The organism is Levilactobacillus cerevisiae, from assembly GCF_003946245.1.
In the GTDB taxonomy this organism is placed as follows: Bacteria; Bacillota; Bacilli; order Lactobacillales; family Lactobacillaceae; genus Levilactobacillus; species Levilactobacillus cerevisiae.
In genome coordinates this window covers 1-57,671 of sequence record NZ_RHNN01000019.1, presented here as the reverse complement: position 1 = coordinate 57,671, position 57,671 = coordinate 1, and the positions used below count along the sequence as shown (strand labels likewise).

Sequence of the window (57,671 nt, the reverse complement as noted above, 5' to 3'; positions counted from 1 at the left end):
CAGGTCGACCGGTTAGACGTTGAAAAGGCGGCATTCCACGACCGGGTCCGCGCTGCGTATTTGAAATTGCAAGCCGCTCATCCGGAGCGTATCAAATTGATTGACGCGACCCAGGAACCGAAGATAGTGGTTGAACAGGCCTTAGCCCTAATTAAAGCAACGGCCAGCGCTTACTTTTAACACCGGCATTGAGGGAGGAAACCAGTTATGAAATTATTAATCGCCATCGTCCAGGATAAGGACGCAAATCGACTCAGCAATGAATTTATTGATCACGATATCCGGGCAACGCGGTTGTCCACGACCGGTGGGTTTTTAAAATCCGGGAATACGACGTTTATGATTGGACTGGAAGACGAGCGGGTCGGCGAGGTGCTGGACATGATCAAGGAAGCCAGTCATACCCGTCAACAATTTATGACGCCACCCGTTAACCTGGATGCACAATTGGATAGCACATCCGCGTACCCAGTCGAGGTGCAAGTCGGCGGTGCCACGGTCTTTGTGATGCCCGTTGAACAATTCCACCGCTTTTAGGTAGGAGGAAACTATGACCGAAGAATCCGTGGTCACCACGGCCCAACGGCTTCAGCCGCAACTCGTGACCCACTTTATGAAATTGATTCAAACCAACCGACTGGCCCACGCCTACTTATTTAACGGTGCGGATGGGACCGGCCGCCAACAGGTCGCCCGGACCGTTGCCATGCGTTTGTTTTGTCAAAACGTGACGGCGGAGGGCCTCCCCTGTGGCGTGTGTGCAGAGTGTCGCCGGATCATGGCGGGCGACCATCCCGACGTGGTGACGGTGATTCCGGATGGCCAACGGATCAAGGTTGACCAGGTTCGCTACTTGAAGGCGGAGTTTACGAAGAGCGCGGTTGAAGGTAATCAAAAAATCTTCATCGTCGATCAAGTAGACCGGATGACAACCAGTGCGGCCAACAGTTTACTGAAGTTCATCGAAGAACCCGTGGGCAATACGGTGGCGCTGCTGTTGACGGCCAATAAGAATTTAATCTTACCGACCATTTTGTCGCGAACACAGATTGTCGATTTCCTGCGGGTTTCGCCCCAAGCATTGACGGACGCCCTAGCCAAGGCTGACGTGGCGCCCAGTCAACGCTATTTACTCACGACGTTGACGGAAAGTGTCGGTGCAGCCCAGGAGTTAACGACGGATGACTGGTTGAAGACCGCGCAGACGGCGGTTGGCCAATGGTTTGCGGCATGTTGCGCGGGGGACGAACGGGCCTTCGTGCGGGTCCAAACGGATTTGGTACCCCTAGCCAGCAACCGTGACCGCCAAGGCGTGGTGTTGGATATGCTGGTTCAGGCCTGGCACGATGCGTTGCGGCAACAGACGGCAACGGTCGACCAAGATGCGTTAGCATACCCGCAAGTGGCTAAGGCTAGTCAGCAGGTGGCACAACGGCTGTCGATTGATCAGCTCGTGGCCATCATGACGTTAACGTTGGCAACTCGCAGCCAGTTAGCGGGAAACATCAATTTTCAAGCCATTTTAGAGGCCTTAACGTTACAGATTCTGGCGCAGATGCGCTAAGATTAGTCAGTATTGGAGGAGTGGCAACTTTTGGATAAGGAAGAAGTTTACGATCAGTTTAAAAGTCTTGAGAGCCAGTTGCAGCAAACGCTCGACCAATTTTCTGACTTACAAACGCAGATGACGCAGGTCTTTGAGCAAAACGCTGAATTGGAAATTGAAAATCAACACCTCCGGGATCTGGTGCGTGAATTACAAAAGACGCTGCCTGAGGATCCGGGAACCCCTCAGGGACTCTCCAAGTCACGCCAAATTTTGGAGAAACTCTATGAGGAAGGCTTTCACGTTTGTCGGGAGTTCTACGGGACCCGGCGCAAACAGGATGAGGAATGTGCCTTTTGCTTGGAAGTTATTTACCGTGATCAGTAGGAGGCCACATGATGGAACGAACACGGAGTTTTAAAACCGAGGTTGGTGGGCACTTATACCTGGTGCCGACGCCAATTGGCAACCTTGACGACATGACCTTTAGGGCGGTTAAAATCCTGAAGGCCGCCGATTTGATTGCTGCCGAGGATACCCGTAATACGCAAAAATTATTAAATCATTTTGAAATTACCACCAAACAAATTAGTTTTCACGAACACAACACGCAGGAACGGATTCCCCAACTGGTGGCCAAACTCCAGCAGGGAATGGATATTGCGCAAGTCAGTGATGCGGGGATGCCATCCATTTCGGATCCCGGCCACGAACTCGTGAACGCCTGCATTGACGCGCACATTCCAGTGGTGCCGTTGCCTGGTGCAAACGCCGGACTGACGGCCTTGATTGCCTCGGGGTTGTTACCACAGCCCTTTTATTTCTACGGCTTCTTGGACCGCAAGCCTAAGGACCAGCGTTCTGAAATTGAAGGCCTGGCCCAGCGGACGGAAACATTGATTTTCTACGAGGCACCCCACCGGCTAAAGAAGACGTTACAGAACTTGGCAACGGGCTTTGGCGATGATCGGCCAGCCGTGTTGTGTCGGGAACTGACCAAGCGGTACGAAGAATTTCTCCGTGGCTCGCTAGCAGAACTGGCCGAATGGGCAGCGACTGATACGGTCCGCGGAGAGTTTGTCGTCTTGGTTGGCGGGAACCCTGCACCAACGACGACCGCTACGACAGCGGTTGATTTGAGTGAACCCGTGGCCGTTCAGGTAGACCGTTTGATTGCGGCAGGGGAAAAGCCCAACGCTGCCATCAAGGAAGTTGCCAATCTCCGGGGTGTCAAGAAACAAGCCATTTATAACACATACCATCATTTAGACAAGGAGTGACCCAGGTGGCCGCAAATGAATTTTCTACTTCACACCGGGTTGTCTACTACGAAGTGGACGACACCGGGCATTTAACTTTAGCCATGCTGATTAACCTCTTTGTTCTGGTTTCCGAGGATCAAAATGCGGCCTTGGCGTTGAGCACGGAGTTTGTTCAGTCCCACGGTGTTGGCTGGGTTGTGACGCAGTACCACATTCAGGTGACGGCACTGCCACAGACCGGGGACCAAGTGACGTTGAAAACCCGCGCGACCGCGTACAACAAATACTTTGCTTACCGCGAGTACTGGTTAGTGGACGCGGCGGGCAACGAGCTGGCTTATGCTGAGGGCATTTGGGTCACCATGAGCTATGCCAACCGCAAGATTGCGGCGATTCCAGCAGAAATAATGGCGCCTTACCAAACGGAACCCGTTGTACGCCTCCCCAGATTGCCCCGTCCCGACCGGGTGGCGGATGAGGTAACCATGGCCGAAAAGCCCTATGCGGTGCGTTACTTTGATATTGATAATAACGGCCACGTGAATAATGCGCACTACTTCGATTGGATGTTGGACGCCTTACCCGCTGATTTCTTACGCGGGCATCAGCCAACGGATATTCGTATTCGTTATGAAAATGAGGTTAAGTACGGGCAAACGGTTACCAGTGCGTACGTGCAACCGGATGAAAGCCTGACAAGTCAGCATTTAATTCACAGTGGTAATGTCTTAGCGGCTAATGCAACAATTAAGTGGCAAAAAAAAGCATGAGATTTCGTAAATTTCAAGCAGGTAAGGTGTGGCGTTTACGGGTTTGTGGTAGTATAGTAAACTGATAAAGACAGTAAACGGACGCAATAACCGAGATGGTATTTTGAGCGGTGGGCGGTTCGGGCCACCGCTTTTCACGTTGCGGAATGCACTGGGTTGGTGAAGCCAAGTAAAGGGGAACGCAAGTCATTATGAAGATTTTAGCAATTGATACATCGAATCGACCGTTGAGCGTCGCCGTGTTAGATGATAGGACGGTGTTAGCAGCGATTACGGTCACTGTTCATCAAAAACACGCGGAGTACCTTTTACCGGAAATTGAACGATTGTTGGGGATGGCCGACTTAAAGCCGACCGACCTGGACCGGATTGTGGTGGCCGCAGGACCGGGTTCCTACACTGGTATCCGGATTGCCGTGACGACGGCCAAGACTTTGGCGGCGACCCTAGACATTGACCTCGTGGCCGTTTCCAGTTTAGCGACGCTGGCAGCCAATGTTCCCGTGGAGGGCGCACTGGTTGCACCACTCTTTGACGCTCGCAACGAAAATGTCTTCGCGGGTCTCTATCGAATCAAAGCCGGCCGACCAACCGTGGCGATTGCGGATGCGCATACCAATATTACGGCATTTTTGGAAGCCGTTAAGGAATACGCGGAACCAGTCTGGTTCTTGGGCGACGCCAGCCACTTTGAAGACCTGATCAATACGACCGTTTCTGCTGCAACACCGCGGATCAGCCCTTGGCTGAATCTGCCCCAAGTGGCGACGATTGGTCTACTGGGTCAAGAACTGACACCGGTGAAAGACGTCGATCACTTCGTTCCAAATTATTTGCGCTTGACCCAAGCCGAAGCCGAATGGCAGGCTAAGAACCCTAACAAGAAGGATACCGAATCGTATGTTGAAAAAATTTAAAGTCTGGTATAAAAATGTATTTGGCAGCCGCCGAGAACAGGTGCGCGAGGAAGCGATGGACGTGAAAAATCACCGGGTGGAAATTCGGGAGGTCACGTACTTCGTTGCCAAAGCGCTCTTCACCGACATCCCCGAAATGATTGAAATCGAACGGGCCGTGTATGCGGGGAAGGCTCCCTGGGATTCAACGGCCTTTGCCAACGAATTACGCCGAGAAAAGGATCGCCTCTACTTGGTTATTCGTAAGGAAGACAAGTTGTTGGCCTTCATTGGCAGTACGTTTGACGAACGCACCCGGGACGCGCATATCACGAACATTGCCGTGTTACCCGAGTACCAAAATCGGGGCATCGGTCGGTTCTTACTGGCCACCATGATCAAGAAGGCTAAGAAACTCAATTACAAGAGTGTTAGCTTAGAAGTTCGCATCTCAAATAAAAACGCGCAAAAACTCTACCGCGACTTAGATTTCGAGCAGACAGGGATTAAGCGGGGCTATTACTTTGGCGATCACGAGGATGCGGCGGATATGACGTTGTATTTGAAAGCGGATCCCGATGCGGATGCAGACGAGTAGGCGGTTTGCCACTCGTTTTTTTAATGAGTCTTCGACAATTGAACGTGATTTTTTAAGGGACACTAAAAAAGGGAGTGGGTCCAACGGATAAGCGAAATTTAATTTTAGCATTTGAATCAAGTTGTGACGAAACGAGTGTGGCAGTGATTGAGGACGGCCACAAAATTTTGTCGAACATTGTTGCGACTCAGATTAAGAGTCACCAACGTTTCGGCGGGGTCGTGCCTGAGGTTGCTAGTCGACACCACATTGAAGAGGTTACCCTGTGCATCAAGGATGCGTTGAGTGAGGCCCAGGTCACCTATGATGATTTGGACGCTGTCGCCGTGACGTATGGCCCGGGACTGGTGGGCGCGTTGCTGATTGGCGTGACCGCTGCGAAGACCGTGGCGTTTGCTCATAATCTGCCATTGATTCCAGTGAATCACATGGCCGGCCACATTTACGCCGCCCGTTACGTGGAACCAATCGTTTTCCCTGCCATGGCCTTGCTGGTTTCTGGCGGCCACACGGAGTTGGTCTACATGCCGGCTGAAAATCAATTTGAAATCATTGGTGAAACCCGCGACGATGCCGCCGGTGAAGCCTATGACAAGGTTGGCCGGGTGATGGGGGTTAACTATCCCGCCGGTAAGACTGTTGACGAGTGGGCGCACCAGGGCCACGATACGTTCAAGTTCCCCCGCGCGATGGAGAAGGACGACAACTTTGACTTCAGTTTCAGTGGGTTAAAGAGTGCCTTCATCAACACGACCCATCATGCTGATCAAATTGGGGAGAGCCTGAGCAAGCAGGACTTGGCCGCCAGTTTTCAACAGGCGGTTGTTGACGTCTTGGCGGAAAAGACCCAGCGTGCCTTGGCGGACTACCCCGTGCAACAGCTGATTTTGGCCGGTGGGGTTGCTGCGAACTTAGGGCTGCGTGAGCGTTTGGAACGTGACCTTGAGAGCAATCCAACCACGCATTTGGTTAAAGCACCGTTGAAGCTGTGTGGCGATAACGCCGCCATGATTGGTGCCTTTGCGTACGTGGCTTACCAGCACGGCGTCTTCGCAGATGCCACGTTGAACGCTGACCCCAGTCTGGAATTCGACTGGGTTGCGGATCCGGTTAAATAAGTTTCCACCGGTATTGAAAACAGATTTATGTCACTCAATATTGGCAACACTGTCTAAATATGCCGGCTTACCGTTCGCCAAATTTAGGCCGGAACGCTGTGGGTAGGACGGCCCAAGCCAAAGAGCGGTCTTGGACCTCGCTTTGAACCGCCTAACCCGCGTTCCAAAGTCGCCATTTTCCAAGAAGACCACATGGAAAATCCCACGGCTGAGCCTAAATTTGGCTCACTCACGCCTACGTAGAGTGTGACCAATTATTCTGGATAACCGTTTCCAGCCCAGCGACAATCACATCAATGTCGTGTTGAGGAGTAAGTCATAGCCTGAGGACCGTTCCTCAGGACGCAGGTGGTAATTTCCAACTATTTTTGTGGATTGAATCTTTGCGAGCTGGGCCGTTTTGAGTATCTTGAGACTCTATTTAGCCTGCAATGTATAGTTATATCATTCGTGAATCACCGTGAACGCCAGTGGATGGCGATTGACGGTGATTTTTTGTTTGAGAGAATAGACATCACGTTCGTAAAGCATTTATCTTTTCAGTTAAGGATGTGGCAGCATATCACCGCTACATAGTTGGATGATGCTAGAAAACTGGTGATACTGTCTAAACTTGTCATCTGACCCACATTGTGACAATGTTAAGTTGGAGGACCAAATCCCACAGATGAGCCTACATAGATTGTTGCCAATTATGATGGACAAACGTTGCCAGCCCAGCGAGTTACATCAATGTCGTGTTGAAAAACAATCAGAACCGGAATCTCTGGCAGCCGCAGGTGGCAATTCTTAACTAATTTTGTGGATTGAATCTCTGTTAGCTGGGCCGTTCTAGGTGCTTTTGGACTTTTTTAGCTAGAAGGACATAACGCCACAATTGTGAAGCGCTTACATTTTTAAGCTAACTTGCAGTATACTGAAAGACAAAAGGAGTGATGGCGTCATGGGTAGACTAGAGAACAAGGTTGCAGTGGTCACGGGTGGCTCTTCTGGTATCGGCTTGGCAACGATTCAAAAGTTTACGGCGGAAGGGGCGACGGCTATTGCGGCCGACGTTAGTGCGCCCGCGGATGCCGGGATTGCCTTTATCCAAACGGATGTGACGGCTGAACAGTCACTGCAAGCGATGGTCGATCAGGTGGTGACGCAGTATGGTCATTTGGACATTCTGGTGGCGAACGCTGGGGTTGTCGAACAGAAGGCCGGCGTGGCTGACATCGACATGGACAATTGGAATAAGGTAATCGCGATTGACTTGACCGGGGTCGTTTTGACCAATAAGGTTGCCGTTACCCAAATGCTGAAGCAGGGAAGTGGTAGCGTCATCAACATGAGCTCGATTCTGGGCGTCGTCGGGGCGGCTAAATCGCAAGCCTATTCTGCAGCAAAGGCTGGTGTCGCCAACTATACCAAGTCGCAGGCCGTGACCTACGCGCAACAGGGGATTCGCTTCAATTCAATTGCGCCCGGCTACGTTGCGACGCCTTTGCTGAAGACGTTACCGCCCGAGGTTACCGGGCCAATGGTGGGGAAGATGCCGATTGGTCGTCTAGCGGAACCTGCCGAAATTGCCAACGTGATTGCCTTTATCGCTAGTGATGAGGCTTCATTTGTGACTGGGGCCACGATTAACGTTGATGGTGGTTACACTGCCTTATAAGTTAGTAAATATCAAAAAAATCCGTTTCGTGCCAGGCCCTAACCAGGTCTGAGGCGAAACGGATTTTTAAATTACTTAAGCATCGAAGTCCTCTAACGCTAAACTTTTCTCCGTCCATTCATCTTCCGTCGTGTCGAGATCGGTGGTGACCGCAGTCAGTTGTTCCTGCAGGTCCGCCAGCTTCTCAGCGTCGTTAAAATTCTCTGGAGCGCTCATGGCGGTTTCAACGGTGGTTTTTTGTTGTTCCAGGTCAGCCAATTTAGCTTCTAGTGCCGCAACTTGGCGGGACAATTTCCGTTTGGCCTTCTGCTGATCCTTTTGTTGCTGGTAATCGACCTGAGTCTGTTTGGGGGTGACCAGCGTTGGGTGGGCCTCCTCAGCTTCGGCGGCCTCCTTGGCGGCGTAGGCATCCTGCTCGGCCTTTTTCTCCATGTAATAGTCGTAGTTGCCGAGGTAGCGCGTCGTGCCCTCGGGCGCCAACTCGACCACTTGGGTGGCAACTTGGTTGATGAAATACCGGTCATGGGACACGAAGAGAATCGTGCCGTCGAACTCGTTGAGGGCATTTTCCAGAACTTCTCGGCTGTCGATGTCCAAATGGTTCGTCGGTTCGTCAAGCATCAGGAAGTTGTCGTGACGGAGGGCCAGCTTGGTCAGCAGTAGCCGCGCCCGTTCACCCCCACTGAGGCTGTGGACGCTCTTGTCAACGTCGCTCCCCGTGAATAGGAAGCTGCCGAGGATGGAGCGAATATCGCCCTCGGGTGTGGTGGGGTGGTCATCCCAAAGTTCGTGCAAGACGGTCTTCTTCTCGTGCAGGGTGGCTTGGTCTTGGTCGTAGTAACCGGTATCGACACCGGTGCCAAAGATAATCTGGCCCTGAATCGCGGGAATTCGTCCCAAGATTGTTTTCAACAGCGTCGACTTGCCAATACCGTTGGGGCCAACGATGGCGACCGCCTGGTGTTTTTTAATATCCAGGGTGACGGGCGCACACAGAATCTGTTGGTCATAGCCGACGGCACCGTTCACGACATCGAGGACCACGTTGCCGCTTTGCCGTTGGGGCTTAAATGAGAACCGCGCGACCTTCTCATCGTTATCGGGCCGGTCGATGCGGTCCATCTTTTCCAACTGTTTACGCCGGGCCTGGGCCCGCTTGGTGGTGGAGGCCCGGACGATGTTTTTGTTCACGAAGTCTTCCAATTTACCGATTTCAGTTTGCTGTTTATCGTATTCTTTCCACTCGCGTCGTAAGCGTTCCGCCTTGGCCGAGATGTAGTGTGAATAATTGCCGGGATAATGGACCAAGCCGCCGTGCGCCATATCGTAGACGTCGTTGACCACGTGATCTAAGAAATACCGGTCATGGGAAACGACGAGAATCGCACCAGAGTAACCTTGCAAGTAGCCTTCCAACCAGGTGAGCGTTTCGACATCCAAGTGATTGGTCGGTTCGTCCAAAATCAACAGGTCTGGGCGTTCCAGTAAGAGCTTGGCCAGGGCGAGTTGTGTCCGCTGCCCACCGGAGAGTTCGTTGATGGGTTTGTCGTAATATTCTTCGCCAAATTCAAAACCGTGCAACACGCCCCGAATCTCAGCCTGGTAGCCGTAACCGTTATGGTCGCTAAAATCTTGCTGCAGTTGATCGTAGGTGGCACTGATTTGGTCAAATTGGTCCTGATCCGCAATAATTGCCGGGTCACTCATTTGTTGCTCGAGTTCATGGATGCGTTTTTCAGTTGCTCGGACCTCAGCAAAGACTTCGAGCATTTCATTCCAAACGGTTTTTGCCGAAGCCAGACCCGCATTTTGCGCTTGGTAGCCTAAAGTCAGGCCACGCTTGGTGGTGATTTGACCCACGTCCGGGGTGGTTTCGCCGGCAATCATTTTAAGTAGAGTAGACTTTCCCGCACCGTTGCGGCCAACCAGGGCCACGCGACCGTGTTCCGGAACGTCCAGACTGACATTTTCAAACAGGACCGTAGCCCCAAAGCGCCGGGTAACCTGTTGAACTTGTAAAAGTATCACGGTGAACCGACCTCCTTTTTCGATTAAGTTAGATACGTCTATTTTAGCATATTCTCCGTTTAGACCGAAATTAGTAAAGAATTGTGAAAAATATTTGCAATTTCTTTCACAAGGCGGGTGGTTATGCTATAATTTGTAAGAAAGTAAATTTCACAATCAGGTTGTAAATTAGAGAATAAGTTATCGCCAAGTGACGGTAACTTGCAAAATTGATTAGGAGGTCTCGTTTTTTGACTGAACAAAAGATTCCCCGTGCAACAGCGAAGCGGTTACCGATCTATTACCGATACTTGAACATCTTACTGGACGCGGACAAAACACGTGTTTCTTCGACGGAACTGTCAGAAGCAGTCAAGGTAGATTCTGCCACCATTCGTCGCGACTTTTCATACTTTGGTGCCCTAGGTAAACGGGGGTACGGGTATGACGTTGAGAATTTGATTAAATTCTTTAAGAAAATTTTGAATCAGGATCGACTGACTAACGTCGCCTTGATTGGGGTTGGGAACTTGGGCCACGCCCTGTTGAACTTCAACTTCCATCAAGACGGTAACGTCCGGATCAGCGCAGCATTTGATGTGAATGCAGACATTGCCAACACGATTCAAAGTGGTGTACCCATCTACCCAATGACGGAATTGCGGACACAGTTGGAGGAACAGCAGATTCAGGTTGCCATCTTGACAGTTCCATCTGAAGTTGCCCAGTCCGTTACCGACGACGCGGTTGCTGGTGGCGTTAAAGGCATTTTGAACTTCACGCCACTTCGGGTCACGGTGCCTAAGGATGTCCGGGTACAAAACGTTGATTTAACGAACGAATTGCAAACGTTGATTTACTTCTTGGAACACTACAATAGCAAGGAATAATCGGGAGTCGTAATCTGCTTAAGGTTACGACTTTTTGCTTGGGCATTTGTGAAGGGAACCCCGGGTAAGTGGGTCCTAAGGTTGAAAAAAGTGCTTCACAATTCGTGCTTGTGATTGTGCAATTATAAACAACAACCTTAATCATCCTAACCGCGGAGCAGTTGCCTACCAAATTAGTGGTATTTTGTCATGATTTCGGTATGATAAGGAACAACTCAGCCATTTGGGTGACCAGAGTGCCACTAAAGTATGAAGAAAATCATATTATGAGTGATTCGGCCTAGGCCCCCAAGGCCTCGCTTGATTAACCAATTAGCACTCTCGAAATTGTTTGCCAAATTCCTTGATTTTTCGGGGGAAAAACCATATATTAGATATTGTGATTAGCACTTATGTTAGTCAAGTGCTAACAGTGCTAAAAAGTAAGTTTATTGGAGGGATTCAAGTGTTAAAACCATTAGGAGACCGCGTCATTTTAGATCAACCACAAGAAGAAGAAACCACGGTTGGTGGTATTGTTTTAGCAAGTAACGCACAGGAAAAGCCGTCAACAGCCAATGTCGTTGCTGTCAGTGATGGCCGTGTGTTAGACAATGGCGATAAGGTAGCCCCAGCTGTTAAAGTTGGCGACAAGGTATTGTTTGACAAGTATGCTGGAACAGAAGTTAAGTATAATGACCAGACTTACCTTGTTTTACACGAAAAGGACTTAGTTGCTGTTATCGACTAATTGCTTTCCCACTGATACGAGAGACTATTTAAAAAATTTAGTATGAGGTGAATGTAAAAAATGGCTAAAGAATTAAAGTTTTCTGAAGACGCACGGAGCAAGATGCTTGCTGGTGTTGATAAGTTAGCTGATACGGTCAAGACAACCTTAGGGCCTAAAGGTCGGAACGTTGTTTTGGAACAAAGCTACGGCAACCCAACGATTACGAATGATGGTGTCACGATTGCTAAGGCAATTGAATTAGACGACCATTTCGAAAATATGGGTGCTAAGTTGGTTTCCGAAGTTGCTTCCAAGACCAACGATATCGCTGGTGATGGGACGACAACTGCGACTGTTTTGACGCAAGCCATCGTTAATGAAGGTATGAAGAACGTCACTGCCGGTGCTAACCCAGTTGGTATTCGTCGTGGGATTGAAAAGGCCACTGACGCTGCCGTTGACGCCTTACACAAGATGTCCATCGACGTAAAGACCAAGGAAGATATTGCTCAAATTGCTTCCATCTCATCTGCCAGCAAGGAAACAGGTAATCTGATTGCTGACGCTATGGAAAAGGTTGGGAACGATGGTGTTATCACCATTGAAGAATCCCGTGGGGTTGATACCAGCTTAGACGTTGTTGAAGGGATGCAATTCGATCGTGGGTACATGTCTCAATACATGGTTACCGATAACGATAAGATGGAAGCTAACCTCGACAACCCTTACATCTTGATCACTGACAAGAAGATTGCCAACATTCAAGATATCTTACCATTGCTGCAATCCGTTGTTGAACAAAGCCGTTCACTCTTAATCATTGCTGATGACATCACCGGTGAAGCACTGCCTACCTTGGTCTTGAACAAGATGCGTGGGACCTTCAACGTGGTTGCTGTTAAGGCACCTGGTTTCGGTGACCGTCGTAAGGCCCAATTAGCTGACATTGCTACCTTAACTGGTGGGACTGTTGTGACTGATGACCTTGGTTTGAACTTGAAGGACACGACGATTGATCAATTAGGTCAAGCCCAAAAGGTTAACGTGACGAAGGATGACACCACCATCGTTGAAGGTGCTGGCGCCAAAGATCAAATCGCTGCCCGGGTTGCTGAAATCAAGGGTCAAATCGAAGACACGACCTCTGACTTCGACCGTGACAAGTTAAAGGAACGTTTGGCTAAGTTAGCCGGTGGGGTTGCCGTCGTTCGTGTCGGTGCCGCTACGGAAACTGAACTGAAAGAACGTAAGTACCGGATCGAAGATGCTTTGAACGCGACTCGTGCAGCCGTTGAAGAAGGCTTCGTTGCTGGTGGTGGTACCGCTTTGATCAACGTCATCAAGGATGTTGCTAAGGTTGATGCTGAAGGCGACGAACAGACCGGTGTGAACATCGTGCTGCGTGCCTTAGAAGAACCCGTTCGTCAGATTGCGCAAAACGCTGGGGTCGAAGGCTCTGTCGTGGTTGAACACCTGAAGGGTGAAAAGCCAGGCGTTGGGTACAACGCTGCCAACAACAAGTACGAAGACATGGTTAAGGTTGGTATCACTGACCCAACCAAGGTTACCCGTTCTGCTCTGCAAAACGCTGCCTCTGTCTCTGCATTGTTGTTGACGACTGAAGCCGTTGTTGCTGAAAAGCCAGACGACAATCCAGCACCTGCTGCACCAGCCGGTAACCCAGGAATGGGCGGCATGATGTAAGCTGCTTCATAAAACTGTTAAATAAAGGAGCCTGGGATGAAAAAATCCAGGCTCCTTTTAGTCTCCAAAGTTATGTTGCTGAAATGCTCATCAGCTAACCACTATTTGGTGTATTATTTGACCAGAAATTCCCAGTTCGTTAACCAAAAAAGTGACTTAATTTAGGGGCGCAAAGGTCTAAATATCAGGCATTTGGGGGTAGCAACAAAACAAAGAAAAAAGAAAGTCTTTATTTCTCACATCGTTTGCCGGATAATGGATAAGTTCGTTGAGAAAGTCTAGTGTTGCTAACTGCTAGAATTGTGGTAATGTGGAGCTAGAAGTAGTAGACTTACCACACATTCAGATTCGACCTGAACAAGCACTTATTAACGGGCATAGACCCGTTTTCATTATTTATGGAGATAAGGAGTAAATAGTCATGTGGCGTTATTTAAAGCGGGTTTTAATTGGTAAACCCCTCAAGACCATGGACGAAGGCGGTCAGGCGCTGACCAAATTTAAGGCACTTGCCTTACTCTCGTCTGATGCGTTATCTTCCGTGGCTTATGGTACTGAGCAAATTACGACAGTTCTGATTACCTTGTCAGCAGCCGCTTTGATGTATCAATTGTGGGTTGCCGCATTAGTTTTGGTTCTGTTATTTGCGATCACGCTTTCTTACCAGCAAATCATTCACGCGTATCCTTCCGGGGGTGGCGCGTACGTGGTTGCCAGCACCAACTGGGGCCAATCGGCCGGGTTAGTTGCGGGTGGCTCGTTGCTGGTCGATTATATGCTGACCGTGGCGGTTTCAACGACTTCAGGAACTGAGGCAATTACCTCGGCGATTCCAGCGCTGTATCCGTATTCCGTATTGGTATCAGTCTTAATCGTTATTGGGATTATGCTTTTGAATTTGCGGGGGATGAAGGAGTCGGCGGCCTTTCTGACGATTCCAGTCTACCTGTTCATTGGGATGATCATCGTGATGATCGGTATCGGCCTGTATAACATCATGAGTGGTCAGATTACGTATCACGCTGCCGCTCCAATGGGGGCACCGGTTCAAGGCATGACGCTGTTGCTGTTCTTACGGGCGTTCTCGTCCGGGTCATCTTCATTGACCGGGGTTGAGGCCATCAGTAACGCGGTGCCAAACTTCAAAGAGCCTAAGCGCCACAATGCTGCGGCGACGCTGGCCATCATGGCCGGTATCCTGGGGATGTTCTTCGCTGGGATTACGTTCCTGAGTTACTACATGGGGATTCGACCAGAGAGTAGCCAAACCGTTCTGTCCCAAATTGGATCAAGCATCTTCGGTCACGGTGTGCTGTATTACATTTTCCAACTGTCAACGGCAATGATTTTGGCAGTGGCAGCGAACACTGGGTTCTCAGCCTTTCCAATCTTGGCGTACAACCTGGCTAAGGATAAATTCTTGCCACACGCCTACCTTGACCGGGGGGACCGGTTAGGGTATTCCAACGGGATTATCTCGTTAGCACTTGGGGCGATTGTCCTGATTATCATCTTCCATGGTCAAACGACCTTGTTGATTCCCCTCTATGCAATTGGGGTTTTCGTACCATTCGTCCTGTCACAGTCCGGGATGATTATTCACTGGTTTAGAACACGTGAGGGCTGGTGGATTGGCAAGTCCCTGATTAACTTATTGGGGACCCTCATTTCACTGGTGTTGGTCGTCGTCTTACTGCTGGTGCGGTTTGGCAACGTCTGGCCATACCTGATCATTATGCCACTGATTCTGTTGCTGTTCTACCGGATCAATGGGCACTATCACAACGTTGCTAAGCAATTGCGGGTTGCGGAAAAGGAACGTGCCGACATCCATGAGTATGATGGCGCAACCGTCATCGTGCTGGTCAGCAACATTACCCGGGTAACCTCGGGTGCCATCAATTACGCGCGGTCCATTGGGGACTACGTGATTGCGATGCACGTTTCCTTCGATGAACATCCGGAGAAGGAACACAAGACGGCTCAGGAGTTCAAGGAAGAGTTCCCAGACATTCGGTTTGTGGATATCCACTCGTCCTATCGCTCAATTGCGACACCAACGCTACGGTTCTGTGACGTGATTGCGAAGCGCGCGGCCGAACGGAACTTCACCACAACGGTACTGGTACCGCAATTCGTTCCACGCCATCCTTGGCAAAACGTCTTGCATAACCAGACAGCTTTGCGGTTACGGACCATCCTGAATTCACGGGAAAATATCATCGTTTCAACTTACAATTATCACTTAAAAGAGTAATTACAAAACGGCATTTCGCTAATCCATTGGGTTAGCGGGATGCCGTTTTTTGTTGTCGAGGTGAAGGTAATAAAGAAAAATCAGCCGATTTCAGGGGCTAGGAGCCATTTGAATTGGATCCTGGTAAGTTTACCGGAAGGGGGTCTCGGAGCGGCTGATAGGCATTTACGTAGGCAAAGAATGAGTTGTGGTCGGTTTGCAGAGAAGAAGGGGGTGGGGGCTTGTGAAGTAGTCGTGTACCTGTAGAATACCGAACTCGTTGTGTCAATCACGACGTAACGACAGACTCTGAGGACGGGGGTAAATCGCAGTCGTTTAATGTAATCTGGATGGATAAGATGAAGGCTGCCATCTGTATCTGCCACCTGTTTTGAAGGTTTGGTGGCAATCCAAATCGTACAACAGAGCCCAAATGTAGCTCACTCACACATAGACAGTTGCCAATTATCGCGAACAAATGTTGCCAGTCCAGCGATAGTCACGTCAACAGTATGTTAAAGTACCAAGCCTAACCGGAGGAAGACAGAGATGGAGGTAGCTGTGTCGACGGTGTTAGCTGGGAACCAGCTTACAGCGTGGGACGCGTTTGGAGACCGGTGTTCTTTGCCGGGCTTCAAACCGAGCCGGAGGACCGCTTCTCAGGCCGCAGGCGGTCCCCACAGACGCCGGAATCTCTGGCAGCCGCAGGTGGCAATTCTCGACTGATCTAGTATTTTTAATCTTTCTTAGCTGGATGGGTCCAAAAAAGCACCGAACCCAGGAAGGATTCGGTGCCAAGTAAACTAAGTTAAGTTAGCTGATTACATTAAGCCCATCATTTGTGCAAATGGTGGAACAACGATATCAACAACGATAGAGATAACAACAACGGCAATGGAGGCCATTGACCCTTGGATTGAACCAAGTTGTAAGGCCTTAGCAGAACCAACCGTATGTCCGGCAGTACCTAAACCAAGTCCGGCACCAATTGGATCGCTGTTAACACGGAAGAATTTAACGAGCCAGTCACCCAAGGCGTAGATAATAACGGCGTTCAGGATGCAGGCCATAGCAGTAACGGCTGAGTTCCCACCGATAGCTGTCGCAATAGGCATCGCGATGGCGGTCGTGGCAGCTTGTGGCATCATGGAAGCAATACCAACGTTGTCCAAGCCGACCAGCTTTGAAACGTAGTAGATCACGAACAAGGAAATGATTAACCCAACGATCAGGGAAAGCACAATTTCCAACCAGAACTTCTTAACAACGTCATTCCGACGGTACAGAGGAATGGCGAAGGCAATCGTAGCTGGGTTCAAGAACCAGAAGATAATGTTACCACCAGGTAAGTATGCGGACTTGTAGAAAGTAGCCGTATCTGTACCGAATGCCTTAGCAAACAGGTACAGAATGAAGATCCCTAAGACCATCCCAACGAACAGAGGTTGGAACAGGAAGAAACCTTTACCGATCTTGAATAACCATTGACCGAATAAGTAAACAACTAATGATAGAAAAATACCAAATAAAGCGTTACCGGCAGAAGCACCAGCGGCGTTAGTTCCTAACGCGTCACCGAGCCATTTGCCCCAAACTGCCATATGGGCGGTTCCGGTTGCAGTTAAAGTAATCATAAATTTTCATCCTTTTCTAGTGAAAGTAGTAGCAGTCGACGAGTTTATTCTTCGACGTTAACGTCACGATGGAAGACGTTCTTCCGAAGCCAGATGAATCCAGCAGTCGTGTAAGCCACAACAACCAACAGGACAATCGTTGCAATTAAGATAACGACAACCAGTTGAACCCCTTGGGCCTTTAAGATGTCCAGGCTAGCAGCCAATTGGATACCTGAAGGAACGAACAAGAAAGCAATTAAACTGATCATGAAGTCCCCGAACTTTTCAACGTTACGTAACTTAACGATGTGAGAAGCTAGTAGAACGTAGAGAATAACCAAACCGATAACAGGGGTTGGTACTGGGAACGTTGCTGGGAACAGTGGGGAAATTAGGCTGGAAACAAACAGGATGGCGGCGAAGATCCCCATTTGAATTAAGATGGGTGATGCTTGTTCTTCTTTAGCCGGTTCTGTTTTTGTCGCTTTATCATTAGCAGCCAATAGAAAAATCTCCTTTCAAAATACAAACCAAGGTGACGGACGACTGGAAAGGTTTCACAAGGAAATAGGATAAATAGCTTGGACACAAATGAAATGTGAAACCTTTCTCAATGACACAATATCATTATATGGCTTTTGGCTGATTTGCACAAGACAAATCTGTGAATTTTAGGCTTTTGTCTGTACACTTGTGCACGAAATTGACCAAATGGGTAGAAAGGAAACGCTTACACAAAGTTTATGAATTATCTTTTTATTCACAAGACTTTCGTTAGTTGGCTTGTGAATTAACTTAAAGAACTGCACAAAGTTTGTTTTTCTCTATTGAGTAACAAATCACGGTTGTGTTTAATTTCATAGATTTGTATAATTAGCAGAAGAGTAATGAAAGAAAGAGGACACTTTAATGAAATTTGAGATTATTGTTAGCTTATTTGCTACCATGATTATCTCCGCGGTCCTAACCCCGTTTGTGCGCCGCTTTGCGTTTCAAATTGGCGCGGTGGATAAACCGAATCAGCGGCGGGTCAACAAAGTTCCCATGCCGACACTTGGTGGCCTGGCCATCTTCATTGCGTTTACGTTTTCGACTATGTTTTTGTTGCGCGACCAGATGCCAACCCAACAACTGTGGGGTTTATTTGGTGGGGAGTGCATCATTGTGGCCGAGGGCATGATTGACGATGTCTTTGAGCTTTCTCCAAAACAAAAAGTATTCGGGCAACTCCTGGCGGCTTTGGAAGTTTACTTTGTCGCGGGTGTCCGCATGCGTTATTTAACCTTGCCATTCGTTGGTGTCTGGCACTTTGGCTGGTTGGCTTTGCCAATTACGCTGTTGTGGATTGTCGCTATCGTCAATGCTATTAACTTAATTGATGGTTTGGATGGGTTGGCAACCGGGGTGTCCATCATCGCATTGACCACGACGGGAATTACCGGATTGTTCTTCCTAAACGTTGCCAATACCTGGGTCGCTATTATGATTTTTGCATTGGTGGCCGCAATGGTTGGTTTCTTACCATATAATTTTTTCCCAGCACGGATTTATTTGGGTGACACGGGTGCGCAATTCATTGGTTTTATGATTGCGTGTTTCTCGCTCTATGGTCTGAAAAATGTCACCTTTATTTCCGTGATCATCCCTGTCATTATTTTAGGTGTGCCCATTACGGATACAGTTTACGCGATGATCCGGCGAATTCTCAACCGGCAACCCATTTCACACGCGGACAAGCATCATCTGCATCACAGGTTGATGCAACTGGGCTTGACGCACCGGCAGACGGTACTGGTCATCTACGGGATAGCGTTAATTTTCTCGTTTATCTCCCTATTATATCCGCTCTCCACTATTTGGGGCTCCGTGTTGTTGACCATCGCAATCTTAATTGGCTTGGAACTTTTCGTGGAAGCAATTGGGCTAGTGGGGTCGGATCGACAGCCACTGCTGCACTGGATTAACCGCATTGTGCAGAAGTTAACATCTAAGAATTCAGATTAAATCTGAGGTATTTTAAAACGCCCCGTAAAACCAATTTGGTTTTGCGGGGCGTCTTTTTAGCTGCAACTAAGTTCAAAAGTACCTGGAACAGATCAGTTAACAGACATTTAAGTCAAAAATTAGTTGGAAATGGTCCTCTGCAGCTGTTAGCGATTCAGGCACCCGTGGAAATCACAGTGAAACAGTCCCCCAGTGGGGTGTCGCTGGGTTGTGAATGTTTGTCCGCAATAATTATTTATTGCCTACGTAGGCTCAGCCGTGGGATTTTCCAAGTGGTTTTCTTGGGAAATGGCGACTTTGAAACGCGGTTTAGGCGGTTCAAAGCGAGCCCCAGACCGCTCTTGGGCTTGGGCTGTCCTGCCCACAGCGTTCCGGCCTAAATTTGGCGAACGGTGAGCCGGCAGTCCTAGACAATGTTGCTGGTATTCAGGATTCTATCCTTCACCCCCGGATTACGTGTCGCTTCGGCTACTAGCGTTGATTTCCACGGGGACTTCGTTATAAGCGATGGCCCCAGTTGCAACCGTTAACCGGTCACTCAGTAGGTTGGTGATTGCCGTTTGGGTCGCTTTCACATTGGCCAGGTCGACGGCGATGGTGACCGCCACCTGGTCGGTATAGGCGGTATCAAGCACATGGAGCGCATTTTCAGTCAGGTAGTGATTCAGCCGATCATAGTCGGGATAGGCAACCGTCAGCCGGAGTTCTTGTTGGCGGACGAGTTTGACGACCCCCACGGCTTCGATGCCGGTTGAGGTAGCATTACTGTAAGCGCGGATTAAGCCGCCAGCGCCGAGCTTGATGCCACCAAAGTAACGGGTCACCACCGCGATGGCATTGTGTAGATGATTGCGCTGCAACACCGTTAAAATGGGGACGCCGGCAGTTCCGGACGGCTCACCGTTGTCACTTTCGCGCTGAATTTCGTCATGTTCGCCGATGAGGTACGCCCAGCAATGGTGCGTGGCCTTGGCTTCACGAGCAGTGACCGCCGCGATGAACGCCTTGGCATCATCTTCGGTGGCAACACGGCCGAGGTCCGCAATGAAACGAGATTTTTTAATTTCAAGTTCGTGATTGCCACTCGCCTGAATGGTTAGGTAGTTGGTTTCCATATTAAATGTCCTTTCGGAAAAAATTTTAGCCTTCCTTTACGGAGTTAATTAATAGAGACACCGTGAGGAGGAAAATGAATGATTGAAGATGAACAATTTTGGGGTCGTCAAATACCACTTCCGCAGGCACCCGTGAATAGCGCGACCGGTATCACGGCCTTAAAGCAGGTGGGAAACCGACTGCAGTGTCAGCGGTGTACGCACCTATTGGCACCGACGGATCGGTTGGCCAACGGTGAGTGGTATTGCCGGCAGTGTTTACAACTGGGCCGGTTAACGTCACAACTTGAATTATACACTATTCCGGAGCCCAACCGGTTTGTGACCGCGCCAACTGGCGGCCTCACCTGGGAAGGCCAACTCAGTCCGCAACAGGAACGCGCTGCACAGGCTGTTCAGGATTACGTGAAAGCCCGCAAGAATCATTTGTTGTGGGCGGTGACGGGGGCTAGGAAGACTGAGATTGTCTATCCGGCACTAGCATGGGCTTTGGCGCAGGGGTGGCGCGTGGCCTGGACTTCGCCGCGGGTGGACGTTTGCCTGGAATTGGCACCGCGGTTGCATCAGGCCTTTGGTCAGGTTGCCCAGGCATTGTTGTATGGGGGTCAAGAGGAACCGTATACTTACTGCCCGCTGACCATCTGTACGGTCCATCAGCTGTTACGGTTTCGGGAAGCCTTCGATCTCATTATTGTGGATGAGGTTGATGCCTTTCCACTGGCGACCAGCCCCATGCTTCAGCACGCCATTGCGGCCGCTGAGAAAACGTCGGGATGCCATCTCTATTTGACGGCAACACCCGGTGACCAGTTGCAAAAGCAAGTCGCCAACAAACAACTCGCCGTCACCTACGTGCCCTTACGGTATCACGGCCACTTATTGCCGCAAATAGACTTGCGGGTGGCTTGGCGTTGGCGGGCGCAACTGAGCAAGAATAAATTGCCGGTCGCCCTGATTCGGCAGATGAAAGCGTATTTGGCGACGCAACAGCGATTTTTACTCTTCGTGCCCCACGTGGTTGATTTACCAGTCATCACCCGGGCCTTGCAGTTGGCTGGGATTCAGGGTGGGGTGACGGTTCACGCTGCCGACGCCGAACGAACCGCCAAAGTCCAGGCAATGCGGGATCGGCGGATTCCCTTCCTGATTACCACGACCATCCTGGAGCGGGGCGTCACCTTTCCCAACGTGAACGTCATCATCTTGGGCGGGGACGATGCCGTCTTCTCCACGGCGGCCCTGGTCCAGATTGCTGGTCGGGTGGGGCGGAGCGCTGATGCACCAAGTGGTGAGGTGACTTGTTACTGCCATACCCATACGAAACGGGTGCGACTGGCGCGGGGGATGATTGCGCGTCTCAATCTGCAAGGCAGACGGTTAGGCGGTCGCAAATGAACGCCTGTGTGTGGTGCGGGCGGCCATTGCATCAGGTCGTTACCCTCAACCAAATTTGGTGTTGGGCCCCCCTGACCCAATCGGTTGCCTGTGACCAGTGCCGCCAACGCTTCACGGCGATTACCAGTCAGCGTTGTCCGCAATGCGGTCGTCAGCAAACCGATGAGACGGTCTGCGTTGACTGTCAACGTTGGACTGGGCGGCCGCTGACCAATCATGCCATTTACGTGTACGATGAGGCGATGAAGGCCTACATGCAGCAGTACAAATTCCAAGGGGACTACGCCCTGCGCCTACTGATGCAGGAGCCGATTCGGGCGGCGCTTTTTCGGGAACACTACGATGTCTTGGTCCCCATCCCAGTGGATCAGGCAACCTGGCAAAAGCGGGGGTTCAACCAGGTCACGGGGTGGTTACGGCAGGCACCGTTTCAACAGGCCTTACTGGTGCTGGCGGATCACAAGAGTCGGCCGCAGTCGGCCAAAGATCGATCGGCCCGGTTGCAGACCCCCCAGCCATTCACCTTAGCGCCGAATGCAAAGGAAGTTCTTCACAATCAGCGGGTTTTACTGCTGGATGACGTCTACACGACCGGCAGAACTTTGCGGCACGCAGCCAATCAAATTTATTTGGGCGGCGCGAAAGCGGTTACTAGCTTGACTTTGGCGCGTTAACGACGGTGAAAATCGATTAGATTAATTGTTTCTGGTAGGGCTTTCTATTATAATAAATGTAAGCAAAGCATATTAGAAGAGTGGTCCTTCTAATGCTGAGCAAGCCAAGCAATCTCTTGGCTGAAGGGAGAGAAGTTTTATGCTCACATTTAATATTCGTGGTGAAAACATCGAAGTTACTGACGCAATACGGGATTACGTTGAAAAGCGTATCAGCAAGTTGGAGAAATATTTCGACAACAATGTTGAGGCAATTGCGCATATCAATCTGAAGGTCTACCAAAACAAGACAGCGAAGGTTGAAGTAACAATCCCACTCCCATACTTGACATTACGGGCAGAGGAAACCTCTCCGGACTTATATGCAAGTGTTGATCTGGTTACGGACAAGTTGGAACGTCAAATTCGCAAGTACAAGACCAAGGTCAACCGTAAGTCCCGGGAAAAGGGATACAAGAATCTCGACTTCTCACCGGACACTGACAGTGAAAAACCGGCTGACAGTAACGAATTAGAAGTTGTCCGCACCAAGCGTGTTTCGTTGAAGCCAATGGATAATGAAGAGGCCGTCCTGCAAATGGACATGTTAGGCCATGACTTCTTTATCTACGAAGATGCTGAAACCAATGGGATTAGCATCGTCTACCGTCGTAACGATGGTCGGTATGGCTTAATCGAGGCCGATGATCAAGATTAAGTAAATTTACTTTACGAAGCACCGTGATGTCGCGGTGCTTTTTTGTTACGCAAGATTAAAAAGGCTGCGCGATTTAACGTGCTTGCAACGCACGACGGGGCAAGAACTGTTATAATGGATGTTCGTGGCCCGTTCACGTAAAATGACCTGGCAATGATTGCTGTCACAGCGCTCATTTACGCGCTGGACGATCGTGGACCGACAAATTGTGATCGACGGGCCATTGAATTAAGAAATATATCAATAATTAAACTAATTTTGTTAATCCTATTTGAGGTTGCTACAACGCCAAAGAAACCGCTTCAATTAGCGGCCACGTGGGAGATTTGTTTCATCTTCGCTGGGATAGTGGTAAAATGTAGGTTGATTTATTGTAAATAAATGCGTAACTTTAAATAGACTTACTAAATGTACTGAAGGGAATTCTCACATGCCAAATATTTTGAAACGATGGGTCGAAAGTGATCGCCGGACTTTACGACGCCTCAGTAAATTAGCGGACGAAGTTGGCGCTTATGCTGACGACTACGCACAACTTTCAGACGATGATCTGAAAGCAAAAACGCCTGAATTTAAGAAGCGTTATCAGGACGGCGAAACGTTGGACGATTTACTGCCTGAAGCTTTTGCGGCTATCCGTGAAGGTGCCAAGCGGGTTCTCGGTCTCTATCCTTTCCACGTGCAGATCATGGGGGGAATTGTGCTTCATGAAGGGAACATTTCCGAAATGAAGACCGGTGAGGGGAAAACCTTGACCGCCACGATGCCCGTGTACCTGAATGCCATTGCTGGCGAAGGGGTTCACGTGGTTACGGTTAACGAATACCTGTCTGCACGTGATGCAACTGAAATGGGTGAACTGTATAACTGGATGGGCTTAACGGTTGGGTTGAACTCTGCCGAAAAGTCACCAGAAGAAAAACGGGAAGCCTACAATGCCGACATCACGTACTCAACCAACGGGGAAATCGGGTTCGATTACCTGCGGGATAACATGGTTGTGTACAAAGACGACATGGTGCAACGACCATTGAATTTTGCGATTGTCGATGAAGTTGACTCCATCTTAATTGATGAAGCTCGGACGCCATTGATTATTTCTGGTCAATCCGAAGGAACGAGTGCCCTGTACCAACGGGTGGACCGTTTTGCGAAGACCTTACATGAAAAAGATGACTTTAAGATTGACTTGGAATCCAAGACGGTTGCTTTAACCGACACTGGGATTGAAAAGGCTGAAAAGTACTTTAACTTGAAGAACCTGTATGACACCGACAACACCGCTTTGACCCACCATATGGATCAAGCGTTGCGGGCCAACTTTATCATGTTACGTGATAAAGACTACGTGGTTCAAGATGGTGAAGTCTTGATTGTTGATTCCTTTACTGGGCGGGTTATGGACGGCCGTCGTTACTCTGACGGCCTGCACCAAGCCATTGAAGCCAAGGAAGGCGTCGAGATTCAAGAAGAAACCAAGACCATGGCCAACATTACGTACCAAAACTTGTTCCGGATGTACAAGAAGTTGTCCGGGATGACGGGTACTGCGAAGACCGAAGCCGAAGAATTCCGGGAAATTTACAACATGGAAGTTATCACCGTGCCAACCAACAAACCGGTTGTCCGGGTGGATGAACCTGACTTGCTGTACCCAACCTTGGAATCTAAGTTCAACGCGGTTGTTAAGGAAATCAGTATGTTGCACGAAAAGGGCCAACCCATGTTGATTGGGACCGTGGCCGTTGAAACGTCTGAATACCTGTCACAACGCTTGAACGACGAGCACATTCCGCACGTGGTCTTGAACGCCAAGAACCATGCGAAGGAAGCCGATATCATTCAAAACGCCGGTCAAAAGGGTGCTGTTACCATTGCCACCAACATGGCTGGGCGGGGGACCGATATTAAATTGGGACCCGGTGTGGTTGAAATTGGTGGACTTGCCGTTATTGGGACTGAACGTCATGAGTCTCGGCGGATTGATAACCAACTTCGTGGCCGTTCCGGTCGTCAAGGGGATCCTGGTATGACTCAGTTCTACCTGTCCCTGGAAGATGATTTGATGCGGCGATTCGGTTCTGACCGAGTTAAAGCTTTCTTGGAACGGATGAACGTTGACGGTGAAGACGCCGTTATCCGGAGCCGGATGATTACCAAGCAAGTAGAATCAGCTCAGAAGCGGGTTGAAGGGAACAACTACGATTCCCGGAAGAACGTTCTGCAGTACGATGATGTTATGCGTCAACAACGTGACGTGATCTACGGCGAACGGAACCAGGTCATTAACCAAGACACTTCACTGAAGTGGGTCTTGATGCCAATGATCGAACGGACCGTTGATCGGGTGGTCAACTTGCATACGCAAGGGGATCAAGCCGACTGGGATTTGGATACCTTACTGGACTTCGGAATTTCAGCCATGGTTTCACCAGAAAAGATTAGTCTGGAACAATTGAAGGGCAAGTCGGCTGATGAAATCAAGAGCTTCTTCATGGGCTTAGCCGAAGAGGTTTACGCTGATAAGCAAAAGCAACTTTACGATCCAGCCCAAATGCTGGAATTCGAAAAGGTTGTGCTGTTACGTTGTGTTGATTCTCATTGGACCGACCACATCGACGCCATGGACCAATTACGTCAATCCATTGGATTACGGGGCTATGGTCAATTGAACCCATTAGTTGAATACCAACAAGATGGATTCCGGATGTTTGGTGAAATGATCTCTGACATCGACTACGACGCAACGCGCCTCTTCATGAAGTCTGAAATCAGACAAAATATCACCCGATAATCGGGAAAGGACGAGGCTGGGAGAAATTCTGGCCTCGTTTTTGTTAAAAAGAGTGGTCTGAAGGCCGCCTAACTGGCGAGCATTAACGGTGCTAAGTGAATAACCCCGGGCCTGGGTTATTTGCTTAGCAGTGTTAAGCGGAACCAGTTGGCCTTCAGAGCACGTTTCGGCAACGTAGAGTAGGCGCCACTAAACTGCGAGCATTAACGGCGTAAGGGGAATTACCCTGGGTCTGGGCAATTTTCCTTACGGTGTTAAGCGGAACCAGTTGCCTTTGAAAGCACGTTTCGGCAATGTCGGATACAAGTGTTCGACGCTACTTTAGAGCCACCAGGACCCAGCAACAGAAAAAATAAACCAAAAAGGAGCCAACAACATGGAATTAAGTGATGCAAAACGTGAAATTACCGCCATGCGTGAACAACTAACCGGCTTTAGGGGGTCGCTTTGACTTTGATGCCCTGAACGAGAGTATCAGTGTCAATGAAGGCCAAATGGCCCAACCGGATTTCTGGGACAACGCCCAGTCGGCACAGAAACTGATTGATGAAACCAATGAAATGAAGAAAAAGGTTGAAGAATACCAGAATTTATCTGGCCAAGTCGACGACCTTGAAGTGGCGCTAGAGTTGTTGCAGGAAGAACCCGATGCGGATATGCAGGCGGAGTTTGAAACTGATTTTGCGACAGCCAAGAAGGCGCTCCAGCAGTACAGTCTGAACATGCTGCTGAACCAAAAGTATGATCGCAACAACGCTATTTTGGAAATTCATCCGGGTGCTGGGGGAACTGAATCCCAGGACTGGGGCGAGATGCTGTTACGGATGTACACCCGCTGGTCCGAACAACACGATTTCAAGGTGACCATTTTGGATTATCAGGTTGGGGATGTTGCGGGATTGAGCAGCGTGACCCTTCTGATTGCTGGTCACAACGCTTACGGGTACTTGCGGTCTGAAAAGGGTGTCCACCGGTTAGTGCGGATTTCACCGTTTGATTCAGCCGGGCGGCGGCACACGTCGTTCGCTTCGGTGGATGTCTTACCAGAACTGGACGACTCCGTGGACGTGGAAATTAATCCGGCCGACTTGAAGGTCGACGTCTATCGGGCCTCTGGTGCCGGTGGCCAACATGTTAACAAGACCTCGTCAGCCGTGCGGATTACACATTTACCAACGGGCATTGTGACGCAGAGCCAGGCGCAGCGGTCACAGCTACAGAACCGGCAGACGGCGTTAGGCATGTTGCGGGCAAAGTTGTATGAACGTGAGGAACAGAAGAAGGCCGAGGAAAAGGCCAAGATTGAGGGTGACCAGATGGATATTGGCTGGGGCTCCCAGATTCGGTCTTACGTTTTCCATCCGTACACCATGGTCAAAGACCACCGGACCAATTACGAAACGGGTAACGGCCAAGCCGTGATGGATGGGGATCTCGATCCGTTCATCGATGCTTACCTGCAATGGCAATTAAGCCAGAAGAATCCAGATTAAGGGTAGCGGATCGGTCAGGAGACTGATTCACGAAAATAATGATTGTAAGGGTAACACGAATGTCGTGTTGCCTTTTTTTGTTTCATGCTATACTGGGGACAGCTATTTTTTCAGGAAAGGTGTCGATTTCATGCGGACATTTATTGCTTGTGGCAGTTTCCTGCTACAGCCGTTAGTCTGGTTGGTTATTTTGCGTATCTGGTTGACCAGCCGGGCACGAATCAAGTCCGAGCGTCACGATTTTGGGAGTGCTGTTTATGGCGACCACTTTGAATTACGTCATTTACTGACACAAGGAATTTTATTAGGGCTGGGATTATCGCTCATTAACTTATTAATTGGGTTCAGTCTGCCACTCATGTGGATTGTGGTTTACGAAATTCTGGCGGTGGTGACCTTAATTATTTTGCCGACAACGATTCTGCCATTTACACTGGTGGTGGTCGCAACGCTTGTGACCCAATTTGGGGGAGCATACATAACAAATAAACCTGATTTATCAGCCATTGGCCTCAACTGGCACACGGTTGGCAGTGCCAACTATCTGTGGTTAGCAGTCCTGTTCTTCTTGCTACTAGGACATTGGGTGGCGCATTACGGTGGCCGTTTTGCCAGTCCTAAGATTTATGCAAAACAACGGGGAAAGCGCATTGCTGGCTACCCTTGGCGTGAGTTTTTGGTTTTACCGATGGTGACGCTGGTCCCCGGGGACTGGTTTAGCAGTCACTTGGCTTTCTGGCCGGTGCTCAACGTTCACGGCCAAACGTTTGCTGTTTTGGTAATTCCTTTGATTCTGGGATTGCGGTTTACCGTTTTTCGGCAAGCCCCCCAGACGGTTTATCACCAATTAGCCAAGAATTTTGTGTGGCTAGCGGTTGCTGCAGCAGCATTTATGGGCTGGACACGGTTTCGCCCACAAGATTCGCCGTTCCTATTAATTGTCCTGTTAGTTGGTTATGCTGTTATCCTATGGCATGCTAAACGCTATGATGAACGTCAACAATTCTGGTATTCTCAAGTTGACGATGGTGTTCGGGTGCTGGCGATTCGGCCACGCACGCCGGCTGTCAAGCTAGATTTGGCTGCGGGAGATATTATTTTAGAGTGTAACCATCGCCCCGTCAACAGTGAAACGAGCTTTTATGAAGCCCTGCTGGCCAATCCCGCGTATTGTCATTTACGTGTCAGGGACATGAATGGTGAGCTGAAGATGACGGAAACGGCCATCTATTCAGGGGCACCACATGAAATTGGCATTGTGTTATTCAGAGATCAGGAGGGGTAAATCTATGAGTCGAGTCCTAGTCGTCGATGACGAACCAGCCATTGTAACGTTGCTGCAGTACAACTTGGAACAAGCAGATTTTCAAGTGGTCACGGCAATTGATGGTGAGCAAGCATTGAACTTAGCGCTGCACGAAAAATTTGATGTTATCCTGTTGGATTTAATGTTACCCAAATTAGATGGTGTTGAAGTGACCAAGCGCTTACGCCAGGAAAAAATTACGACACCAATTATCATGGTGACGGCCAAGACTGGGGAATTTGATACGGTCTTTGGGCTGGAACTGGGTGCCGATGATTATATTACCAAGCCGTTTAGTCCCCGCGAAGTGATTGCCCGAATGAAGGCCGTTATGCGGCGTTATCACGAGGACGAGCCCCAGGAACAAGTTCCTAGCAAAGCGGATCATCGACTTCAGGTTGCTGATTTGACGATTGATCAAGATAAATTTCAAGTTAAACGTGGCAATCAACCGATTGAACTCACCCCGAAAGAATTCGAATTACTCCTCTTCTTTGCGAAACGTCCCGGTAAAGTTTGGAGTCGCGAGCAATTGTTAGAGGGCGTCTGGGGATTTGACTATAGTGGTCAGACCCGGATGGTGGACATTCACGTTTCACATTTACGAGAAAAAATTGAGATTGATCCCAAACACCCGACGCTGCTGAAGACGGTGCGCGGATTTGGGTATACGTTTGAGGCGCAGCCATGATTCGGCAACTGTCGCTGGTCTGGTTAGGACTCGGGGGAGTCAATACTTTTTTAGTGGCCGTTGTGCGAGCGCCGCATATGGCGATGGCCCTGGTGGTGGCGTGGTCGGTCGCACTGTTGGAGACCGTGGTGGCAGGGTACCTGTATCGGTGGATTGAACGCCGCGTGGGTATTCTCACCAAGAAGGTGGAGGGTATTCGGCACGGCGAAACGCCAGCGCACGTTTTATTGTCGCCGCACGATCCGTTTTATCAGTTAGCCTTACAAATCAACTACTTGCAGACCCATCAACGAAAAGTCCGACGCCAAATTGCGGGACAAAACCAGGAATTTGCCACGCTCTTGGATTACCTACCAATTGGCGTGATGGTAATCGATCGTTATCGGAAAGTCGAGCTGGCAAATCCGGCCATGGAACAATTTCTGCAACACCGAATTTCACCGCGACGACATCCCTTCACCCAGGACGTCCGCCAATTCGAACTGGCCAGCTTGATTAACTCAGCCCTGAGTGATAAGCAGACGCAACACCGCACGCTCAAGCTACCAGGCGCTGCCAACGAACGCACGCTGGACGCCCGGGCCATTTATACGGCGACCTCCCAGGACTATTTTCAAGTGTTAGTCTTGTTGTACGACGTGACTGAGGTCTACGCGGTTGAGCAGATGCAGATGGACTTTGTGTCCAACGCCTCGCATGAGTTGAAGACGCCCGTGACGGCGATTTCCGGCTTTGCCAAGACTTTGTTGGCGGGGGCTAAGGATGATCCAGAAAAGTCAGTGGAGTTTCTCAAAATTATTGATCAACAGAGTGAACGCTTAGTGGAACTGATTAACGACGTCCTCACGATTTCTCACATAGAATCGGGGAATGCGGTCGAGGCAGCCGAGGTACCGGTGGGGCAAGTCATTGCGAGTCAAGTGTCGTTGTTAAGGCCACTGGCTGGTGTGAATGCTGTGACATTGGATAATCAGGTGCCGGCAGATCTTATGGCGGTGACCGATCAACGTAAATTTGATCAGATTTTAAAGAATGTGTTGAGTAATGCCATTAAGTACAATCGGCCGCAGGGGTCGGTGACGTTGTCGAGCCGCATCATCGGCCATTCGTGGGCGTTGACGATTGCGGATACGGGAATTGGCATCAACCCGCAGGACCAACTACGGGTCTTCGAGCGGTTTTACCGAGCGGACGTTTCCCACTCCAACCAGTTGGTGAGTGGGAGCGGACTGGGACTCGCCATCGTGCGGGAACTGGTACAATCCCTGAATGGTAAGATTGACTTACAGAGTACGCCAGACGTGGGGACCAAGGTCACGATGACCTTCCCCCTGTCTGAAGAAGAATAACTGGTGACCATCAATGACCATGCCCGTACAGGGGTGGCCGTTGATGGTTTTTGTGATGTCAAAAAAACCTGTAAAGGCTAAAGACATTGGCAACATTGTGTATGACTGCCACACGTCTCGACAATGTAAAGGCGGACCAAATTCCATGGTCACAGCCTAAATTTGCTCACTCATGCCTACATAAACTGTGGCCAATTTCGATTGGACAAACGTTTCCAGTTCAGCGAGGGTCACACGTGTGTCAGATTGAAGAACAACCTGAACCGGAGGAGGACCGCTTCTCAGGCCGCAGGCGTTCCCCACAGCAGGCGGAATCTCTGGCAGCCGCAGGTGGCAATTAACCACTAATTTTATAGACTGACGCTCTCTCAGCTGAGCCGTGAAAGCGCAGAAATAGTCTCGCCCCCTCATTAATTATCCTGAAACATGCCAGTATCGGGTTATATTTACACAACCTTTACAATACGTCTACACGACATTTACATTCGTTAGGTATACTTGCTCTTGAAGTGGTAGGGCGGTTCTGCCTTGCCGATAGGAGGGAACGGTATGTCAAAGAAACGCTGGGTGCAGGGCCTGGTTTTGGTTGTCTTGGTTGCGCTGTTAGGGTTTGCCTACCAGACGCGGCAAGTCAGTCACGCGGGTGAATCAATCACTGCTGTGGGCTCCACGGCCCTACAGCCCTTAGTTGAAGCAGCTGGGGAACAGTATACGGGCGAACACCTGGGAACGTTCATTAACGTTCAGGGTGGGGGTACCGGGACTGGTCTCAGTCAAATTCAAGAAGGTGCCGTTCAAATCGGTAATTCCGACCTCTTTGCCAGTGAGCAGAAGGGCATCCGAGCAAGTTCCCTGGTTGATCACCGGGTGGCGGTAGTTGGCATTACACCAATCGTGAATAAAAAAGTTGGTCTGACTAATCTGTCAACCCATCAACTGATTCAGGTCTTTACGGGTCAGGTGACTAACTGGAAACAAGTTGGTGGCGCCAATCTGCCAATTGTCCTCATCAATCGGGCTCAGGGAAGCGGGACCCGCGCAACCTTTGAGCAGTTTGGCTTGAACAAGCATCGTTCTAAGACCTCACAGGAACAGGATTCTTCGGGGATGGTCCGTTCCATTGTGGCGACGACCCCCGGGGCAATCAGTTACGTGGCGTTCTCCTATGTCGACAAGACCGTTCAGGAGATTTCCTTGAATCACGTCGCCCCAACCGAAAATAATGTCACGACAAATAAATGGAAAATCTGGTCCTACGAACACCTCTATACCAAGGGCCAACCAACTGGGCTGACCAAGTCCTTTATCGCTTACGTTGAGTCACCAGCCATCCAGAATACGCTGGTTCGGCAGTTGGGGTATCTTTCACCCAATCAAATGACCGTTGAACGAACAGCGACTGGTAAGGTTACTCGGACGGGAGGCGCGTAGGATGAAGACAACGCAACAGTTAGAAAAACAATTAAAACGGCGCTCCAAGGCCGCTAAACTAGAAATTTTTGGGCGGGTCATTAGTCTGACTGCCTTACTGTTGATTGTCGCCGTCGTGGTGGCAATCATCGGTTTTGTGGCCTCCAAAGGGATCGCCACGTTTACCAGCAATCACGTGAATTTATGGGACTTTTTATCGGGAAAAAAATGGAATCCAGGTATTACGGATGCCAATGGTAAGCCAGAAGTTGGGGCGTTACCCATGATTGTTGGGTCCTTCCTGATTACCATTTTGTCTGCCATTGTGGCAACACCATTTGCTATTGGAACCGCCGTGTTTATGAATGAAATTTCCCCTAACCGGGGCGCAAAAATCTTACAACCTGTGACGGAACTGCTTGTCGGCATTCCTTCCGTTGTGTATGGGTTTATCGGTCTGTCCGTGGTTGTGCCCACCACTCGAGCCTTGTTTGGTGGTAGTGGGTTTGGGATCCTGTCCGGGACCTGCGTGCTCTTCGTCATGATTTTACCGACCGTGACGTCGATGAGTGCGGATGCGTTACGCGCAGTTCCGCGTTACTACCGTGAGGCTTCACTGGCACTGGGTGCGACCCAGTGGCAAACGATTTACAAAGTGGTGCTCCGTGCGGCGACCCCCGGGTTGATGACGGCGGTGGTGTTCGGGATGGCGCGGGCGTTCGGTGAAGCACTAGCTGTACAAATGGTTATCGGGAACGCCGCTTTAATGCCAAACAGCCTGGTTTCCCCATCTTCTACGTTGACTTCCGTGTTGACGACTGGGATTGGGAACACCGTGATGGGCTCGCTCCAAAACAATGCCCTGTGGTCCTTAGCCTTAGTCTTACTGCTGATGTCCCTGGTCTTTAACTTAATTATTCGCTTGATTGGTCGAAAGGGGCGTCTACAATAATGAATTCAAAAACGCAGAACAAGGTTGCCATTGGCAGCCTGTATGGGATTGCGGGCTTGGTCGTGTTGATTCTGCTCGCCCTGCTTGGCTACATTCTCGTGAGTGGTGTGCCCCAGCTCAGCTGGCACTTCTTGACGGCGCCAGGTAAGGCCTTTCTCAAGGGCGGCGGGGTCGGTATCCAGCTGTTCAACTCATTTTATCTGTTGATCCTAGCCATGCTGATTTCGTTTCCAATTGCGCTGGGCGCTGCGATTTACCTTTATGAATATGCGAAAGATAATTGGTTAACGACCACCATTCGGACGGCAATTGAAATTTTAAGTTCGCTGCCTTCAGTGGTTGTGGGGTTGTTTGGCTTCCTCTTCTTCGTGGTTAAACTGCACCTGGGCTTTTCAATTCTCTCCGGGGCCTTTGCCTTAACGTTCTTCAATCTGCCACTGTTGACCAGAAGTATTGAAGACTCATTGCGAACGGTCAGTGATGTCCAACGTGAAGGGGGCCTGGCACTGGGACTCTCACGGTGGGAAACGGTGACGCGGGTCATTTTGCCTGCCGCCGTACCCAGTATTTTGACCGGGGTGATTCTGAGTGCCGGTCGGGTGTTTGGGGAAGCTGCCGCCTTGATCTATACGGCGGGGCAGAGCGCACCAGCCTTAAACTTTACCGATTGGAATCCGTTTAACATTTCAAGCCCGTTGAACCCAATGCGGCCAGCGGAAACGTTAGCGGTGCACATTTGGAAGATTAATTCGGAAGGAATCATGCCGGATGCGAAAGCCATTTCATCCGGGTCATCCGCCGTCTTAGTCATTGCCATTCTGCTGTTTAACTTTGCTGCCCGCTACCTGGGTAAACGTTTGTATAAACGCCTGACTTCGGCGTAGGAGGCTAAGCGATGTTTGTGAATAACGATGTAAAAAAGACGATGGACATGGAAGACCGCCACGTGATCAAGCTTAGCGATCCTGACCATCCCGTGATTTTATCCACGGAAGACCTGCACGTTTACTACGGGCAAAAAGAAGCACTATTTGAAGGTGATTTGGAATTTGCTAGTAACCAAATTACCGCTTTGATTGGGCCCTCCGGCTCTGGTAAGTCCACTTATTTGCGGTCGCTGAACCGAATGAATGATCGGATTGCCACGGTGACCGGGAAGATTATGTATCGCGGCGTTGATATTAATCAGCCGGACATCGACGTTTATGAGATGCGGCGCCGGGTGGGGATGGTCTTCCAACGGCCAAACCCGTTTGCCAAGTCAATTTACGATAACATCGCTTTTGCTTTACGGCTAAGGGGGGTAACCGGTAAACATGAGTTAGACGAAATCGTGGAGACTTCCTTGAAGCAGGCCGCACTCTGGGATCAGGTGAAAGATGACCTGAAAAAGAGTGCGCTGGCGCTCTCGGGTGGTCAGGCGCAACGGTTGTGTATTGCGCGGGCCATTGCCATTAAGCCGGATATTCTTTTGCTAGATGAACCGGCGAGTGCGCTGGATCCCGTATCGACCGGGCAACTGGAAGATACGTTGTTGTCGCTGAAGGAGAATTACACGATTATCATCGTGACGCATAACATGCAACAAGCCGCACGGATCAGTGAGTATACGGCATTTTTCAATCAGGGACGCGTGTTAGAGTATGACACGACGAGCCATATCTTTACGAATCCGTCGGTACAAGTCACCAGTGATTATGTTTCGGGGAACTTTGGCTAAAAGAGGAGGAAATTGAAATGAAGGAAGATATCTTAACGACGCAGGATCTTCATTTGTATTACGGGGACAAGGAAGCTTTGAAAGGCATCAACTTAGATTTTGACGAGAAGGGCATCACCGCTTTAATTGGGCCATCGGGGTGTGGGAAGTCCACGTATCTGCGGACACTGAACCGGATGAACGATTTGATTCCTAACGTCACGATTACTGGGACCATCAAGTTTAAGGGCAACGATCTCTATGCGCCCAGCGCCGACACGGTTCAGATTCGGAAGGAAATCGGCATGGTCTTTCAACAACCCAATCCGTTTCCATTTTCCATCTACGACAATGTGATTTATGGCCTACGGATTGCTGGCGAGAAGGATAAGGAAAGATTGGATGCGGTTGTTGAGAAATCCTTGCGGCAAGCTGCCGTGTGGGATGAAGTCAAAGATCACCTGCATGAAAGTGCCTTGGCCCTTTCTGGTGGGCAACAACAACGGGTATGCATCGCGCGGGTTCTGGCCGTGTCGCCAGAAATTATTCTGCTAGACGAACCAACCAGTGCGTTGGATCCCGTTTCCAGTAGTCAGATTGAAGCAACCCTCTTGAATTTACGGCACGATTATACGATTATTATAGTGACCCATAATCTCCAGCAGGCTTCGCGGATTGCGGACCGGACCGCCTTCTTTATGAATGGTGAGCTGATTGAAGTGGATCAAACTAAAAATATTTTTATGAACCCAGCGAATAAGCAAACGGAAGATTACATTAGCGGTCGCTTTGGGTAAGGAGGCAGGATATGCGCAGATTATTTGATGATGAGTTGGCTGAATTGGATGCTGACTTTACTGAAATGGGCATGCTGGTCAGCGAGACCATTGAGCAGTCGGTAAACGCGTTCACCAACCGGGACGCCGTGGCTGCTCAACGGGTGATTGATCACGACCATGACATTAATGAACGAGAAATTGCTCTGGAAAAGAAAACCTTTGAAATGATTGCTTTATACCAACCAGTGACCACCGATCTGCGTGAAATCGTGACGATTTTAAAGGCAGTGTCGGAGCTGGAACGGGCGGGTGACCATGCCAGAAATGTTGCGCATGCGGCCATTAAATTTGGCTCGAAGCAAAAGATTCCGGTGCTGGAGCAATTAATGAATCAGATGGGACAATTGACCACCCAAATGGTCAAAGACGTCTTATCAGCCTATGTCAATAAAGATGAGCATGAGGCCCGGAAATTGGCCGATGTGGATCGGCAATTAGACCAACTGAATCACCAGGTTCGCGCAGATAGTTATCAACAAATGCGGTTGGACCCGGCGTTTGAAACTGGGGCGTCGATTTACCTGAACGTGGCCCAAGACCTGAGTCGCATTGGTGATTACGTGACTAACGTTTGTGAGTGGATTATCTACTTGAAATCCGGTCAGATCATCGAATTGAACACGGCTAGCCAGGACGGTGAAGCCGAGTAGATAAAGATTAATCTAAATTGAAGATTTGCTGGAACGGCCACTGAAGACTTGCTTTCAGTGGCCGCTTTCGTTATTGTTGCCCTAAAGGGACTCACTGGGCAGCTTGTTTGTAAGTCCGCCCAGTCTGAGGTACCCATGTTTCCCAGTTTAAGTAATCGTAATTATTGCGACAAAACCGTCAGATTACTGGATTTAGGCTGGGGTTATCGGATATGATGGAACCACTAAAATAACTAACTTTAAAGGAGTGTCCGCCTATGGCAGCAAAAAAACGTTTGGTCCGTTCCCGTACTAACCGCTTAGTCGGTGGGGTATTGGGCGGCATTGCAGAGTATTTCGATTGGAACGCGAACATCTTACGGCTGATTTACGTTTTGGTCTCACTGGCAATTCCAACGCACGGGGTTCTGGGACTATTGGTCTACGTGATTGTGATGACCTTTATGCCCTTGGATGACTCTCAACCGACGACACCTAGTTTCCGGGATCTATTCCGCGGTGGTGGGGCACAGGAGCCCCAACAACCAGGACGTAAAGTCATTCACGATGTGACGGAACAGGATGTGAAGGACCAGCACAAGGACGGTGATTAATGTGCGTTTTTGGCCGAGAATTTTTATCAACGCGCTGATCTTTTTAGCGCTCGCCGGCTTTTTTCAAAGCACGTTGGCCGGCTCCTTTCAAAATAGCTTCTACGTGTCCAGTGTCTGGGTTGCGTTACTGGCTAGCTTTGTCTTAGCGTTGCTCAATGCCGTGGTCAAGCCGATTCTATTTGTCTTGTCCTTACCGATTACCATTTTGACCCTGGGACTGTTCAGTGTGGTCCTGAACGCCGCGATGCTGGAACTGACGTCGTGGTTCGTGGGTAGTAGTTTTGCTTTCGCATCGTTTGGGACGACCCTGATTATTGCGATTATTATGTCGCTGTGTAATGCGATTATCAGCGATCATTTCGCCCGGGGATAACTTGCGGTTAGCGGTTTAATTTGGTGGGAGTTCCCACTGGAAAGTGCTAAAATTAAAGTAGTTTACTATGCAGTAAGGAGGAACGCCCATGACAGAGAGTGTCACGGTGGCAGAACTCGTCAAAGCCAACCGCTTAGATGTTTATTCTGGCAAAGATAACTTGGAACGGCAAATCACCACGAGTGATATTTCGCGTCCAGGCTTGGAATTAACCGGTTATTTTAACTATTATCCAGCAAAACGGGTCCAATTATTAGGGATTACTGAAACCTCATTTGCCAAGGGCATGAGTCACAAAAAATTGCTCGATGTGATGCGGAAAATGTGTCAGCCTGAAACGCCTGCTTTTGTGATTTCCACGCAACTCGATCCACCGGAGGAATTGAAGGAATCCGCTGATGAGGCGGGTATTCCCATCCTGGGAACCAAGCTCACAACGTCACGCGTCTTGAGTAACATGACCAACTTCTTGGAAGGTAAATTGGCTGAACGCCAATCCGTTCACGGTGTCCTAGTTGACATCTACGGGGTTGGGGTCATGATTACCGGTGATTCTGGTGTTGGTAAGAGTGAAACGGCCTTGGAACTGGTCAAACGGGGGCACCGGCTGATTGCTGATGACCGCGTAGAAGTTTACCAACAAGACGAACAGACGCTGGTGGGCGCTGCACCGGCTATTTTGAGCCACCTCTTAGAGATTCGGGGCATTGGGATTATCGATGTCATGAACCTTTTCGGGGCCGGCGCCGTGCGGAGTGAGACGGACATTGATTTAATCGTTCACCTGGAACTTTGGAAGGACGACAACCACTTCGATCGCTTGGGCAATAACGACGAAACGCAGCGGTTCTTTGACGTGGTCGTTCCCAAGATTAGTGTACCAGTCAAGACCGGGCGGAATCTGGCCATCATCATTGAAGCGGCGGCAATGAACTTCCGTGCGCGCTCAATGGGCTACGACGCCACCAAAGTTTTTGATGATAACTTAAAGCGCTTAATTAAGCAAAACGGGAATAAATCATAAGGGAGATGGGCGTTATCTTTTCACCTATTGTGGCGGCGCTTAACCCCATCGCCATTCATTTGGGACCGATTGCAGTTCACTGGTACGGCGTGATTATCGCAACGGGGGTCATCATTGCGGTGACGTTAGCTGTTCGTGAGGGCGATCGGCGGGGCATCAAGTCTGATGATATCTACGACATGATTCTTTGGGCTTTGCCGGCAGCCTTAATCGCTGCACGAACGTATTACGTTGTCTTTCAGTGGTCGTATTACCAGCACCATCCCGGCGAGATTATTGCCATTTGGGATGGCGGGATTGCCATTTATGGCTCCCTGATTGGTGCCGGCCTAGTGGTTTACTTCTTCTGTCGGTCGCGGTTTATCCCCGTCTGGTTGATGTTGGATGTTGCGGCACCAACCGTTATTTTGGGCCAAGCCATTGGCCGGTGGGGAAACTTTATGAACCAGGAAGCCTTCGGGCGGATCACCAGTTTGGCCTTCCTACAGGGCTTACATTTGCCTAATTGGATTATTAATCAAATGTTGATCAACGGCGCTTACCGGCAGCCAACCTATCTGTACGAGTCGACGTGGGACCTGATGGGGTTTGTCGTGCTGATGAGCTTACGGCATTACCCGAAACTGTTTAAACAGGGCGAGGTCTTTCTCGGTTACGTGATGTGGTATTCATTCGGCCGTTTCTTTATCGAAGGGATGCGGACGGATAGTCTCATGTTGTTCGGTATGATTCGTATTTCGCAACTGTTGTCAGTGGTCCTGTTCGTGGGCGCCTTAATCATTTGGGTCTATCGTCGGCGTTCAACGACGCCGCCCATCGCCTACCTGGACGGAAATCCATTTCAAGAAAAAACTACACTTTCTAAATAAGGAGAATCCATTACTATGTCAGAGAAAATTGCAGTACTCGGTGCCGGTTCATGGGGATCAATCTTAGCGAGCGTCTTGGATGAAAATGGCCACGATGTTCGCCTTTGGTCGTACAACCCGAAGCAAGTTGAGGAGTTGAACACGCAGCACACGAACGCGCACTACATCAAGGATTTCACCTTTTCTCCGTCGTTAGTGGCTTACTCTGATTTAGCGAGTGCCCTGGACAACGTTGATGCCATTTTGTTTGTGGTGCCAACTAAAGCGATTCGTTCCGTTGCGGGTCAAGTGGCTGAAATCTTAAAAGCGAAAAACCTGAAGCCAGAACTGATCCATGCCAGCAAAGGAATCGAACAGAAGACGTACAAGCGCCTGTCTCAAGTTCTGGAAGAAGAAATTCCAGCAGCTAACCGGCAAGCGGTCACCGTGTTATCCGGCCCCAGTCACGCTGAGGACGTTGCGCGCAAGGACATTACCCTGGTCACTGCGGCCAGTACCAGTCCCGATGCTGCTAAATACGTACAGCATTTATTCATGACGCCGTACTTCCGGGTTTACACCAACCCCGACGTCATTGGGGTTGAAATTGGGGCCGCACTGAAGAACATCATCGCGCTTGGTGCCGGTGCTTTACACGGACTGGGTTACGGCGACAATGCTAAGGCCGCGCTGATGACGCGGGGGTTAGCCGAAATTTCTCGCCTCGGAACGTCGTTTGGTGCTGACCCCATGACCTTCATCGGCCTGTCCGGTGTCGGCGATATTATCGTGACGGCCACGAGTTCTAATTCACGGAACTGGCGGGCCGGCGATGAACTGGGTAAGGGTGAAGCCTTAGATGACGTCATCAACCACATGGGGATGGTGATTGAAGGGTTGGCTACGACCAAGGCTGCCTACGAACTTTCCCGTGAACGTGGCGTTTCCATGCCAATCACGGAAGCCATTTACCAAGTCATTTACGAGGGCAAAGATATTCGCCAAGCAATTTCTGATTTGATGCAACGCGAAGGTCGCTCTGAGTTTTAAAATTCTGGGGATACGAGGAAGGATTTTATATTATGAGAAAAGTTAGAAAAGCAGTGATTCCAGCAGCGGGCTTGGGCACCCGTTTCTTACCAGCCACCAAGGCTTTAGCCAAGGAAATGTTACCCATCGTGGACAAGCCAACGATTCAATTTATCGTTGAGGAAGCCCGCAAGTCAGGCATCGAAGACATCGTGATCGTTGATGGCAAATCCAAGCGTTCAATTGAAGACCACTTTGATTCCAATCCTGAATTGGAAGCCAACTTGGAAGCCAAGCACAAAGATGAGCTCCTGCGCCAGGTCCAAGAGACCACCGGCATGAACCTTTACTTTATTCGCCAACCCTACCCACGTGGTTTGGGGGATGCCGTGTTGACTGCCAAGGCCTTCATCGGCGACGAACCCTTCATTGTGATGCTGGGCGATGACATGACCGACAGCAAGGTGCCTTTAACCAAGCAACTGATCGACCGCTACGAAGAAACCGGCGCCTCAACGTTGGCCGTTATGCGGGTACCACACAAGGACACGGCTAAGTATGGTGTCATCAATCCTTCTGAAGAAACCGCGCCAGGACTCTACAACGTGACGAACTTTGTGGAAAAGCCCGAACCAGACGAAGCCCCAAGTGACTTGGCCATTATTGGACGGTACTTGTTTACCCCAGAAATTTTTGAAGCCTTAGAGAATACGCCAGTCGGTTTGGGAAATGAACTCCAGTTGACCGATGCGATTGATAATTTAAACAAGACGCAACGGGTGTTTGCCCACGAATACAAGGGCAAGCGGTATGACGTTGGCAATAAATTTGGCTGGATTCAAACGAACATCGAATACGGCTTGAATCATCCAGAAACCAAGGATCAGTTGCGCGCCTACATCAAAGAATTAGGTGCGAAGCTGGCCAAGGCTGACGAGAAGGCCCCCAAGGCAAAATAGGTGACAAACTTACTTTTTAATAGTAAAGTAGGGGCTATCATCAAGGCAAGAGTGGAAGGGAGCGTTACGCTTGAAGAATTATGATGTAATTGTAATCGGTGCTGGACCCGGTGGTATGACGGGCGCACTGTACGCTTCACGGGCCAACCTGTCCGTTTTAATGTTGGATCGGGGCATTTACGGTGGCCAAATGAACAACACGGCTGCCATTGAAAACTATCCTGGTTTCAAGTCCGTTCTCGGACCAGATTTGGCAAAAGACATGTACGATGGGTCCACCCAATTTGGGGCTGAATTTGCGTACGGCAGTGTCGAAACTATTGAGGATCATGGTGACCACAAGGTTGTCAAGACCGACGATGGTGATTACTCCGCCAAGGCCGTAATTATTGGGACGGGTTCCGAGTACAAGAAGCTGGGAGTTCCCGGTGAAGATAAATTTGGTGGCCGGGGCGTGTCCTACTGCGCGGTCTGCGATGGTGCGTTCTTCAAGAACCGCGAAGTTGCCGTCATTGGTGGTGGTGATTCCGCTGTTGAAGAAGGGCTTTACTTGGCAGGTTTAGCGTCCAAAGTAACCATCTTCGTGCGTCGTGACCAACTGCGGGCACAGAAGATTTTACAGGACCGGGCATTTGCCAACGAGAAGATCGAATTCGTTTGGAACACCAGCGTTACCGAAATCTTAGGTGACGACATGAAGGTGACCGGCGTTGCAACCAAGAACAATCAGACCGGCGAGACCGGTGAAAAAGCCGTGAGCGGTGTCTTCATTTACGTGGGGACGTTGCCAATGACCGATGCCTTTACTGGCTTGGGTATCACGGACGATGCCGGTTGGATCAAGACGGACGAACACATGCGGACGGCTGTTCCTGGGCTGTTTGCGATTGGTGACGTTCGGCAAAAAGATCTCCGTCAAATCACGACGGCTGTCGGCGATGGCGGGATTGCGGGCCAAGGTACTTTCAACTATATTGAAAGCCTGAAGTCCACAGCTACCTCATCTAACTAAATCACGTTATTCAGAGCGAGAACTGCCCGTTGCGGTGGTTCTCGCTTTTTGTTTGATCAGGTTTTAGGACAGCTCGCTAGGCCGAGATGTCAAAAACTATTTACATCTCATGTCAAATATGTTTTACTATAAGTGTCAAGATTTTTTGACATTAAGAGGGTGAAAACGATGCGGAATAGTATTGCTGTTCGTCGCAAGAAATTAAAATTATCACAGGCAGAATTAGCTGAGTTGACAAAGGTGACGCGGCAAACTGTCAACGCGATTGAAAACGATAAATACGACCCATCCCTGACGTTGGCCTTTAAGTTGGCGGACGTCTTAAATACCACGGTTGACACGCTATTTGACTATCGGGCGGAGAAGGAAACAAAATAACACGCGTACAAAAAATTATTCGCTTATCTTTTTGGAGCAATAACCTAACGATCGTCATTTTAGGCATTCTGTTTTGGGTAAAGATGCCGTCCTGGCTGAGCCTGATTGTTGTCGTCCTAATCACCGCAAACCTGGGAGGGTTCAGTTGGTACATGTCAAAACGGCTGGGTGGGAAGACGTGCACGGGGCTTTACTTCGTTGATGATGAGCGAGAGAAGGCGGTGGCGCTACGGGTGCACAATGCTTGCATGAATACCTTGGTTGTCAGTATTTATTGCTTGATACTAGTGGTCTTTGTCTTGATGGGCTCAGGCTGGGGGCTAACGGTGATGTCATTTGGCAACATCATTGCTGATAATCTTTGGCGATAATTGTCAGTACTACTACCTCTGGCGGAAGTATGATCGCGCCAAGGCTGTTGGCAGTGGAAATGCATGGATTACTAATGAAATGCTTACCAGTCGGGTGATTCAATCCAAGTAGCTTGGATGAATGACGCGATTTTTTGTAGGTTGACCGCTGTCTAGATCTGGCGCACGTTTTGACAATCTAAAGCCGTCGGACAACTCCCAGGGCTGAGTCTAAATTTGGTTCACTCACGTCTACATAAGCAGTAGTCAATTATCGTAGACAAACATTGCTAGGTCAGCGATAATTACATCAATTTCATGGTAAAAACCAATCATAACCGGAGAAGGACAGAGATGGAGGTAGCTGTGTCGACGGTGTTAGCTGGGAACCAGCTTACAGCGTGGGACGTGTTTGGAGACTGACGAATTTTTTTAGACTCCAAACCGAGCCGGAGGACCGCACCTCAGGCCGCAGGCGGTCCCCACAGACGCCGGAATTTCTGGCAGCCGCAGGTGGTCGACATCGACTAATTTAGTGGTTTTAATTATTGTTGGCTGGACCAGATTAAGTATTTTGGAACTTTCAATCTCGAGTTAGAGCGCATTAGGTGAATTCACACCGGAAAGAGTGTTAAGCTGAAAGGAACATGAGTTGCGTTGGAAATAACGGCCTGGCCATTCGTGCAGTCACAGACAGCTGAGGGTAGCCACGACCGTTAAAGCAACGCAGAAAAATTGAAGGAGCTGAACTGACTGATGGGTATGAATCAATTTTTACAGAGCTTGAGTGATTTGGAAACGATTGACCGGGCACCAGGCTACTTCAAATTCGAACAACATTCCGTGGCGGCCCACTCGTTTAAGGTGGCCGAAGTTGCGCAATTTCTGGGTGACGTTGAGGAACAGGCTGGCCACGAGGTTAAGTGGCGGCTCCTCTACGAAAAGGCGTTGAACCACGATTACACGGAGCGCTTCATTGGCGACATCAAAACGCCAGTCAAGTACGCTACCCCGCAGCTGCGGCAAATGTTGGCCGACGTCGAGACGTCCTTGACCGCCAATTTTATTAAAAATGAGATCCCCGAACAGTTCCAAGCCGCTTATACCCGGCGGCTCGGCGAAGGCAAGGATGACACGCTGGAAGGTCAAATTCTGTCAGTGGCGGACAAGGTCGACTTGCTGTACGAATCCTTTGGCGAAATCCAAAAGGGAAATCCGGAACCCGTCTTCACTGAAATTTACCGGGAAAGTTTAACTACAATTTTACAATTTAATCAGATGGCCTGTGTCCAGTACTTCCTCGCGTCCGTTCTACCGGAAATGCTGGCGGCAGACTTCAGTGACCGGCAGAAGCTGGCGCAACTCACAGATAAATTATTGGAGGATAATGCCCAATGAAGTTAGCAGAAGTTTGGAATGAACGCCTGACGGGCGCCGAAGTCCGGCCATTGACCCATAACGATGATGAGCTGATCTATCAGTTCCAGGCAAGTCATCCGGAGTATTTCGACCACTTTCAGGATCATCCCGTTACCCGCCAGGAAGCCATTCAGGACGTTACGGATCTGCCACTGAACGCGCAGCCCGAACAGAAAGCCTACCTGGGCGTTTTCCAGAACGGTGAGTTGCAGGTATTGGTCGACTTGATTATCGATTATCCGTTGCCAAGTCTGGTCTGGTTAGGGATGTGGTTGCCAGCTAAGGACTTAGCGCCGGCCGACTCCGCCGCGTTTTACCATAGCTTGGTGACGACGCTGCAGGCCGCTGACGCCGTGCAGCTGCAACTGAGTGTCTTTATGGGTGACCGCCAAATGAAACAGTTCTGGGAAGACCTGGGGCTGGCGGCCATGCAGACAACGGCGGTGGTCAAGGGTGAACGCGTGGCCAACGTAACAATTTACCAGGACAAATTTTAGATAAGTCGCGAAACTGGCGAAAGTATGTTCGGTATGGTAAAATATTTGAGCGTAATGAGTTTGGATTTACGTCCAAACTCTTTTTGCGATTGGCACGAAATATTAAAGATAATGTATAAATGAAGTAGGGAGGTTACCATTCATGATTGATCGACAGACGGATCGTAAGTTTGATTTGGTGTCAAAATACCAACCGACCGGGGATCAACCCGAGGCCATTCGGCAACTCACCAACGGTATTGAATCGGGAGAGAAGGCCCAGATTCTGCTGGGAGCTACCGGGACGGGGAAGACGTTCACAATTTCTAACGTCATTAAGAACGTCAACAAGCCAACTCTGGTGTTGTCGCATAACAAAACCTTGGCAGGACAGCTGTATGGGGAATTTAAACAATTTTTCCCGAACAACGCGGTGGAGTACTTTGTGAGTTACTATGATTACTACCAGCCTGAGGCGTACGTGCCTTCGAGTGATACGTACATCGAGAAGGACTCGTCCATTAACGATGAAATCGACAAACTGCGGCACTCTGCGACCAGTTCTCTGCTTGAACGGAACGATGTCATTGTGGTTGCTTCCGTGTCCTCCATCTTTGGGTTGGGGGATCCTACTGAATATAAGAATCACGTGGTTTCTTTGCGCGTGGGCCAGGAGATTGAGCGTGACGCGCTGTTGCGTAAACTGGTCAACATTCAATTTGAACGTAACGACTATGACTTCCAGCGGGGCCGTTTCCGGGTTCACGGGGACGTCGTTGAAATCTTCCCAGCGTCTCGTGATGAACGGGCGCTGCGGATTGAATTTTTTGGCGACGAGATTGACCGGATTCGTGAAGTGGATGCCCTAACCGGTGAGATTGTGGGGGATCGCGAGCACGTGGCCATTTTCCCAGCGACCCACTTCATGACCAACGATGATATCATGGCGAGTGCCACGGCCGGCATCGAAGGTGAATTGAAAGATCGGCTGGCTGAGCTAGAAGGTGACGGTAAGTTGCTAGAGGCCCAACGCCTCAAGCAACGGACGACCTATGATTTGGAAATGATGCGTGAAATGGGTTATACCAGTGGTATCGAAAACTATTCGCGGTGGATGGATGGTCGGAAGGCTGGCGAACCACCGTATACGCTACTGGATTTCTTCCCGAAAGACTTCCTGATGGTGGTCGATGAGTCTCACGTGACCATGCCCCAAGTACGGGGGATGTACAACGGTGACCGTGCCCGGAAACAACAGTTGGTCGATTACGGCTTCCGGCTGCCCAGTGCACTGGATAACCGACCACTCAAGCTAGACGAAGTCGAAAAGCACATCAACCAAGTGGTTTACATGTCTGCCACACCAGGACCTTACGAAATGGAACAGACGGATCACGTGGTGCAACAGATCATTCGGCCAACTGGCTTATTGGATCCGACCATTGAGGTGCGGCCGATCATGGGTCAAATGGATGACCTGGTGGGCGAAATCAACGCCCGCGTCGAGAAGAATGAACGGACCTTTGTGACGACGCTGACCAAGAAAATGTCTGAAGATTTGACGGATTATCTGAAGGATCTGGGCATCAAGGTGGCCTATTTACACTCGGACATCAAGACCCTTGAGCGGACGGAAATCATGCGTGACTTGCGATTAGGTAAGTACGATGTCTTGGTCGGCATCAACCTGTTGCGGGAAGGTATCGATATTCCAGAAGTGTCCCTGATTGCCATCTTGGATGCCGACAAGGAAGGGTTCTTACGGAACGAACGCTCGCTGATTCAAACGATTGGGCGGGCGGCCCGGAACTCCCACGGCCACGTCATTTTGTACGCGGATAAAACGACTGATTCGATGCAGGCCGCGATGGATGAAACGGCCCGGCGACGGGAAGTTCAAATTGCTTATAACAAGAAGCACGGGATTACCCCAACCACGATTATTAAACCAATCCGGGATCTGATTGCCGTTTCCAAGAAGAACGACAATCCGGATGAAAAGGACGACTTCGTGGCCAGTGACTTTGAAGATATGACCAAGGAAGATCAAGAAAAATTAATTGTCCGGTTGGAAGACGAAATGCGTGCCGCTGCCAAGAAGTTGGACTTCGAGCAGGCTGCGTCATTGCGGGATACAATTATGGATATGAAGACCGAAATCGGTGATTAGGCGAGTGAGGAGATTTCAATTTGGCAAACGATAAGATCGTGATTCACGGGGCGCGGGCCCACAACTTAAAGGACATCGATGTGACCATTCCCAAGAATAAGTTGGTCGTGATTAGTGGCCTTTCTGGTTCGGGTAAGAGTTCCTTAGCATTTGATACGCTGTATGCAGAAGGTCAACGGCGGTACGTGGAGAGTCTATCTTCCTACGCTCGTCAGTTCTTGGGCCAAATGGACAAGCCGGACGTCGATTCGATTGACGGGTTGAGTCCAGCCATTTCCATTGACCAGAAGACCACGTCTAAGAACCCCCGGTCAACGGTGGGAACCGTGACGGAAATCAATGACTATTTGCGACTGCTCTGGGCTCGGGTGGGGACACCCATCTGTCCCAACGACGGTACGGAGATTACGAGTCAGAGTGTCGAGCAGATGGTTGATCAGGTGCTGGCCCTGCCAGAACGGACCAAAATGCAAATTCTTTCGCCCATCGTTCGGGGTAAGAAAGGCCAACACAAGAAGATTTTTGAAAAAATTCAACGCGAAGGGTTCGTGCGGGTCCGGGTCGATGGTGAGACCATGGACTTGTCCGAGGTTCCTGAATTAAATAAGAATCAGAACCACGATATTGCGATTGTGATCGACCGGGTAGTGGTCAAGCAGGGGATTCGTTCCCGCCTGTTTGATTCCTTTGAAGCCGCGCTGCGGTTAAGCGGGGGCTATGCGATTGCTGATTTGATCGACGGCGAGCCGATGATTTTTTCCGAACATTACGCTTGTCCCGTCTGTGGCTTTACGGTCGGTGAGCTGGAACCCCGGCTCTTCTCCTTTAATGCGCCATTTGGGGCTTGCCCCGACTGTGATGGGCTGGGCGTCAAGCTAGAAGTCGACTTAGATCTAGTGGTTCCTGACAAGACTAAGACGCTGCGTGAAGGGGCCTTGGAGCCTTGGAACCCCATCAGTTCCCAATATTATCCAGCATTGCTGGAACAGGCCTGTGCGGCATTTGACATCGATATGGATACGCCGTTTGAGAAGCTCTCTAAGGCGGACCAGGCATTAGTGCTCTATGGGTCTCAAGGCAAAGAGTTCCACTTCCACTACGAAAATGACTTCGGTGGCGTGCGCGACGTTGACGTCGAATTTGAAGGGGTCATCCCCAACATTGACCGGCGCTACCACGAGACGAACAGTGATTTCACCCGCGATGTCATGCGGAAATACATGACGGAACTGACTTGCCAGACCTGTCACGGGTACCGGTTGAATCGCCAAGCCTTGAGTGTCCAAATTAATCATCAACACATTGGTGCCGTCTCTGATTTGCCCGTCGAAAAGGAATTGGGCTTTTTCCAGGACCTAACTTTTGGTGAACAGGACCAAGTCATTGCCCAACCCATTTTAAAGGAAATCCGCGATCGGTTAACCTTCCTGCGTAACGTGGGATTGGATTATCTGACGTTGAGTCGTTCCGCCCGGACGTTGTCTGGTGGGGAAGCGCAGCGGATTCGGTTGGCCACGCAAATTGGGTCTAACCTGTCCGGGGTGCTCTACATTTTGGATGAACCCTCAATTGGGCTGCACCAACGGGACAACGACCGACTGATTGCGTCCTTGAAGCAGATGCGTGACCTCGGGAACACGTTAATCGTTGTTGAGCATGATGAAGATACCATGCGAGCAGCGGATTACATCGTGGACATTGGCCCAGGTGCCGGTGAAAACGGGGGGCACGTGATGGCTGCCGGCACGCCGAAGCAAGTGATGCGTTCGCGGAAATCTTTGACGGGCCAGTATTTAGCCGGTAAGAAATACATTCCGGTACCTTTAGAACGGCGGACGGGAAACGGCAAAGCCATCCGAATCACGGGTGCGGCTGCCAACAACTTGAAGGATATCACGGTTGATTTTCCTTTAGGAGAATTTGTTGTGGTCACCGGTGTTTCGGGATCGGGTAAGTCAACGTTGGTCAACACGATTTTGAAACGGGCGTTGGCCCAGAAGTTGAATAACAATTCCGAAAAGCCTGGGAAGTACAAGAGTATCGCGGGTGTCAAGAACATCGAACGCTTGGTGGACATTGACCAGAGTCCGATTGGCCGGACACCGCGGAGTAATCCCGCAACCTACACCGGTGTTTTTGACGACGTGCGGACCCTGTTTGCTCAGACCAACGATGCCAAACTGCGGGGGTACCAGAAGGGCCGTTTCAGTTTCAACACCAAGGGTGGTCGGTGTGAAGCCTGCCACGGTGATGGGATTTTGAAGATTGAAATGAACTTCTTGCCGGACGTTTACGTGCCTTGTGAGGTCTGTCATGGTACCCGGTACAACTCCGAAACCCTGGAAGTCGAATACAAGGGGAAGAACATCTCTGATGTCTTGAACATGACGGTCAGTGAGGCCCTGAAGTTCTTTGACGCCATTCCGAAGATTACCCGGAAGTTGCAGACGATTCAGGACGTTGGACTGGGCTACGTCAAATTAGGCCAACCAGCGACGACCTTGTCCGGTGGGGAAGCCCAACGGATGAAGTTGGCTTCCGAGTTGCACAAGCAACAGAACGGAAAGAACTTCTACATCCTGGATGAACCCACGACTGGGCTGCATACGGATGATATCAAACGCCTGTTGACGGTGCTCCACCGCCTAGTGGACAAGGGTAACACGGTCTTGGTCATCGAACATAACCTGGACGTCATTAAGACGGCGGATCATCTGATCGACTTAGGTCCTGAAGGTGGCGAAGCGGGTGGTAACGTGGTTGCAACGGGGACGCCGGAAGAGTTGGCAGAAGTTGCCAACAGCTATACCGGGCAGTACCTGAAGCCCGTCTTGACGCGCGATACGATTCGAACTAAAGAAGACGAAAAATAAGTAAGCAAAATGGCGTAGCGGTTGTCTGAGGATGACCGTTGGGCCATTTTTGTGCATAGTAAAGTTTGAAAGTTCAGAAGGTCTAGAAAGCCCCAGCTAAAAAGATTAGTTATAATTCACCACCTGAGGTCTGAGGGGCCTGTCTGTAGCCAAACACGTCACACCGCAAGCTGGTTTCCAACAAATACCGTTGTCTCAGGTACGGCCATCTCTGTCCTCGTTCGGTTAAGATTTTTCTACAATATGACATTGATGTGATCATCGTTGGACTGGCAACGTTTGTCAAGAATAATTGACCTTCGTCTATGTAGGCGTGAGTGAGCCAAATTTAGGCTCAGCCGTGGGATTTTCCAAGTGTTCAGCTTGGAAAATGGCGACTTTGAAACGCGGGTTAGGCGGTTCAAAGCGAGCTGGCAGACCGATTCTCAGGCTGCCAGCGTCCTGCCCACAGCGTTCCGGTCTAAATTTGGCGAACGGTAAGCCGGCAGGTTTAGACAGTGCTGCCGATATTTCGGCTTCCACTCTTTAGTGCACAACCAGCAGTCATCAAAATGTTACAGAGGGGAGTATCGTTGACTATTCACGGTTTGGACGCCCTTCTAATGCAGGTGGAACTTGTCGCCGGGCTGAAAAACCAGTACAATGGTTGAAAACCGGTCGCCACTTGGCTGGAGTTGTGAGGAGATGCAGATATGTTTAATATGAATCGATCCCGCTGGGGTTTTGACTGGGGCGAGTTCATTCTCGGCATTTTGTTTATCGTTGCCGCGTTTGGTTTAATGCGCTCACCTAAGATCGGTCTCACCGGATTAGCTATTATCTTTGCTTTTATGGCTCTGCTCAGTGGGTTGACCACGATTGCGGGCTACAAGAAACTCCACGAAGCAACCGGCTTACGGGCCAATTTTGCGTTGGTCTTTGGGGTGCTAGACATCCTGATTGCCGTGGTGTTCTTCTTTGATATGAACAGTGCCATTGTTACCCTGGGATATTTATTTGCTCTGTGGTTCATTTTTGATTCCGTTGAACGCTTACTGGTTGCTAGTCATTTGCGCAGCATTGGTGGCGTATGGTTCTGGCTGTCGGTTATTTTGGACATTGTGACCCTGATTGTGGGGATCCTGCTGTTCGTGCACCCGATTGCCGCAGCGCTGTCCTTAAACGTGTTGATTGCGGTGTTCTTCGCAGTTTTTGGCGTCAACGCCATTTGGATTGCGATTGCCCGCAGTCGGTCTTAATTTGAAAATGGGTCGGTGAAGCGTCAACGTTCACCGGCTTTTCTTTTTGCGGAAAAATGTTTACGGGTGTCTTTGAAAGGAGCAGTATACAGATGAAAATCGTGATAGTGGGTGGCGTCGCAGCCGGCATGTCAGCGGCAACCCGGTTACGCCGTTTGGATGAAAACGCTGAAATTATCGTGTTGGAGCAGGGGCCCTTCGTATCGTTCGCAACCTGTGGTTTACCGTTCTACCTCTCTGGTGAAATTGCGGCCAAGGATGATCTGCTAGTCCAGACGCCGGCGAAACTCAAACAGCGCTTTAACATCGACGTGCGGGTCAATCATCAGGTGATGGCGGTCGATCCCGTGTCACACACTGTGCAGGTCCAGCAACCCGCTGGTTTGGCGACACTGTCGTATGACCGATTGATTTTAGCGCCCGGTGCGAAGCCGGTGATGCCCGACTTGCCAGGCTTAGAGAAGGCGACCAACGTCTTTGTCCTGCACAATATTCCGGACCTGGACCAAATTATGGCCCGGCTGAGTACCACTGCCGCACGTCAGGTCACCTTGGTTGGCGGCGGTTTCATCGGCTTGGAAATGGCAGAGGCATTACGACAACGCGGCCTAGCCGTCACGATTATTGAACAGAAAGCCCACATCCTGCCGCCACTCGATGAAGAAATGGCTGCCGGTGTTGAAGCTGAACTGGTTGCCCATGATATTCGGATTATTAAAAACCACGCTGTGAAGGGTTTCCGCCAGGCCGGTCGGCTCCTCATTTTGGACGACGAAACGGAACTCAAAACGGATTTGACCCTGATGGCAGTGGGCGTTCGGCCTGCAACGGATTTTCTGGCTAGTAGTGGCGTGCAATTGGGCGACCACGGGGGAATCATCGTGGACGAGCATTATCAGACGAGCTTGCCGGACGTTTACGCCGCCGGGGATGCTATTGAGGTGACCCAGACGCTGAGTGGCCAATCTGCGCAGATTTCGCTGGCATCGCCCGCTAATCGGCAGGGGCGCCAAGTGGCGGATAACGTCGCTGGTTATCCGCGCCAGAACCGTGGCAGTATTGGGACCGCCATTGTTCGTGCATTTGGGGTGACGGCGGCGGTTACCGGCTTGAACGAGGCGGACCTGCGCAACCAGGGATTGCCGTACAAGGCCGTTCACGTGAGTGGTGATGACCATGCGTCCTATTTTCCCGGAAGCCAGACGCTGTTGTTAAAACTTCTGTTTGATCCGACTTCCGGTAAAATATACGGTGCGCAAGGCGTCGGTCCGGCTGGCGTGGACAAGCGTATTGACGTGCTAGCGACGGCCATCAAGGGACGGTTAACGGTGGCCGATTTGCCAGAACTGGAATTGTCCTATGCGCCACCGTTTGGTTCTGCGAAGGATCCCGTTAACCTGTTAGGGTACGCGGCCTTGAATGTGGTTGAAGGCATCAGTGAGAACATTCAGTGGTATGACCTCCAGGAAAACGAGGTCGCTGGCCGTCAGCTGATTGACGTTCGCAATCCAGATGAACTGGCGCAAGGCTACTTTCCAGAGTCACGAAGCTTGCCACTGGACCAGCTCCGCGACCGACTGAGCGAATTGAATCCCGAGCAGGCGTACATCGTCAGTTGTCAGAGCGGCCATCGCAGCTATGTTGCCGAGCGAATCTTGAAACAGCATGGCTTTGACGTGGTGAATCTAGACGGCGGCTTCTCGCTGTACCATACAGTGCGGCCAGACGAATTACTTTACGATTAGGCGTTGGAAGTGCAAAAGAGCCTAAAACGGCCCAGCTAACAGGAATTTGATCCACAAAGTTAGTGGTTAATGACCACCTGCGGCTGCCAGAGATTCCGGCTGCTATGGGGACCGCCTGCGGCCTGGGGAGCGGTCCTCCGGTTATGATTGTTTTTTACCATGAAAATGATGTAATCATCGCTGACCTACCAATCTCTGTCCACGATAATCGGTCACTGTCTATGTAGACGTGAGTGAGCCAAATTTGGGCTCAGCCGCGAGTTGGCAGACCGCCTCCAGGCTACCGGCGCCGTACCCACCGCGTTCCAGCCTAAATTTGGCGAACGCAGTGGGTAGGTTTAGACAACATAGCCAATATCCAGCGTTATATCCCTACAATGTAGCTTGTTACGGCGCCAAATTAAGTTTCAATCTTTAGTTCACGATTAAGCTTTTAGAAAGCGTGGCTGTTAACCGGCGACGCTTTTTGTAACCCAGAAACTGTAGACTTTAACCTTTCTTAATAGTTGCCAGCGGATGGTCCCAAACGTTGTCGGGACGGGGAAAGCATCCCTGAACGCCGACTCCTCGCGGCCAGTTTCACAATGAAAGCACGCTCGGCTTCCAAAATTGCGTCAATTCAAGAGAAACGTTAGGAAAAGACACACCCGGTGTGTTATACTGCATAAAGATTGTTTTCGAAAAGGAGCAAAGGAGAGCCATGACAGAAGATATTCGGCTGGTGATTATCACCGGAATGAGTGGTGCCGGGAAGACCGTTGCCATGCAAAGCTTTGAAGATTTAGGCTACTTTTGTATTGATAATATGCCGCCTTCGCTGCTACCAAAATTTTGGGATCTGGTGCGCGAGTCGGGCAAATTGTCCAAGATTGCCCTGGTCATTGACCTCCGTTCGCGCGCCTTCTACGATGAAATCGTCCGGATGCTCAATGACGTTGCGGTTCACGGCACGATGAACGCCCAGGTGTTGTTCCTGGATGCGTCCGATGAGGAACTGGTTTCCCGCTACAAGGAAACCCGCCGTTCCCACCCCTTGGCCCGTAACGGCCGGGTCATGGAAGGCATCCAGCGTGAACGGACCCTACTGGCACCGATTCGTCAGGCCGCGCAATTGGTCATTGATACCACGAAATTAAGTCCGCGTAAATTGCGGGAAGAAATTTTCCATAACTATGAAACGGAATCGACCCACACCTTTCACATTGAGATTATGTCGTTTGGCTTCAAATACGGCTTGCCGATTGATGCAGACATTGTGATGGACGTGCGTTTCCTACCGAATCCGTATTACTTACCAGAATTGCGGGAACAAACTGGCCTGGATCAGCCCGTTTACGACTACGTGATGAGTCAACCGCAGACGGAAGACTTTTACGAACGCTTTTTGGGGCTTTTGACAGCGATTGTGCCGGGCTACAAGCAAGAGGGCAAGTCCAGCCTGACGATTGCGATTGGCTGCACTGGTGGTCAACATCGTTCGGTTGCCTTAACGCAACGTATTGGAAAGGCGCTCGGGGATAGATACCCCGTGCACGTCACCCACCGGGATATTAATAAACGAAAGGAGTCCGCTAATCGATCATGAGAGAGCTAATGAACAGCCGCCGGCCCAAGATTGTGGTTATTGGCGGGGGCACGGGGCTACCAGTCATCCTGCGTAACTTACGCGATCAGGATGTGGACATTACCGCGGTAGTCACCGTTGCTGATGACGGGGGGTCCTCCGGTATCATTCGGCATTACGTAAACGTTGTGCCGCCTGGAGATATTCGTAACGTTATGGTGGCGTTAGCGGAAGTCCCAGGAATTTACAAAGAACTTTTTCAGTACCGGTTTGAAACGACGGATGATTTTTTCGCTGGCCACGCTATTGGCAACTTAATCATCGCCGCCTTGTCGGAAATGAAGGGCGGTATTTTTGATGCCGTTCAGGAGTTGTCGCAGTTAATGCGGGTCAACGGGCACATTTATCCGGCGGCTAATGAACCCCTGGAGCTACACGCGCAGTTCGCCGATGGCAGTACGCTGAGTGGTGAGTCGGAAATTACGGCAGCCCACAAGCTGATCAAGCGGGTGTGGGTCGAAACCAGTGACCATCATCAGCAACCGCAAGCCGTTCAACCCGTGATTGACGCCATCATGAACGCCGACCAGATTGTCTTGGGACCCGGGAGCTTATTTACCAGCATCCTGCCCAATTTGATGATCAAGAGCGTGGGGGATGCCGTTCGGGAAAGTTCTGCCGAGGTCGTCTATATTTGCAATATCATGACGCAAAAGGGCGAAACGGAAAACTTTACCGATGCCGATCATGTGCGGGTCTTGAATGAACATTTGAAAGCTAACTTTATTGATACCGTCTTGGTCAACACCCGCAAGGTGCCTGACCAATACATCGATTACCAGCGTTGGGACGAAATGTCTCAGCCCGTTCGGCATGACTTTCAGGGACTCCGTGATCAGGGGTGCCGAGTCATTTCGACCGACTTTTTACAATTACGCGATAACGGGGCGTTTCATAACGGGCAAGAGGTCGTACATGAACTCTTGAACCTCAGTGGTCAGCCGCGTTATCGAACGAAACGGAGGCCTTAACGGTGTCGTACGCCAGTGAAGTCAAGAAAGAATTAACCACCCTGGAGGTTCACCGGGAAAACGCGAAAGCCGAATTGGTTGCGTTGATCCGGATGAACGGTGCCCTAGGGCTAGCGAACCACCATTTCGTCTTGAACGTGCAGACGGAAAACCCGGCAATTGCCCGGCGCATGTATCAGTTACTCAAACAGTTCTATGACTTAGAGAGTGAACTGCTGGTCCGGCGGAAGATGAAATTAAAGAAAAATAACCTGTACATTGTGCGGGTCAAGACCGGCGTCACGGAAGTCTTGTCCGACTTAGGTATTTTTGACGGGATGCAACTCCTGGAGTCCGTTCCCGATGATATTTTAAACGATGACATGCGGGTGCGTTCTTACCTGCGCGGCGCCTTTTTGGCCGGTGGCTCCGTGAATAATCCCGAAACCAGCCGGTATCATTTGGAAATCTACTCACTATACGAGGAACATAACCAGATGATTGCGGAAATGATGAACCGCTACGACCTGAATGCACGGACCATCGTGCGGCGGAGTGGCTACATCACGTACCTGAAGGGTGCCGAAAAGATTGCCGATTTCTTATCGTTAATTGGCGCGACGACGGCCATGTTGCGGTTTGAAGATGTCCGAATCATGCGGGACATGCGGAATTCGGTCAATCGCCTGGTCAACTGTGAGAACGCCAACATGGACAAGGTGGCCAACGCCTCGACTCGCCAACTCGACAATATTCAGTTTATTCAAGCAACGGTTGGCTTAGGCCAGTTGCCAATCAAACTGCGTGAGGTGGCTGAAGCCCGGATGGCTCACCAAGAAGTCAGCTTGAAAGAGTTGGGTGACCTGGTACCTGGTGGCCCGATTTCCAAGTCGGGGATCAATCACCGCTTGCGGAAGATTAACGATTACGCGAAACATTTGCGTGAAGAAGCTACGGCTTAAATTTTATTGTGACCAGCGACGTCCTTACGGGGAGGTAGCTGGTTTTTATTTGGTCGCTAAAGGTATTGGCGACATTGTTTAGACCTGCCGGCTTACCGTTCGCCAAATTTAGGCCGGAACGCTGTGGGAAGGACGCCAGTAGCCTGTGAAGCGGTCTACCAGCTCGCTTTGAACCGCACGATCCGTGTTTCAAAGTCGCCATTTTCCAAGAAGACCACATGGAAAATCCCACGGCTGAGCCTAAATTTGGCTCATTCACGCCTACATTGCGCAGGTCAATAACTAAACGTTGAATGGCGACCACAATAGCCTGTTGCTCTGGCACACTAGCAGACAATTTTTACATTTGAAGCCGTTGTAACATGGTTCATCTGATGCCGGCGTCACAACCTTCTTTTACAGGGTAGTAACCAGAATTACCGTCATGGTTGTACCAGGGGGAAAGCGAAGTGAACGCAAAAAACAGACTAACCTTAGTGGTGAGAAATGATTCGACGGAATCTTTCCTCACCACTTTCGTTTTGGCGTAAAGTGGTAGTGAAGTTGATATGTCGTGGCTTTTTTTGGCGCTAGACGTCGTTTAAAAAAATGGCAACTTCACCGCACCATCAGAGAATCTGTTCGTAGTCTGTTGGCCTAAAGGTCGGGTATTGAAAATTAGAATGATGGTGCATTCACGTAAAAAAGCCTAAAGGATGGTGTTCGTAATGGCAATTGTATTCGGTATCGATGTCAGCAAAGCTAATTCAAGCGTCGCCGTAATTAACGACGACACCACCGTGTGGCAGTCGGTGATCAAAAATGATTGGTTTGGTTTTCAAGAACTCTTTAAACATTTGCAGGATTACCGCAATCCGCAGATTGTCTTTGAAGCCACTGGCGTGTACTCACAGCGCCTCAAACGCTTCTTGGATGAAAAACACTATCGGTATACCCAACTCAATCCATTGGCCGCAAAAAAGCAATTAGATGGTTTGCGCACTCGCAAGACTGATAAGAACGATGCGCTCCATTTGGCACAAACGCAATTGATTTTCAAGCGACGGCTGACTTACTGCCAGGATCCAATTTACCGTGATTTACTGAATTTAAGTCGTTTCTACACGGAAATCAACTCAGACCTAGTGCGCATGAAAAACCGGCTACACCGTAGCTTACAGCTAAGTTTTCCAGAAGTAGAAACCGTTCTGGGAAAGCCAACGGGAAAATTCTATTGGGATATTGTTCAAGCCTACCCACATCCTGACTGCTTACTTGAACTGACGCCAGAAATTGTCAGTGGTCAGTTACTTGAGTTCAACGACCACATCTCTAAACCCAAAGTAAAAGCCACAGCGATTAAGCTCTTGAAACTCGGTCAAGGCTCCTATCCAGGCGATGCCGGTAACTCTCCAGTAGTTGTGCAAACCCAATATAATGCTAGCCAGGTAGCTAAGCTTTCGGCGCTCAAAGATCAGATTATCAAGCAGATGATCCAATTGGCAAAACCCTTACCGGAATTCAAAATTCTTTTGAGTATCCCAGGGTTTGCCGAGAAGACAGTAGTTCGCTTGATTGGCGAACTT

Annotated in this window: 52 protein-coding genes (1 of these 52 running past the window's edge); 48 read left to right on the top strand and 4 right to left on the bottom strand. The window is 50.0% G+C overall.

Annotation, left to right across the window (positions count from 1 at the left end; genetic code table 11):
- The 10 genes from tmk to EKM99_RS10075 form a co-directional block, all read left to right on the top strand.
- A protein-coding gene (gene tmk / locus EKM99_RS10120) for a dTMP kinase (RefSeq protein ID WP_191983313.1) crosses the window boundary here: on the top strand, nucleotides 1–180 show its 3' portion. Its footprint begins 465 nt before the window's first position; only the last 180 of its 645 coding nucleotides appear in the window; its start codon lies off the left edge, out of view; its stop codon occupies nucleotides 178–180.
- A gap of 27 nt (nucleotides 181–207) precedes the next feature.
- On the top strand, nucleotides 208–537 hold the full coding sequence (locus tag EKM99_RS10115) for a cyclic-di-AMP receptor (RefSeq protein ID WP_125583302.1): 330 nt from the start codon (nucleotides 208–210) through the stop codon (nucleotides 535–537).
- 13 nt (nucleotides 538–550) lie between these two features.
- Nucleotides 551–1,564: a DNA polymerase III subunit delta' gene (gene holB, locus EKM99_RS10110; RefSeq protein WP_125583301.1), complete on the top strand. Its 1,014-nt coding sequence runs from the start codon at nucleotides 551–553 to the stop codon at nucleotides 1,562–1,564.
- Between the two features lie 30 nt (nucleotides 1,565–1,594).
- Nucleotides 1,595–1,933 (top strand): DNA replication initiation control protein YabA, encoded by a 339-nt coding sequence (locus tag EKM99_RS10105; RefSeq protein ID WP_125583300.1) that lies wholly within the window; start codon nucleotides 1,595–1,597, stop codon nucleotides 1,931–1,933.
- 11 nt (nucleotides 1,934–1,944) lie between these two features.
- On the top strand, nucleotides 1,945–2,826 hold the full coding sequence (gene rsmI / locus EKM99_RS10100) for a 16S rRNA (cytidine(1402)-2'-O)-methyltransferase (protein WP_125583299.1): 882 nt from the start codon (nucleotides 1,945–1,947) through the stop codon (nucleotides 2,824–2,826).
- A 5-nt stretch (nucleotides 2,827–2,831) separates the two neighbouring features.
- On the top strand, nucleotides 2,832–3,578 hold the full coding sequence (locus tag EKM99_RS10095) for an acyl-[acyl-carrier-protein] thioesterase (RefSeq protein ID WP_125583298.1): 747 nt from the start codon (nucleotides 2,832–2,834) through the stop codon (nucleotides 3,576–3,578).
- A 191-nt stretch (nucleotides 3,579–3,769) separates the two neighbouring features.
- Nucleotides 3,770–4,495, top strand: coding sequence for a tRNA (adenosine(37)-N6)-threonylcarbamoyltransferase complex dimerization subunit type 1 TsaB (gene tsaB / locus EKM99_RS10090; protein WP_125583297.1), 726 nt, complete (start codon nucleotides 3,770–3,772; stop codon nucleotides 4,493–4,495).
- Nucleotides 4,479–5,072, top strand: a complete 594-nt coding sequence (rimI, locus tag EKM99_RS10085; protein ID WP_125583296.1) for a ribosomal protein S18-alanine N-acetyltransferase — start codon at nucleotides 4,479–4,481, stop codon at nucleotides 5,070–5,072. Before tsaB ends, rimI begins: the two co-directional genes overlap by 17 nt.
- 74 nt (nucleotides 5,073–5,146) lie before the next feature.
- Nucleotides 5,147–6,190, top strand: coding sequence for a tRNA (adenosine(37)-N6)-threonylcarbamoyltransferase complex transferase subunit TsaD (gene tsaD, locus EKM99_RS10080; RefSeq protein WP_125583295.1), 1,044 nt, complete (start codon nucleotides 5,147–5,149; stop codon nucleotides 6,188–6,190).
- 943 nt (nucleotides 6,191–7,133) lie between these two features.
- Nucleotides 7,134–7,850, top strand: a complete 717-nt coding sequence (locus EKM99_RS10075) for an SDR family NAD(P)-dependent oxidoreductase (RefSeq protein ID WP_125583294.1) — start codon at nucleotides 7,134–7,136, stop codon at nucleotides 7,848–7,850.
- 75 nt (nucleotides 7,851–7,925) lie between these two features.
- Here EKM99_RS10075 and EKM99_RS10070 read toward each other — a convergent pair whose 3' ends face one another.
- Nucleotides 7,926–9,878, bottom strand: a complete 1,953-nt coding sequence (locus EKM99_RS10070; protein ID WP_125583293.1) for an ABC-F family ATP-binding cassette domain-containing protein — start codon at nucleotides 9,876–9,878, stop codon at nucleotides 7,926–7,928.
- Nucleotides 9,879–10,108: 230 nt separating this feature from the next.
- On the opposite strand from EKM99_RS10070, the gene EKM99_RS10065 reads away from it, so the two are divergent.
- The 4 genes from EKM99_RS10065 (at nucleotide 10,109) to EKM99_RS10050 (ending at nucleotide 15,420) form a co-directional block, all read left to right on the top strand.
- The gene (locus EKM99_RS10065) at nucleotides 10,109–10,747 is read left to right on the top strand and encodes a redox-sensing transcriptional repressor Rex (protein ID WP_125583292.1); all 639 of its coding nucleotides are present in this window, start codon (nucleotides 10,109–10,111) and stop codon (nucleotides 10,745–10,747) included.
- A gap of 445 nt (nucleotides 10,748–11,192) precedes the next feature.
- Nucleotides 11,193–11,477, top strand: a complete 285-nt coding sequence (groES, locus tag EKM99_RS10060; protein ID WP_125583291.1) for a co-chaperone GroES — start codon at nucleotides 11,193–11,195, stop codon at nucleotides 11,475–11,477.
- A 60-nt stretch (nucleotides 11,478–11,537) separates the two neighbouring features.
- Nucleotides 11,538–13,163, top strand: a complete 1,626-nt coding sequence (groL, locus tag EKM99_RS10055; RefSeq protein WP_125583290.1) for a chaperonin GroEL — start codon at nucleotides 11,538–11,540, stop codon at nucleotides 13,161–13,163.
- A 421-nt stretch (nucleotides 13,164–13,584) separates the two neighbouring features.
- Entirely contained in the window at nucleotides 13,585–15,420 is a 1,836-nt protein-coding gene (locus EKM99_RS10050) for an APC family permease (RefSeq protein ID WP_125583289.1), read from the top strand.
- Between the two features lie 800 nt (nucleotides 15,421–16,220).
- Here EKM99_RS10050 and lrgB read toward each other — a convergent pair.
- Nucleotides 16,221–17,033, bottom strand: coding sequence for an antiholin-like protein LrgB (lrgB, locus tag EKM99_RS10045; RefSeq protein ID WP_125583288.1), 813 nt, complete (start codon nucleotides 17,031–17,033; stop codon nucleotides 16,221–16,223).
- 44 nt (nucleotides 17,034–17,077) lie between these two features.
- Nucleotides 17,078–17,446: a CidA/LrgA family protein gene (locus EKM99_RS10040; protein ID WP_125575711.1), complete on the bottom strand. Its 369-nt coding sequence runs from the start codon at nucleotides 17,444–17,446 to the stop codon at nucleotides 17,078–17,080.
- Between the two features lie 478 nt (nucleotides 17,447–17,924).
- Between EKM99_RS10040 and EKM99_RS10035 the strand changes: the two genes are divergently transcribed.
- On the top strand, nucleotides 17,925–19,019 hold the full coding sequence (locus tag EKM99_RS10035) for a glycosyltransferase family 4 protein (protein WP_125583287.1): 1,095 nt from the start codon (nucleotides 17,925–17,927) through the stop codon (nucleotides 19,017–19,019).
- Between the two features lie 452 nt (nucleotides 19,020–19,471).
- On the opposite strand, the gene EKM99_RS10030 is transcribed toward EKM99_RS10035, so the two are convergent.
- Entirely contained in the window at nucleotides 19,472–20,134 is a 663-nt protein-coding gene (locus EKM99_RS10030) for a YigZ family protein (RefSeq protein ID WP_125583286.1), read from the bottom strand.
- Nucleotides 20,135–20,212: 78 nt separating this feature from the next.
- On the opposite strand from EKM99_RS10030, the gene EKM99_RS10025 reads away from it, so the two are divergent.
- The 33 genes from EKM99_RS10025 to EKM99_RS09865 all read left to right on the top strand — a co-directional run.
- The gene (locus EKM99_RS10025) at nucleotides 20,213–21,529 is read left to right on the top strand and encodes a DEAD/DEAH box helicase (RefSeq protein WP_125583285.1); all 1,317 of its coding nucleotides are present in this window, start codon (nucleotides 20,213–20,215) and stop codon (nucleotides 21,527–21,529) included.
- Nucleotides 21,526–22,203: a ComF family protein gene (locus EKM99_RS10020; RefSeq protein ID WP_125583284.1), complete on the top strand. Its 678-nt coding sequence runs from the start codon at nucleotides 21,526–21,528 to the stop codon at nucleotides 22,201–22,203. Before EKM99_RS10025 ends, EKM99_RS10020 begins: the two co-directional genes overlap by 4 nt.
- Nucleotides 22,204–22,342: 139 nt before the next feature.
- Nucleotides 22,343–22,900: a ribosome hibernation-promoting factor, HPF/YfiA family gene (hpf, locus tag EKM99_RS10015; RefSeq protein ID WP_125583283.1), complete on the top strand. Its 558-nt coding sequence runs from the start codon at nucleotides 22,343–22,345 to the stop codon at nucleotides 22,898–22,900.
- Nucleotides 22,901–23,330: 430 nt separating this feature from the next.
- Nucleotides 23,331–25,694: a preprotein translocase subunit SecA gene (secA, locus tag EKM99_RS10010; RefSeq protein WP_125583282.1), complete on the top strand. Its 2,364-nt coding sequence runs from the start codon at nucleotides 23,331–23,333 to the stop codon at nucleotides 25,692–25,694.
- Nucleotides 25,695–26,070: 376 nt separating this feature from the next.
- A protein-coding gene (gene prfB, locus EKM99_RS10005) for a peptide chain release factor 2 (protein ID WP_125583281.1) occupies nucleotides 26,071–27,187 on the top strand; the annotation gives its coding sequence in 2 pieces (ribosomal slippage) (nucleotides 26,071–26,142 and nucleotides 26,144–27,187; 1,116 coding nt in all).
- Between the two features lie 130 nt (nucleotides 27,188–27,317).
- On the top strand, nucleotides 27,318–28,472 hold the full coding sequence (locus EKM99_RS10000) for a PDZ domain-containing protein (protein ID WP_125583280.1): 1,155 nt from the start codon (nucleotides 27,318–27,320) through the stop codon (nucleotides 28,470–28,472).
- Nucleotides 28,473–28,476: 4 nt separating this feature from the next.
- Nucleotides 28,477–29,184 carry a response regulator transcription factor gene (locus tag EKM99_RS09995; RefSeq protein ID WP_125583279.1) on the top strand — a complete coding sequence of 236 codons (708 nt, stop codon included), beginning with the start codon at nucleotides 28,477–28,479 and terminating at the stop codon, nucleotides 29,182–29,184.
- Nucleotides 29,181–30,533, top strand: coding sequence for a sensor histidine kinase (locus EKM99_RS09990; RefSeq protein ID WP_125583278.1), 1,353 nt, complete (start codon nucleotides 29,181–29,183; stop codon nucleotides 30,531–30,533). The genes EKM99_RS09995 and EKM99_RS09990 overlap by 4 nt, the downstream gene beginning before the upstream one ends.
- A gap of 549 nt (nucleotides 30,534–31,082) precedes the next feature.
- On the top strand, nucleotides 31,083–31,964 hold the full coding sequence (locus EKM99_RS09985; protein ID WP_125583277.1) for a phosphate ABC transporter substrate-binding protein: 882 nt from the start codon (nucleotides 31,083–31,085) through the stop codon (nucleotides 31,962–31,964).
- A 1-nt stretch (nucleotide 31,965) separates the two neighbouring features.
- Nucleotides 31,966–32,895 (top strand): phosphate ABC transporter permease subunit PstC, encoded by a 930-nt coding sequence (gene pstC, locus EKM99_RS09980; protein ID WP_125583276.1) that lies wholly within the window; start codon nucleotides 31,966–31,968, stop codon nucleotides 32,893–32,895.
- Entirely contained in the window at nucleotides 32,895–33,779 is an 885-nt protein-coding gene (pstA, locus tag EKM99_RS09975; RefSeq protein WP_125583275.1) for a phosphate ABC transporter permease PstA, read from the top strand. The genes pstC and pstA overlap by 1 nt, the downstream gene beginning before the upstream one ends.
- A gap of 41 nt (nucleotides 33,780–33,820) precedes the next feature.
- Entirely contained in the window at nucleotides 33,821–34,615 is a 795-nt protein-coding gene (pstB, locus tag EKM99_RS09970) for a phosphate ABC transporter ATP-binding protein PstB (RefSeq protein WP_125583313.1), read from the top strand.
- Between the two features lie 17 nt (nucleotides 34,616–34,632).
- Entirely contained in the window at nucleotides 34,633–35,391 is a 759-nt protein-coding gene (gene pstB, locus EKM99_RS09965) for a phosphate ABC transporter ATP-binding protein PstB (RefSeq protein WP_125583274.1), read from the top strand.
- Nucleotides 35,392–35,402: 11 nt separating this feature from the next.
- Nucleotides 35,403–36,083, top strand: a complete 681-nt coding sequence (gene phoU / locus EKM99_RS09960) for a phosphate signaling complex protein PhoU (protein ID WP_125583273.1) — start codon at nucleotides 35,403–35,405, stop codon at nucleotides 36,081–36,083.
- 257 nt (nucleotides 36,084–36,340) lie between these two features.
- Nucleotides 36,341–36,676: a PspC domain-containing protein gene (locus EKM99_RS09955; protein ID WP_125583272.1), complete on the top strand. Its 336-nt coding sequence runs from the start codon at nucleotides 36,341–36,343 to the stop codon at nucleotides 36,674–36,676.
- A 1-nt stretch (nucleotide 36,677) separates the two neighbouring features.
- Nucleotides 36,678–37,049 (top strand): phage holin family protein, encoded by a 372-nt coding sequence (locus tag EKM99_RS09950; protein WP_125583271.1) that lies wholly within the window; start codon nucleotides 36,678–36,680, stop codon nucleotides 37,047–37,049.
- Between the two features lie 88 nt (nucleotides 37,050–37,137).
- Nucleotides 37,138–38,073 (top strand): HPr(Ser) kinase/phosphatase, encoded by a 936-nt coding sequence (gene hprK / locus EKM99_RS09945; RefSeq protein WP_125583270.1) that lies wholly within the window; start codon nucleotides 37,138–37,140, stop codon nucleotides 38,071–38,073.
- Between the two features lie 5 nt (nucleotides 38,074–38,078).
- A complete protein-coding gene (lgt, locus tag EKM99_RS09940) occupies nucleotides 38,079–38,942 on the top strand; it encodes a prolipoprotein diacylglyceryl transferase (RefSeq protein WP_125583269.1) in 864 nt (287 codons plus the stop codon).
- 15 nt (nucleotides 38,943–38,957) lie between these two features.
- Entirely contained in the window at nucleotides 38,958–39,971 is a 1,014-nt protein-coding gene (locus tag EKM99_RS09935; RefSeq protein ID WP_125583268.1) for an NAD(P)H-dependent glycerol-3-phosphate dehydrogenase, read from the top strand.
- 32 nt (nucleotides 39,972–40,003) lie between these two features.
- Entirely contained in the window at nucleotides 40,004–40,909 is a 906-nt protein-coding gene (gene galU, locus EKM99_RS09930; protein WP_125583267.1) for a UTP--glucose-1-phosphate uridylyltransferase GalU, read from the top strand.
- 70 nt (nucleotides 40,910–40,979) lie between these two features.
- Nucleotides 40,980–41,921 carry a thioredoxin-disulfide reductase gene (trxB, locus tag EKM99_RS09925; RefSeq protein WP_125583266.1) on the top strand — a complete coding sequence of 314 codons (942 nt, stop codon included), beginning with the start codon at nucleotides 40,980–40,982 and terminating at the stop codon, nucleotides 41,919–41,921.
- A 168-nt stretch (nucleotides 41,922–42,089) separates the two neighbouring features.
- A complete protein-coding gene (locus EKM99_RS09920) occupies nucleotides 42,090–42,299 on the top strand; it encodes a helix-turn-helix transcriptional regulator (RefSeq protein WP_125583265.1) in 210 nt (69 codons plus the stop codon).
- A gap of 152 nt (nucleotides 42,300–42,451) precedes the next feature.
- On the top strand, nucleotides 42,452–42,670 hold the full coding sequence (locus EKM99_RS09915; protein ID WP_125583264.1) for a hypothetical protein: 219 nt from the start codon (nucleotides 42,452–42,454) through the stop codon (nucleotides 42,668–42,670).
- Between the two features lie 735 nt (nucleotides 42,671–43,405).
- Entirely contained in the window at nucleotides 43,406–44,047 is a 642-nt protein-coding gene (locus EKM99_RS09910; RefSeq protein ID WP_125583263.1) for a YfbR-like 5'-deoxynucleotidase, read from the top strand.
- Nucleotides 44,044–44,565, top strand: a complete 522-nt coding sequence (locus EKM99_RS09905; protein WP_125583262.1) for an acetyltransferase — start codon at nucleotides 44,044–44,046, stop codon at nucleotides 44,563–44,565. The genes EKM99_RS09910 and EKM99_RS09905 overlap by 4 nt, the downstream gene beginning before the upstream one ends.
- A gap of 142 nt (nucleotides 44,566–44,707) precedes the next feature.
- The gene (gene uvrB, locus EKM99_RS09900; RefSeq protein WP_125583261.1) at nucleotides 44,708–46,714 is read left to right on the top strand and encodes an excinuclease ABC subunit UvrB; all 2,007 of its coding nucleotides are present in this window, start codon (nucleotides 44,708–44,710) and stop codon (nucleotides 46,712–46,714) included.
- A 20-nt stretch (nucleotides 46,715–46,734) separates the two neighbouring features.
- Nucleotides 46,735–49,587: an excinuclease ABC subunit UvrA gene (uvrA, locus tag EKM99_RS09895; RefSeq protein WP_125583260.1), complete on the top strand. Its 2,853-nt coding sequence runs from the start codon at nucleotides 46,735–46,737 to the stop codon at nucleotides 49,585–49,587.
- Between the two features lie 692 nt (nucleotides 49,588–50,279).
- Nucleotides 50,280–50,825, top strand: coding sequence for an HdeD family acid-resistance protein (locus EKM99_RS09890; protein WP_125583259.1), 546 nt, complete (start codon nucleotides 50,280–50,282; stop codon nucleotides 50,823–50,825).
- A 92-nt stretch (nucleotides 50,826–50,917) separates the two neighbouring features.
- Complete coding sequence (locus EKM99_RS09885; RefSeq protein WP_125583258.1) at nucleotides 50,918–52,570, top strand: FAD-dependent oxidoreductase; 1,653 nt, start codon at nucleotides 50,918–50,920, stop codon at nucleotides 52,568–52,570.
- 700 nt (nucleotides 52,571–53,270) lie between these two features.
- The gene (rapZ, locus tag EKM99_RS09880) at nucleotides 53,271–54,155 is read left to right on the top strand and encodes an RNase adapter RapZ (protein ID WP_125583257.1); all 885 of its coding nucleotides are present in this window, start codon (nucleotides 53,271–53,273) and stop codon (nucleotides 54,153–54,155) included.
- Nucleotides 54,152–55,165 (top strand): gluconeogenesis factor YvcK family protein, encoded by a 1,014-nt coding sequence (locus tag EKM99_RS09875; RefSeq protein ID WP_125583256.1) that lies wholly within the window; start codon nucleotides 54,152–54,154, stop codon nucleotides 55,163–55,165. Before rapZ ends, EKM99_RS09875 begins: the two co-directional genes overlap by 4 nt.
- Before the next feature lie 2 nt (nucleotides 55,166–55,167).
- Entirely contained in the window at nucleotides 55,168–56,106 is a 939-nt protein-coding gene (gene whiA, locus EKM99_RS09870) for a DNA-binding protein WhiA (RefSeq protein WP_125583255.1), read from the top strand.
- A 707-nt stretch (nucleotides 56,107–56,813) separates the two neighbouring features.
- On the top strand, nucleotides 56,814–57,671 hold an 858-nt coding region (locus EKM99_RS09865), incomplete at its 3' end, for an IS110 family transposase (protein WP_164511580.1).

What these genes read in the sequence shown, in the direction of transcription:
- EKM99_RS10115 (WP_125583302.1), top strand. Translation starts at nt 208, where the DNA reads ATGAAATTATTAATCGCCATCGTCCAGGATAAGGACGCAAATCGACTC.
- holB (WP_125583301.1), top strand. Translation starts at nt 551, where the DNA reads ATGACCGAAGAATCCGTGGTCACCACGGCCCAACGGCTTCAGCCGCAA.
- rsmI (WP_125583299.1), top strand. Translation starts at nt 1,945, where the DNA reads ATGGAACGAACACGGAGTTTTAAAACCGAGGTTGGTGGGCACTTATAC.
- tsaB (WP_125583297.1), top strand. Translation starts at nt 3,770, where the DNA reads ATGAAGATTTTAGCAATTGATACATCGAATCGACCGTTGAGCGTCGCC.
- rimI (WP_125583296.1), top strand. Translation starts at nt 4,479, where the DNA reads ATGTTGAAAAAATTTAAAGTCTGGTATAAAAATGTATTTGGCAGCCGC.
- EKM99_RS10075 (WP_125583294.1), top strand. Translation starts at nt 7,134, where the DNA reads ATGGGTAGACTAGAGAACAAGGTTGCAGTGGTCACGGGTGGCTCTTCT.
- groL (WP_125583290.1), top strand. Translation starts at nt 11,538, where the DNA reads ATGGCTAAAGAATTAAAGTTTTCTGAAGACGCACGGAGCAAGATGCTT.
- EKM99_RS10050 (WP_125583289.1), top strand. Translation starts at nt 13,585, where the DNA reads ATGTGGCGTTATTTAAAGCGGGTTTTAATTGGTAAACCCCTCAAGACC.
- lrgB (WP_125583288.1), bottom strand. Translation starts at nt 17,033, where the DNA reads ATGATTACTTTAACTGCAACCGGAACCGCCCATATGGCAGTTTGGGGC.
- EKM99_RS10040 (WP_125575711.1), bottom strand. Translation starts at nt 17,446, where the DNA reads ATGGGGATCTTCGCCGCCATCCTGTTTGTTTCCAGCCTAATTTCCCCA.
- EKM99_RS10035 (WP_125583287.1), top strand. Translation starts at nt 17,925, where the DNA reads ATGAAATTTGAGATTATTGTTAGCTTATTTGCTACCATGATTATCTCC.
- EKM99_RS10030 (WP_125583286.1), bottom strand. Translation starts at nt 20,134, where the DNA reads ATGGAAACCAACTACCTAACCATTCAGGCGAGTGGCAATCACGAACTT.
- EKM99_RS10025 (WP_125583285.1), top strand. Translation starts at nt 20,213, where the DNA reads ATGATTGAAGATGAACAATTTTGGGGTCGTCAAATACCACTTCCGCAG.
- EKM99_RS10020 (WP_125583284.1), top strand. Translation starts at nt 21,526, where the DNA reads ATGAACGCCTGTGTGTGGTGCGGGCGGCCATTGCATCAGGTCGTTACC.
- hpf (WP_125583283.1), top strand. Translation starts at nt 22,343, where the DNA reads ATGCTCACATTTAATATTCGTGGTGAAAACATCGAAGTTACTGACGCA.
- secA (WP_125583282.1), top strand. Translation starts at nt 23,331, where the DNA reads ATGCCAAATATTTTGAAACGATGGGTCGAAAGTGATCGCCGGACTTTA.
- EKM99_RS10000 (WP_125583280.1), top strand. Translation starts at nt 27,318, where the DNA reads ATGCGGACATTTATTGCTTGTGGCAGTTTCCTGCTACAGCCGTTAGTC.
- EKM99_RS09995 (WP_125583279.1), top strand. Translation starts at nt 28,477, where the DNA reads ATGAGTCGAGTCCTAGTCGTCGATGACGAACCAGCCATTGTAACGTTG.
- EKM99_RS09990 (WP_125583278.1), top strand. Translation starts at nt 29,181, where the DNA reads ATGATTCGGCAACTGTCGCTGGTCTGGTTAGGACTCGGGGGAGTCAAT.
- EKM99_RS09985 (WP_125583277.1), top strand. Translation starts at nt 31,083, where the DNA reads ATGTCAAAGAAACGCTGGGTGCAGGGCCTGGTTTTGGTTGTCTTGGTT.
- pstC (WP_125583276.1), top strand. Translation starts at nt 31,966, where the DNA reads ATGAAGACAACGCAACAGTTAGAAAAACAATTAAAACGGCGCTCCAAG.
- pstA (WP_125583275.1), top strand. Translation starts at nt 32,895, where the DNA reads ATGAATTCAAAAACGCAGAACAAGGTTGCCATTGGCAGCCTGTATGGG.
- pstB (WP_125583313.1), top strand. Translation starts at nt 33,821, where the DNA reads ATGGACATGGAAGACCGCCACGTGATCAAGCTTAGCGATCCTGACCAT.
- pstB (WP_125583274.1), top strand. Translation starts at nt 34,633, where the DNA reads ATGAAGGAAGATATCTTAACGACGCAGGATCTTCATTTGTATTACGGG.
- phoU (WP_125583273.1), top strand. Translation starts at nt 35,403, where the DNA reads ATGCGCAGATTATTTGATGATGAGTTGGCTGAATTGGATGCTGACTTT.
- EKM99_RS09955 (WP_125583272.1), top strand. Translation starts at nt 36,341, where the DNA reads ATGGCAGCAAAAAAACGTTTGGTCCGTTCCCGTACTAACCGCTTAGTC.
- hprK (WP_125583270.1), top strand. Translation starts at nt 37,138, where the DNA reads ATGACAGAGAGTGTCACGGTGGCAGAACTCGTCAAAGCCAACCGCTTA.
- lgt (WP_125583269.1), top strand. Translation starts at nt 38,079, where the DNA reads ATGGGCGTTATCTTTTCACCTATTGTGGCGGCGCTTAACCCCATCGCC.
- EKM99_RS09935 (WP_125583268.1), top strand. Translation starts at nt 38,958, where the DNA reads ATGTCAGAGAAAATTGCAGTACTCGGTGCCGGTTCATGGGGATCAATC.
- galU (WP_125583267.1), top strand. Translation starts at nt 40,004, where the DNA reads ATGAGAAAAGTTAGAAAAGCAGTGATTCCAGCAGCGGGCTTGGGCACC.
- EKM99_RS09920 (WP_125583265.1), top strand. Translation starts at nt 42,090, where the DNA reads ATGCGGAATAGTATTGCTGTTCGTCGCAAGAAATTAAAATTATCACAG.
- EKM99_RS09915 (WP_125583264.1), top strand. Translation starts at nt 42,452, where the DNA reads ATGTCAAAACGGCTGGGTGGGAAGACGTGCACGGGGCTTTACTTCGTT.
- EKM99_RS09910 (WP_125583263.1), top strand. Translation starts at nt 43,406, where the DNA reads ATGGGTATGAATCAATTTTTACAGAGCTTGAGTGATTTGGAAACGATT.
- EKM99_RS09905 (WP_125583262.1), top strand. Translation starts at nt 44,044, where the DNA reads ATGAAGTTAGCAGAAGTTTGGAATGAACGCCTGACGGGCGCCGAAGTC.
- uvrB (WP_125583261.1), top strand. Translation starts at nt 44,708, where the DNA reads ATGATTGATCGACAGACGGATCGTAAGTTTGATTTGGTGTCAAAATAC.
- EKM99_RS09890 (WP_125583259.1), top strand. Translation starts at nt 50,280, where the DNA reads ATGTTTAATATGAATCGATCCCGCTGGGGTTTTGACTGGGGCGAGTTC.
- EKM99_RS09885 (WP_125583258.1), top strand. Translation starts at nt 50,918, where the DNA reads ATGAAAATCGTGATAGTGGGTGGCGTCGCAGCCGGCATGTCAGCGGCA.
- rapZ (WP_125583257.1), top strand. Translation starts at nt 53,271, where the DNA reads ATGACAGAAGATATTCGGCTGGTGATTATCACCGGAATGAGTGGTGCC.
- EKM99_RS09875 (WP_125583256.1), top strand. Translation starts at nt 54,152, where the DNA reads ATGAGAGAGCTAATGAACAGCCGCCGGCCCAAGATTGTGGTTATTGGC.